This window comes from Sphingobium sp. CR2-8 (genome assembly GCF_035818615.1).
Taxonomy (GTDB): domain Bacteria; phylum Pseudomonadota; class Alphaproteobacteria; order Sphingomonadales; family Sphingomonadaceae; genus Sphingobium.
The window spans coordinates 2,784,223-2,838,534 of sequence record NZ_JAYKZY010000002.1 but is presented as its reverse complement, the minus strand read 5'-3'; the positions used below and the strand labels follow the sequence as shown (position 1 = coordinate 2,838,534).

The 54,312-nt window shown below is 65.2% G+C and carries 54 protein-coding genes and 5 pseudogenes (2 of these 59 cut by a window edge); 36 read left to right on the top strand and 23 right to left on the bottom strand.

Annotated elements, in window-relative coordinates; genetic code table 11:
* The 3 genes in view from U5A82_RS17865 to U5A82_RS17855 are tightly spaced (at most 59 nt apart) and all read left to right on the top strand, a layout consistent with a single transcriptional unit that may run on beyond the window.
* Positions 1-561, top strand: partial view of an LON peptidase substrate-binding domain-containing protein gene (locus tag U5A82_RS17865; RefSeq protein WP_326292986.1) — the 3' portion only. 54 nt of this gene lie to the left of the window's left edge; only the last 561 of its 615 coding nucleotides appear in the window; its start codon lies off the left edge, out of view; the stop codon is at positions 559-561.
* Between the two features lie 8 nt (positions 562-569).
* Positions 570-749 carry a Trm112 family protein gene (locus tag U5A82_RS17860; RefSeq protein WP_326292230.1) on the top strand — a complete coding sequence of 60 codons (180 nt, stop codon included), beginning with the start codon at positions 570-572 and terminating at the stop codon, positions 747-749.
* Positions 750-808: 59 nt separating this feature from the next.
* Positions 809-1,228, top strand: a complete 420-nt coding sequence (locus tag U5A82_RS17855) for a hypothetical protein (RefSeq protein WP_326292228.1) — start codon at positions 809-811, stop codon at positions 1,226-1,228.
* Between the two features lie 87 nt (positions 1,229-1,315).
* Here U5A82_RS17855 and U5A82_RS17850 read toward each other — a convergent pair whose 3' ends face one another.
* The 4 genes from U5A82_RS17850 to U5A82_RS17835 all read right to left on the bottom strand — a co-directional run bounded on the left by U5A82_RS17850 (position 1,316) and on the right by U5A82_RS17835 (position 6,744).
* A complete protein-coding gene (locus U5A82_RS17850; protein WP_326292226.1) occupies positions 1,316-1,753 on the bottom strand; it encodes a RidA family protein in 438 nt (145 codons plus the stop codon).
* A gap of 17 nt (positions 1,754-1,770) precedes the next feature.
* Positions 1,771-3,027 carry an aminotransferase class V-fold PLP-dependent enzyme gene (locus U5A82_RS17845; RefSeq protein ID WP_326292225.1) on the bottom strand — a complete coding sequence of 419 codons (1,257 nt, stop codon included), beginning with the start codon at positions 3,025-3,027 and terminating at the stop codon, positions 1,771-1,773.
* A gap of 158 nt (positions 3,028-3,185) precedes the next feature.
* The gene (locus tag U5A82_RS17840) at positions 3,186-5,837 is read right to left on the bottom strand and encodes a TonB-dependent receptor plug domain-containing protein (RefSeq protein ID WP_326292223.1); all 2,652 of its coding nucleotides are present in this window, start codon (positions 5,835-5,837) and stop codon (positions 3,186-3,188) included.
* 298 nt (positions 5,838-6,135) lie between these two features.
* The gene (locus U5A82_RS17835; RefSeq protein WP_326292985.1) at positions 6,136-6,744 is read right to left on the bottom strand and encodes a TlpA family protein disulfide reductase; all 609 of its coding nucleotides are present in this window, start codon (positions 6,742-6,744) and stop codon (positions 6,136-6,138) included.
* A gap of 43 nt (positions 6,745-6,787) precedes the next feature.
* Between U5A82_RS17835 and argH the strand changes: the two genes are divergently transcribed.
* The 4 genes from argH to U5A82_RS17815 all read left to right on the top strand — a co-directional run bounded on the left by argH (position 6,788) and on the right by U5A82_RS17815 (position 10,615).
* The gene (gene argH, locus U5A82_RS17830; protein ID WP_326292221.1) at positions 6,788-8,158 is read left to right on the top strand and encodes an argininosuccinate lyase; all 1,371 of its coding nucleotides are present in this window, start codon (positions 6,788-6,790) and stop codon (positions 8,156-8,158) included.
* Positions 8,155-8,412 (top strand): hypothetical protein, encoded by a 258-nt coding sequence (locus tag U5A82_RS17825; protein WP_326292220.1) that lies wholly within the window; start codon positions 8,155-8,157, stop codon positions 8,410-8,412. The genes argH and U5A82_RS17825 overlap by 4 nt, the downstream gene beginning before the upstream one ends.
* A gap of 182 nt (positions 8,413-8,594) precedes the next feature.
* On the top strand, positions 8,595-9,860 hold the full coding sequence (gene lysA / locus U5A82_RS17820) for a diaminopimelate decarboxylase (protein WP_326292218.1): 1,266 nt from the start codon (positions 8,595-8,597) through the stop codon (positions 9,858-9,860).
* On the top strand, positions 9,860-10,615 hold the full coding sequence (locus U5A82_RS17815) for a precorrin-2 dehydrogenase/sirohydrochlorin ferrochelatase family protein (protein WP_326292217.1): 756 nt from the start codon (positions 9,860-9,862) through the stop codon (positions 10,613-10,615). Before lysA ends, U5A82_RS17815 begins: the two co-directional genes overlap by 1 nt.
* Here the strand turns inward: U5A82_RS17815 and U5A82_RS17810 are convergent.
* Positions 10,606-11,226 carry a response regulator transcription factor gene (locus tag U5A82_RS17810; protein ID WP_326292984.1) on the bottom strand — a complete coding sequence of 207 codons (621 nt, stop codon included), beginning with the start codon at positions 11,224-11,226 and terminating at the stop codon, positions 10,606-10,608. The two genes, U5A82_RS17815 and U5A82_RS17810, sit on opposite strands and share 10 nt — an antisense overlap.
* Before the next feature lie 160 nt (positions 11,227-11,386).
* On the opposite strand from U5A82_RS17810, the gene U5A82_RS17805 reads away from it, so the two are divergent.
* Genes U5A82_RS17805 through U5A82_RS17790 form a run of 4 tightly spaced genes read left to right on the top strand, consistent with a single transcriptional unit; the run spans position 11,387 to position 13,916 of the window.
* Entirely contained in the window at positions 11,387-11,527 is a 141-nt protein-coding gene (locus tag U5A82_RS17805) for a hypothetical protein (protein ID WP_326292215.1), read from the top strand.
* On the top strand, positions 11,524-12,336 hold the full coding sequence (locus U5A82_RS17800; RefSeq protein ID WP_326292214.1) for a hypothetical protein: 813 nt from the start codon (positions 11,524-11,526) through the stop codon (positions 12,334-12,336). The genes U5A82_RS17805 and U5A82_RS17800 overlap by 4 nt, the downstream gene beginning before the upstream one ends.
* Entirely contained in the window at positions 12,324-13,247 is a 924-nt protein-coding gene (locus tag U5A82_RS17795) for a transposase (protein WP_326292212.1), read from the top strand. The genes U5A82_RS17800 and U5A82_RS17795 overlap by 13 nt, the downstream gene beginning before the upstream one ends.
* Positions 13,248-13,295: 48 nt before the next feature.
* Entirely contained in the window at positions 13,296-13,916 is a 621-nt protein-coding gene (locus U5A82_RS17790) for a winged helix-turn-helix domain-containing protein (protein ID WP_326292210.1), read from the top strand.
* A gap of 41 nt (positions 13,917-13,957) precedes the next feature.
* On the opposite strand, the gene U5A82_RS17785 is transcribed toward U5A82_RS17790, so the two are convergent.
* Positions 13,958-14,617 carry a TetR/AcrR family transcriptional regulator gene (locus U5A82_RS17785; protein ID WP_326292208.1) on the bottom strand — a complete coding sequence of 220 codons (660 nt, stop codon included), beginning with the start codon at positions 14,615-14,617 and terminating at the stop codon, positions 13,958-13,960.
* Positions 14,618-14,706: 89 nt separating this feature from the next.
* On the opposite strand from U5A82_RS17785, the gene U5A82_RS17780 reads away from it, so the two are divergent.
* From U5A82_RS17780 to U5A82_RS17770, 3 genes and pseudogenes are all read left to right on the top strand, one after another.
* Positions 14,707-16,221 carry an efflux transporter outer membrane subunit gene (locus U5A82_RS17780; RefSeq protein ID WP_326292207.1) on the top strand — a complete coding sequence of 505 codons (1,515 nt, stop codon included), beginning with the start codon at positions 14,707-14,709 and terminating at the stop codon, positions 16,219-16,221.
* Entirely contained in the window at positions 16,214-17,368 is a 1,155-nt protein-coding gene (locus tag U5A82_RS17775) for an EmrA/EmrK family multidrug efflux transporter periplasmic adaptor subunit (protein ID WP_326292206.1), read from the top strand. Before U5A82_RS17780 ends, U5A82_RS17775 begins: the two co-directional genes overlap by 8 nt.
* Before the next feature lie 54 nt (positions 17,369-17,422).
* Positions 17,423-18,951 (top strand): annotated as a pseudogene (locus U5A82_RS17770) (DHA2 family efflux MFS transporter permease subunit).
* A gap of 4 nt (positions 18,952-18,955) precedes the next feature.
* Here U5A82_RS17770 and U5A82_RS17765 read toward each other — a convergent pair.
* Both U5A82_RS17765 and mobA read right to left on the bottom strand, forming a co-directional pair.
* Positions 18,956-20,539, bottom strand: coding sequence for an ABC-F family ATP-binding cassette domain-containing protein (locus U5A82_RS17765; RefSeq protein ID WP_326292204.1), 1,584 nt, complete (start codon positions 20,537-20,539; stop codon positions 18,956-18,958).
* 149 nt (positions 20,540-20,688) lie between these two features.
* Entirely contained in the window at positions 20,689-21,216 is a 528-nt protein-coding gene (gene mobA, locus U5A82_RS17760; RefSeq protein ID WP_326292983.1) for a molybdenum cofactor guanylyltransferase, read from the bottom strand.
* 47 nt (positions 21,217-21,263) lie between these two features.
* Between mobA and U5A82_RS17755 the strand changes: the two genes are divergently transcribed.
* The 6 genes and pseudogenes from U5A82_RS17755 to fdhD all read left to right on the top strand — a co-directional run bounded on the left by U5A82_RS17755 (position 21,264) and on the right by fdhD (position 28,321).
* A complete protein-coding gene (locus U5A82_RS17755) occupies positions 21,264-22,166 on the top strand; it encodes a LysR family transcriptional regulator (protein ID WP_326292202.1) in 903 nt (300 codons plus the stop codon).
* Between the two features lie 97 nt (positions 22,167-22,263).
* Positions 22,264-22,716, top strand: coding sequence for an NAD(P)H-dependent oxidoreductase subunit E (locus U5A82_RS17750; protein ID WP_326292200.1), 453 nt, complete (start codon positions 22,264-22,266; stop codon positions 22,714-22,716).
* On the top strand, positions 22,713-24,347 hold the full coding sequence (locus U5A82_RS17745) for a formate dehydrogenase beta subunit (RefSeq protein WP_326292199.1): 1,635 nt from the start codon (positions 22,713-22,715) through the stop codon (positions 24,345-24,347). Before U5A82_RS17750 ends, U5A82_RS17745 begins: the two co-directional genes overlap by 4 nt.
* Positions 24,344-27,190, top strand: coding sequence for a formate dehydrogenase subunit alpha (gene fdhF / locus U5A82_RS17740; protein ID WP_326292198.1), 2,847 nt, complete (start codon positions 24,344-24,346; stop codon positions 27,188-27,190). Before U5A82_RS17745 ends, fdhF begins: the two co-directional genes overlap by 4 nt.
* A 9-nt stretch (positions 27,191-27,199) precedes the next feature.
* Entirely contained in the window at positions 27,200-27,505 is a 306-nt protein-coding gene (locus U5A82_RS17735; protein ID WP_326292197.1) for a formate dehydrogenase subunit delta, read from the top strand.
* A gap of 28 nt (positions 27,506-27,533) precedes the next feature.
* A pseudogene (fdhD, locus tag U5A82_RS17730) lies at positions 27,534-28,321 on the top strand (formate dehydrogenase accessory sulfurtransferase FdhD).
* 15 nt (positions 28,322-28,336) lie between these two features.
* On the opposite strand, the gene U5A82_RS17725 reads toward fdhD, so the two are convergent.
* A complete protein-coding gene (locus U5A82_RS17725; RefSeq protein WP_442802185.1) occupies positions 28,337-29,542 on the bottom strand; it encodes a penicillin-binding protein activator in 1,206 nt (401 codons plus the stop codon).
* Between the two features lie 11 nt (positions 29,543-29,553).
* Between U5A82_RS17725 and rsmI the strand changes: the two genes are divergently transcribed.
* The 4 genes from rsmI to U5A82_RS17705 all read left to right on the top strand — a co-directional run bounded on the left by rsmI (position 29,554) and on the right by U5A82_RS17705 (position 32,618).
* The gene (gene rsmI, locus U5A82_RS17720) at positions 29,554-30,396 is read left to right on the top strand and encodes a 16S rRNA (cytidine(1402)-2'-O)-methyltransferase (RefSeq protein WP_326292195.1); all 843 of its coding nucleotides are present in this window, start codon (positions 29,554-29,556) and stop codon (positions 30,394-30,396) included.
* Positions 30,393-30,746 carry a YraN family protein gene (locus tag U5A82_RS17715; RefSeq protein ID WP_326292193.1) on the top strand — a complete coding sequence of 118 codons (354 nt, stop codon included), beginning with the start codon at positions 30,393-30,395 and terminating at the stop codon, positions 30,744-30,746. The genes rsmI and U5A82_RS17715 overlap by 4 nt, the downstream gene beginning before the upstream one ends.
* A gap of 141 nt (positions 30,747-30,887) precedes the next feature.
* Positions 30,888-31,862, top strand: coding sequence for a glutathione synthase (gshB, locus tag U5A82_RS17710; RefSeq protein ID WP_326292191.1), 975 nt, complete (start codon positions 30,888-30,890; stop codon positions 31,860-31,862).
* A 156-nt stretch (positions 31,863-32,018) separates the two neighbouring features.
* Entirely contained in the window at positions 32,019-32,618 is a 600-nt protein-coding gene (locus U5A82_RS17705) for a DedA family protein (RefSeq protein WP_326292190.1), read from the top strand.
* A gap of 155 nt (positions 32,619-32,773) precedes the next feature.
* Here U5A82_RS17705 and U5A82_RS17700 read toward each other — a convergent pair whose 3' ends face one another.
* Together U5A82_RS17700 and U5A82_RS17695 are read right to left on the bottom strand one after the other, a co-directional pair.
* On the bottom strand, positions 32,774-32,905 hold the full coding sequence (locus tag U5A82_RS17700) for a hypothetical protein (RefSeq protein WP_326292188.1): 132 nt from the start codon (positions 32,903-32,905) through the stop codon (positions 32,774-32,776).
* Between the two features lie 65 nt (positions 32,906-32,970).
* A complete protein-coding gene (locus U5A82_RS17695) occupies positions 32,971-33,861 on the bottom strand; it encodes a tyrosine recombinase XerC (protein ID WP_326292187.1) in 891 nt (296 codons plus the stop codon).
* Between the two features lie 389 nt (positions 33,862-34,250).
* Here U5A82_RS17695 and U5A82_RS17690 point away from each other — a divergent pair, with 389 nt between their 5' ends.
* From U5A82_RS17690 to U5A82_RS17675, 4 genes and pseudogenes are all read left to right on the top strand, one after another.
* Positions 34,251-35,129 (top strand): MBL fold metallo-hydrolase, encoded by an 879-nt coding sequence (locus tag U5A82_RS17690; protein WP_326292185.1) that lies wholly within the window; start codon positions 34,251-34,253, stop codon positions 35,127-35,129.
* Positions 35,114-35,827 carry a DUF4230 domain-containing protein gene (locus U5A82_RS17685; protein ID WP_326292184.1) on the top strand — a complete coding sequence of 238 codons (714 nt, stop codon included), beginning with the start codon at positions 35,114-35,116 and terminating at the stop codon, positions 35,825-35,827. Before U5A82_RS17690 ends, U5A82_RS17685 begins: the two co-directional genes overlap by 16 nt.
* A gap of 125 nt (positions 35,828-35,952) precedes the next feature.
* Positions 35,953-36,860 (top strand): annotated as a pseudogene (gene nadA / locus U5A82_RS17680) (quinolinate synthase NadA).
* The gene (locus U5A82_RS17675) at positions 36,857-37,255 is read left to right on the top strand and encodes a hypothetical protein (RefSeq protein WP_326292182.1); all 399 of its coding nucleotides are present in this window, start codon (positions 36,857-36,859) and stop codon (positions 37,253-37,255) included. The pseudogene nadA and the gene U5A82_RS17675 overlap by 4 nt, the downstream one beginning before the upstream one ends.
* A 118-nt stretch (positions 37,256-37,373) precedes the next feature.
* On the opposite strand, the gene U5A82_RS17670 is transcribed toward U5A82_RS17675, so the two are convergent.
* A complete protein-coding gene (locus tag U5A82_RS17670) occupies positions 37,374-37,532 on the bottom strand; it encodes a type II toxin-antitoxin system Phd/YefM family antitoxin (RefSeq protein ID WP_326292180.1) in 159 nt (52 codons plus the stop codon).
* 83 nt (positions 37,533-37,615) lie between these two features.
* On the opposite strand from U5A82_RS17670, the gene nadC reads away from it, so the two are divergent.
* Entirely contained in the window at positions 37,616-38,464 is an 849-nt protein-coding gene (gene nadC, locus U5A82_RS17665; protein ID WP_326292178.1) for a carboxylating nicotinate-nucleotide diphosphorylase, read from the top strand.
* Positions 38,457-39,167, top strand: a complete 711-nt coding sequence (locus tag U5A82_RS17660) for a ribonuclease T2 family protein (protein ID WP_326292176.1) — start codon at positions 38,457-38,459, stop codon at positions 39,165-39,167. Before nadC ends, U5A82_RS17660 begins: the two co-directional genes overlap by 8 nt.
* Positions 39,168-39,197: 30 nt before the next feature.
* Here the strand turns inward: U5A82_RS17660 and U5A82_RS17655 are convergent, their stop codons facing one another.
* Positions 39,198-39,620 carry a DUF4112 domain-containing protein gene (locus tag U5A82_RS17655; protein ID WP_326292175.1) on the bottom strand — a complete coding sequence of 141 codons (423 nt, stop codon included), beginning with the start codon at positions 39,618-39,620 and terminating at the stop codon, positions 39,198-39,200.
* A 36-nt stretch (positions 39,621-39,656) separates the two neighbouring features.
* A pseudogene (locus tag U5A82_RS17650) lies at positions 39,657-41,146 on the bottom strand (ABC transporter substrate-binding protein).
* Between the two features lie 139 nt (positions 41,147-41,285).
* Here U5A82_RS17650 and U5A82_RS17645 point away from each other — a divergent pair.
* Positions 41,286-42,695, top strand: coding sequence for an OprO/OprP family phosphate-selective porin (locus U5A82_RS17645; RefSeq protein ID WP_326292174.1), 1,410 nt, complete (start codon positions 41,286-41,288; stop codon positions 42,693-42,695).
* A 12-nt stretch (positions 42,696-42,707) separates the two neighbouring features.
* On the opposite strand, the gene U5A82_RS17640 is transcribed toward U5A82_RS17645, so the two are convergent.
* Positions 42,708-42,911, bottom strand: coding sequence for a hypothetical protein (locus U5A82_RS17640; RefSeq protein WP_326292173.1), 204 nt, complete (start codon positions 42,909-42,911; stop codon positions 42,708-42,710).
* A gap of 216 nt (positions 42,912-43,127) precedes the next feature.
* On the opposite strand from U5A82_RS17640, the gene U5A82_RS17635 reads away from it, so the two are divergent.
* Positions 43,128-44,384, top strand: a complete 1,257-nt coding sequence (locus U5A82_RS17635) for a hypothetical protein (protein ID WP_326292172.1) — start codon at positions 43,128-43,130, stop codon at positions 44,382-44,384.
* A 108-nt stretch (positions 44,385-44,492) separates the two neighbouring features.
* Here U5A82_RS17635 and rplL read toward each other — a convergent pair whose 3' ends face one another.
* The 5 genes from rplL to U5A82_RS17610 form a co-directional block, all read right to left on the bottom strand.
* Complete coding sequence (gene rplL, locus U5A82_RS17630; protein WP_093013634.1) at positions 44,493-44,867, bottom strand: 50S ribosomal protein L7/L12; 375 nt, start codon at positions 44,865-44,867, stop codon at positions 44,493-44,495.
* Positions 44,868-44,942: 75 nt separating this feature from the next.
* On the bottom strand, positions 44,943-45,458 hold the full coding sequence (gene rplJ, locus U5A82_RS17625) for a 50S ribosomal protein L10 (protein WP_326292170.1): 516 nt from the start codon (positions 45,456-45,458) through the stop codon (positions 44,943-44,945).
* A gap of 350 nt (positions 45,459-45,808) precedes the next feature.
* Positions 45,809-46,375, bottom strand: a complete 567-nt coding sequence (locus U5A82_RS17620) for an LptA/OstA family protein (protein WP_326292169.1) — start codon at positions 46,373-46,375, stop codon at positions 45,809-45,811.
* Entirely contained in the window at positions 46,375-47,022 is a 648-nt protein-coding gene (locus tag U5A82_RS17615; RefSeq protein WP_326292167.1) for an LPS export ABC transporter periplasmic protein LptC, read from the bottom strand. The genes U5A82_RS17620 and U5A82_RS17615 overlap by 1 nt, the downstream gene beginning before the upstream one ends.
* A gap of 21 nt (positions 47,023-47,043) precedes the next feature.
* Positions 47,044-47,661, bottom strand: a complete 618-nt coding sequence (locus U5A82_RS17610; protein ID WP_326292166.1) for a ribonuclease D — start codon at positions 47,659-47,661, stop codon at positions 47,044-47,046.
* A gap of 280 nt (positions 47,662-47,941) precedes the next feature.
* Between U5A82_RS17610 and U5A82_RS17605 the strand changes: the two genes are divergently transcribed.
* Together U5A82_RS17605 and U5A82_RS17600 are read left to right on the top strand one after the other, a co-directional pair.
* Complete coding sequence (locus U5A82_RS17605; RefSeq protein ID WP_326292165.1) at positions 47,942-48,784, top strand: cold-shock protein; 843 nt, start codon at positions 47,942-47,944, stop codon at positions 48,782-48,784.
* Between the two features lie 292 nt (positions 48,785-49,076).
* Positions 49,077-50,264, top strand: a pseudogene (locus tag U5A82_RS17600) (acyltransferase family protein).
* 108 nt (positions 50,265-50,372) lie between these two features.
* Here the strand turns inward: U5A82_RS17600 and U5A82_RS17595 are convergent.
* Positions 50,373-51,278: a bestrophin family protein gene (locus U5A82_RS17595; RefSeq protein ID WP_326292164.1), complete on the bottom strand. Its 906-nt coding sequence runs from the start codon at positions 51,276-51,278 to the stop codon at positions 50,373-50,375.
* Between the two features lie 12 nt (positions 51,279-51,290).
* A complete protein-coding gene (locus tag U5A82_RS17590; RefSeq protein WP_326292163.1) occupies positions 51,291-51,527 on the bottom strand; it encodes a hypothetical protein in 237 nt (78 codons plus the stop codon).
* 223 nt (positions 51,528-51,750) lie between these two features.
* Here U5A82_RS17590 and U5A82_RS17585 point away from each other — a divergent pair, with 223 nt between their 5' ends.
* Positions 51,751-52,689: a LysR family transcriptional regulator gene (locus tag U5A82_RS17585; protein ID WP_326292162.1), complete on the top strand. Its 939-nt coding sequence runs from the start codon at positions 51,751-51,753 to the stop codon at positions 52,687-52,689.
* A gap of 4 nt (positions 52,690-52,693) precedes the next feature.
* Here U5A82_RS17585 and U5A82_RS17580 read toward each other — a convergent pair whose 3' ends face one another.
* Complete coding sequence (locus U5A82_RS17580) at positions 52,694-54,106, bottom strand: helix-turn-helix domain-containing protein (RefSeq protein WP_326292161.1); 1,413 nt, start codon at positions 54,104-54,106, stop codon at positions 52,694-52,696.
* A gap of 140 nt (positions 54,107-54,246) precedes the next feature.
* On the opposite strand from U5A82_RS17580, the gene U5A82_RS17575 reads away from it, so the two are divergent.
* A protein-coding gene (locus tag U5A82_RS17575) for a hypothetical protein (RefSeq protein WP_326292160.1) crosses the window boundary here: on the top strand, positions 54,247-54,312 show its start. 111 nt of this gene lie beyond the right edge of the window; 66 of the gene's 177 nt are visible here — the first part of the coding sequence; it begins with the start codon at positions 54,247-54,249; its stop codon lies beyond the right edge, outside the window.

Sequence of the window (54,312 nt, the reverse complement as noted above, 5' to 3'; positions counted from 1 at the left end):
GGCATGGATTTGCCGCTGCATATTTTCGAGCCGCGTTATCGCGCGCTGATTCACGATGCGATGGCGCGTGACCGGCGGATCGGAATGATCCAGCCGCGGGACGCAAGGCCGGTGCCGACCCTGTTCGACGTCGGCTGCCTGGGGCGGGTCAGCCAGATCGAGGCGCTGGACGACGGGCGGTTCAATATCGTGCTGACGGGCCTGGCCCGCTTTCGCGTGGTGCGTGAGTTGGATGTCGCCACCCAGTTCCGCCAGATCGAGGCGGATGTCGAGCAGGCGCCGCAGGAGGATGAGGTTCTGCATGCCGTCGAGCGGGCGGCGCTGGAGCAGGAATCGCGGCGCTTTGCCGATATATTGGGCTATGTCGTGGACTGGACTGCTGTATCGCGGCTGGACGACACCGCGTTGGTCAACGGCATCGCGCAGATCGTGCCGTTTGATCCGGCGGCCAAGCAGACCCTACTGGAAGCCGATACGCTGTCCGAGCGGTCGGAGCGGATCATCCAGTTGATGCAGATCGTCGGCCGGATCGAGCGCGATGGCGGCGCGACGATGCAATGAACGGAACGATGCGCGATAGTCCGCCGATGGATCTGTGGCTGCTGGACAAGCTGGTCTGCCCCGTGACGCGTACGCCGCTGCGCTGGGACACGGCGCGGGGGGCGCTGGTGTCGGAGGCGGCGGGACTGGCCTTCCCGGTGCGCGATGGCGTGCCGGTATTGGTGGTGCGGGAAGCTGTCGCGCTTTGACGCTGGCGATGCGTTTGGCCAGTGCTTTCGTCCGCTCTGTCCGTCTGATATTAGGGGGCATGCATCATAGATCGGCCCGCTATTTCCTGACTGCCCTCTGCTGCGTGATTCCCGCGTCGACTATCCTCGCGGCTGTTCCGCCGCCCGTCGCCGTTCCGACATTGTCGGAGAGTCGGGGGCTGTCATGCACGGCGGACGATCGATCGGTTCGGGAAATCGTCATCGATTTTACCGCAGGACGCTGGCGCAACGCTGGCGGCGACTGGAACAAGATCGCGGCGCAGGATGATGCGACGATCACGCTGGTCAATCAGGGCGGCGGGATGCTGGGCGGCCTTTTGAGCGACATGCGTCGGCTCGAAAGACTGGATCGATCGACCCTCGTCCTCTCGACCGAATTGCACACGGGCCTGATCGACAAAGTGCAGACCTATCGCTGCAAGATCGTCCCGCCCTTCAACGTCAAGCGCCAGATATAGAGCATTTTCAAAGCCGATGGCATCATCTGCTGGCTCGGAAAATGCGGAAGGCAAAGAATAATCCAGGTAGCGCGCGCTGCCGTCCGCTCATTTGAACGCGGCGATGCATTCCACTTCCAACGGGGCGCCCAGCGCCAGCCCATTCGCGCCGAAGGCGCTGCGGGCGGGGAGGCGCTTGCCCGCGAAATAGGGGAGGTAGGCGGCGTTGAAGCGGGGCCAGTCGGCGATGTCGGCCAGCATCACCGTGCATTTGACGACATGGCCATAGTCGAGACCATTATCCTTCAATATCGTGCCGATCGCGTCCATCGCGCCCTTTACCGCAGCGTCGAACCCGTCCTTATGCCTGTCCATGCCCTGGGGCGCCTGACCGATCTGCCCGGACATGAAAAGCATGTCGCCCACGCGCACCGAAGGCGAAAAGGGCAGCTTGGCGGGCAGGGGAGGCGGCGCGGGGGTGGCGGCGGGTTGGGCGAATGCGGGCGTGGCTGTCAGCAGCAGGGCGGTGGCGAGCAGGCATTTCATGGCTTTGTGATCTTTCATCAGGCACGCGGCAGGGCGCTAAGCAGGCGGTCGACATCCGTCGCATCGTTGAAGACCGACGGCGAGATGCGGAAATGATGGTCGTGGAGGGAAATGCGCACCTGCGCTTTCGCTAATGGTTCGGCCAGCCGTGCCTTCGCATCGGGCAGCAGGGTGGTGAGCAGCGGCGTCTTCGCGTCGGACGGGGTGATGATGCGATAGCCTTTGGCAGTCAGGCCTTCGCGCAACGCGCCGATCAGGGATTGGGCATGGGCCTGAATCGCAGGGACGCCTCGTGCGGCGATGTAGTCGAGGCCATTGTCGATCGCCGGAATAACCGATTGGGCATAGGTCCCGGTGCCGAAATGGCCGAGGGCGCCGGGGCGATGGCTGTAGCTGACCGGGGCGTTGCCGGGCGGGTCCATCGGATAGACATGGGTTTCCGGTGGCGACAGGCCGATGCCGGGCGACGCTCCCGGAGCGGCGAAGCCATAATAGCCGAAATCCGCGAGCGGCAGCGCATCCAGCACACCGCGCCGGGCGTAGAGGAAGCCCAGGCCGAAATCCCCCATCAGCCATTTATAGGTAGCGCAGGCGGCGAAATCGACGCCGCTACCGTGCAGGTCGACCGGCACGGCGCCCGCAGCATGGATGATGTCGGCATAGACCAGTGCGCCTGCGGCGTGGGCAAGGTCGCAGACTGCCTTCAGGTCGTGCTGGAAGCCATTATAGGTGGAGACGAGCGACAAGCTGACGAGGCGGGTGCCGGGGGTGATGGCCTTGGCCATGTCCTCAAGGAGAATGCGGCCCTCGCGGGCCTGGACCCAGGCGACGTTCACGCCCTGCTTGCCCAGTTCCTGATACATGGGGAAACCGGCGTAGAAATGCAGTGTGTCGGTAACGATGCGGCCCTGCCCATGCGGGAAACCCAGGGCGCGCAGGATCGCCTGTTCGCCCATGGTGGTGGACTGGACCCACGTGATTTCGTCGGGATCGGCGTTTACCAGCCGCGCGAATTTGGCGAGGGTGGCGGCGCGATCGACCGGCTTGCGCGCGGTGGCTGCGGGATCGAGCGTGCGGCCCGCGACATAGGCGTCCATCGCTGCCCGCGCGCCGAGGCTAATGGGGTGGGTGGAGGCATTGTCGAGATAGGCGATCGCGCTGGCGGCGAAGCTGGTCCTGTCCGGCAGGCTGGGCACGGTGGCGGCGCGGGCGGCCTGCGCAGCCAGCGGGATGGCGAGGGCCGCACCAAGTGCGTCGCGACGGGAAAGGGTCATGCCGGGTCTTTGGGCAGAGCAAGGGCGGGCGCTGTGTCAGCGGACCCGGCCAGCGTAGCGTTCAGCAGCATCCGACGGGAAACGCGCATCGGCCTCTCTTTCCTGAAAAGGAAAAAGGGCCGGTCCCTGGTGGACCGGCCCTTCCTTCGTGACCTCGTTTAGAAGCGGAAGTCGATGCGGGCGTAATAATAACCGCCCGACGTGCTGTAGGGGCTGTGGCCGTAGGAGGCGCTGTAGGAACCCGAGCCGTTTTCATAAGGCGATACGCCGGGCGCCACCGTCACGCTTTCGAGAAGCTTGGGAATTTCCGGCTTCTTGTTGAACAGGTTGTTCGCACCCAGCGAGAAGGTCACCGCATCGGTGAAGTCGTAATTGACTTCCAGGTCGGTGATCGCCGCTGCCTTGGCCACGCCGTTGAAGTAGAGCTGGTTGGCGTTGATGCCGTTCGTGATAGCGCCGTCCGCGATCAGGAAGCCGCCCGAAGGAAGGCCACCGCTTGGCGTCCTTGCGTTGAAGGCGGGACGAACCAATACGCTGGTCTTGCCGTAGAAGGTCTCACGCAGGTTCAGGCTGAATGCACCGCTCTTGAACAGCGCGTTGGCAACGATCTTATAATCAGGGTTGGATCGTTCGATGTTGCTTTCCGACGCCGCGTTGAAGATCGGGTAGCCCACCTTGTTATTGGTGATCTTCGTCTTGTTATAGTTGGCCACCAGGGAGAGATTGAGCGAACCGAAGTCCAGCGCCACCGGATAGCTGGCCGAGAAGTCGATACCCCAGGTCCGGGTATCGATGCCGTTCGTGAAGCTTGACACACCGATGGTGCCAGCTGTGAACAGAGCGCTATCCAACACAATGCCCGCAGAGTTGAGGGCGTTGAGAATTTCGGCGCCGCCTGGCTGAGGTACGCCGTTCAAGACGGCATTGCGCGCCGCCGTACCGGTGATGCGATCCTTGATCTTGATCAGATAACCATCGACCGTAATGGCCAGCTTGCTAACCGGGCGGACGACGAAACCGGCCGAGAAATTCTTCGATTTTTCCGGCTTGAGCGAATTGAAGCCCAGCAGCGCGGCGGCAGGGGTGCCGGCGGGCAACTGTGCGACGGCGCTGGTCGGGCCGACGTTGATGGTCGAATATTTCTGTTCCTGAAGCGTCGGTGCGCGGAAGCCGGTGCTGGCTGTGCCGCGTATGGCGAAGGCGTCCGAGAAGTCGTAGCGGCTGGTGATCTTGCCGATCAGGGTGTCGCCGAAATCCGTATAGTCTTCATAGCGGCCTGCAAGGTCGACGCTCCAGCTATCGACCGGCTTGGCGATCAGGTTAAGATAGCCAGCCTTGGAACTCCGCTGGAAGTCGCCCGCGTCCGTCGCCTTGTAGCCCGGGAAGGACTGGACGCCCGTCTTGTATGTCGAGATGGAATCGCCTGCGAGGATTTCATATTCATCCTTGCGATATTCGCCACCGAAGGCCAGCGTGATCGGGTTGGCCATGCCCGCATCGAATTCCTTGCGGATGTCGGTGGTGAGGGTGGTCTGCGCCAGCTTGAACCCGCCGTCATAAGCGCTGTCGGGCGAGTTGGCTACGCCGATGCCCTGTCGCGCCGCTGCCGAGCTTTCCCGCCAGATTTCGCGGTGCGCTGACGCTTCGGTCCAGATGTCATCCTTCTGCGCGCCATAGGTGCCGGACACGTCATAGTTCCAGCCACCGCCAAATTCGCCCTTGGCGCCAATGGTGAAGCTATATTCGTTTTCGATCACATGCTGGAGCGGCACCATGCCGACCACGCCGGTGTTGGCGTAGCAGACATTGGGATTATAGGCTGTGTTGGTGACGTTGCCGCCATCGTTGATGACCGCGCCAGCGGCGTTGGTTTCGTAGCAGATGCGCTTGGGATGGCGGTAGCCCTGCTTCGCCCAGCCTTCGCGGCGGCTATAGTCGCCGAAGCTGTAGAGTTCGACGCCGCCGAAATCATAGCCGAAATTGTAGAAGGCGACGTTGAGGTTGGTCTTGGGCTGGCCGCCATTGATGCCAGCCAGTGTGTCGCCCGCAAGGTTCGACCATTGGGCAGGCGCATTGGGTTGCAGCGCACCATTTTGTTGGGTGACGAGCACCTGGCCCTGGCCGACGGTGGTGTAATCCTGACGACGGTGGAACAGCGTCAGGTTGAAGAAGCCGTCCTCGCCCAGCTTGAAGCCGACATTGCCCGAGGCGGAGAAGAGTTCGCCTTCGCTGTCATAATATTGGCCGCCGGTGACCTTGAACGTGCCGCCTTCATCATTGTCCTTGAGGATGAAGTTGAGGACGCCTGCGATCGCGTCGGTGCCGTAGACGGCGGCCGCGCCTTCCTGCAGCACTTCGACGCGCGAGATCGCGTCGGGCGGAATGACGTCGATGCTGGGGGCGGCGGAACCCTGGAACGCGCCGGAAATCACCTGAAGAATGGCGTTTCCGTGGCGGCGCTTGCCATTGACCAGGACCAGCGTGTGGTTGGGGCTGAGGCCGCGCAGGCGGGCCGACAGCGAGAAGCTGGACAAGTCGGTGCCCTGCGTCTGGGCGGTGAAGCCCGGCACCATCTGGGTCAGAACCTGGTTGAGGTTCGGCTGGCCGACATGGCTGATCGCCTCTTCGCTCAGCACCTGGACCGGGGCAGCGGACTCGGCGGCGGAAATGCCGACGGCGCGTGTGCCGGTCACGATGATGGCGGAGCCATCGTCGGCCTGCGGCTCTTGCGGTGCATCCTGCGCAATGGCGCAGGCGGACCAGGACGAAGCCAGAATAAGTGAAAGTTTGAGCGCGGACAGTCGCGTCATTCATGCCCCCTGTTTATGCATTATGATGACAAGGGGAACGACGGACGATTAAAGGAAACCCTCCATTGCACTGCAAAAAAACGCATTAAAAATGCAATATTGCAAGAATAGTTCCAGGAACAAAGTCGTTCAGGATATTGGTGATCTGCAAATTCCTGCAATTGAGATTTCTGCATCGATACCATGCCATTTTGCAACCAGTTGGCATGGCGGATTTTTGATGGTTGTTCGTCTTGGTGATTTCCAGATGGCGGGCGGTCTTGTGCCGCCCGCCATCATCATATGCTGAAGTTGCCGCTCAGGACGCCATCGCCGCGTCGATCAGCGCCCCGGCTTCCGGCCCTTCCCAATCCATCGCGCCGATCACCCGCACCATTTCCTTGCCTTGGCGGTCATAAATGACCGTGGTGGGCAAAAGACCGCTGGCATAGTGGAAGCCGAACTGGTTTTCGGGGTCGGCCCAGCCCTTGAGGTGCGGCAGGTCATGTTTGGCGAAGAAGGGCTTGGCGGCTTTGAGGCCCTGATTGTCCTGCGAGATGGTGAGGACGGCCAGCCCCTTGGGGCCATAGGTCGCCGCGATCCGATCAAGTGTCGGCATTTCCGCGATGCAGGGCGCGCACCAGGTGGCCCAGAGATTGACGAGCAGCGGCTTGCCCGCGAAATCCTGCAACGTCTTTTCCCCGCCGTCAGGATCGAGGAAGGCGAAGGCGGGCGCGGGCGTTCCCGCCTTGCTGCGGTCGAGCCGATAGTCGAAGGCGCCGTCCTTCTTCGTCGCGCCGTCGCCTTTGCCCGACGGCGCTTCCCCGGATGTTGCGGGAACCTCGCCTGACAGGGCGGCATTGGCTTGCTCCGGCGGCGGGGATTGCCTATCGCAGGCCGCCAGAGCGGCAGGCAGGAGCAGTATCATTAGCGCGCGGAATGACGATATCACGGAAGCAGGCTCCAACAGCATGTGGGGCGGCCGGTTCGCCGCCGGCCCGGCATCGATCATGCGTGAGATAAATGCCTCCATCCCCTTCGACAAGCGATTGTGGAAACAAGATATCGCCGGGTCCAAGGCGCATGTCGCGATGCTGGCCCAACAGGGCATCGTGGAAGGCGAGGATGCGCAAGCGATCACCGAGGGTCTGAACCGGATTGCGGCCGAATATGAGGCCGATGGTGTCCCGGTGAACCTGGACCTGGAAGATATTCATATGGTCACGGAGTCGCGCCTGGCGAAGCTGATCGGCCCCACGGCCGGGCGATTGCACACCGCGCGCAGCCGCAACGATCAGGTCGCGACCGATTTTCGCCTGTGGGTGCGCGATGCGATCGACGAGGTCGAAGCGGGACTGATCGGCCTCCAGCGCGCCCTGCTGACGCGGGCCGAAGAGAATGCCGACGCGGTGATGCCGGGCTTTACCCATCTGCAATCCGCGCAGCCGGTGACGTTGGGCCATCATCTGATGGCCTATTATGAAATGGTGCGCCGGGACCGCAGCCGCTTTGCCGATGCGCGCGCGCGGGCGAACGAGTGTCCGCTGGGCGCGGCGGCGCTGGCAGGGACCGGCTTTCCGATCGATCGCCATGCGACGGCGGCGGCCTTGGGCTTCGCCAAGCCGACCGACAACAGCCTGGACAGCGTGTCCGACCGCGACTTCGCGCTCGACTATCTGATGGCCGCGACCCAAGCGTCGCTGCACCTGTCGCGACTGGCGGAAGAGTTCATCATCTGGGCGAGCCAGCTCTTCGGCTTCGTCAAGCTGCCGGACGCCTATTCGACCGGCAGTTCGATCATGCCGCAGAAGCGCAATCCCGACGCGGCCGAACTGGTGCGTGGCCATGCCGGGCGGATCATGGGCTGCATGACTGCGCTGTGTGTGACGATGAAGGGCCTGCCGCTCGCCTATTCCAAAGATATGCAGGACGACAAGCCGCCGGTGTTCGAAGCGCACGACCTGCTGGGTCTGTCGATCGCGGCGATGACCGGCATGATCGAGACGGTGACGTTCCGCACCGACCGGATGCGCGGCCTGGCCGAAAGCGGCTTCGCGACCGCGACCGATCTGGCCGATTGGCTGGTGCGCGAAGGCGGCATTCCGTTCCGCGAGGCGCATCATATCACGGGCCGGGCGGTGGCGGCGGCGGAGGCGGCGGGCGTATCGCTCGACCAGTTGCCGATCGCGACGTTGCAGGATATCGACGCGCGGATCGACGATCGCATCTATGCGGTGCTGACCGTGGACGCATCGGTCGCCAGCCGCCAGAGCCATGGCGGCACCGCGCCGGTACAGGTGCGGGCGCGGATCGCACAGGCGAAAGAGGAACTGGGCGCATGAAGATACGGACGCTGGCCGGGTTGGGACTGACGGCGCTGGCGCTGGCCGCCTGTGGTGGGCGTCCGGCGCTGAAACCCGTACAGGGGCAGAATCTTCCCGCCGTCCCGGTGGGCGCGGCGACCGCGCCGACCGCCGCGCAACTGATGCAGCCGTCCATCCAGGCGCGACCCGAGCGCAGTGTGGAATTGCTGACCCAGTCCCGCCAGCGCGGTGACGACCCGTTCGACCTGCCGCCCGAAAAGACGCCGCAATAGACCTGTTTACTATCCTTTGTTGAATATGAACCCTTAAACCAGCGCCGTTCGGGCTAAGCTTGTCGAAGCCCTGCCTTCTTGGAGAGAAGAGTAGCCCTTCGACAGGCTCAGGGCGAACGGAGATAGATATCAAACTGGTTTCACGCATGTCACCCTAGAGAGCGAAGACGCAGGAACAGACTTTGGATCATTTTACCTATGTCGATGGCGCCATGCAGGTGGAGCAGGTGCCGCTGGATGTGATCGCCGACGCCGTCGGCACGCCCGTCTATGTCTATTCGACCGCGACGCTGGAGCGCCATGTTGCTGTTTTCCGCGAAGGCCTGAGCGCGCTCGACAACCCGCTGATTGCCTTTGCGGTGAAGGCCAATCCCAATGCCGCGGTGCTGGCGACGCTGGCGAAACTGGGGCTGGGCGCCGATGTGGTGTCGGGCGGCGAATTGCTGCGCGCGATCGCCGCGGGCATTCCTGCGAACCGCATTGTCTTTTCAGGCGTCGGCAAGACGGCGGACGAAATGCGGCTGGCGCTGGAACGCGACATCTACCAGTTCAATCTGGAGAGCGAACCGGAAGCGGAGATGCTGTCCGACGTCGCGCTGTCGATGGGCAAGCGCGCGCCGGTCTCCTATCGCATCAACCCGGACGTGGATGCCGGCACCCATGCCAAGATTTCGACCGGCAAGTCGGAAAACAAGTTCGGCATTCCCTATGATCGCGCACTGGAAAGCTATGCCGCCGCGCGCGCTCTGCCGGGCCTGGATGTGCAGGGCGTGGCCGTACATATCGGCAGCCAGCTGACAGACCTTGCGCCGCTGGAAGCCGCCTTCACCAAGGTGGGCGCACTGATCGCGGCGCTGCGCGCGGCGGGGCATGACATCCGCACTGCCGATCTGGGCGGTGGGCTGGGCGTGCCCTATGATCCGTCGCAGCCCTTGCCGCCCAGTCCCGCCGACTATGGCGCGATGGTGTGCCGCGTGACGCAGGGCTGGCCGGTGCGGCTGATGTTCGAGCCGGGCCGGGTGATCGTGGGCAATGCAGGGGCGCTGCTGTCGCGCGTGGTGCGGGTGAAGCAGGGCGCGCAATCGCCCTTCGTCATCGTGGACGCGGCGATGAACGATCTGTTGCGGCCGAGCCTCTATGACGCCTGGCATGATATCCGCGCGGTGAAGCCCGTGGGCGCGCGCGAAACCGCCAATGTGGTGGGACCGGTGTGCGAGACGGGCGACACCTTCGCCATGCATCGCGACCTGGATGTGGTGCAGGCGGGCGATCTGGTCGCCTTCATGACCGCGGGTGCCTATGGCGCGACCATGGCGGGCACCTATAACAGTCGGCCGCTGACCCCCGAAGTGCTGGTGTCGGGCGATAAATGGGCGGTGGTGCGCGAACGTCCGCCGATCCAGGCGCTGATCGACGGCGACATCATCCCCGACTGGATCGGCGACTGATGCAGAGCCTGCCCGTCTTCCTGAAACTGGCGGGCAGGTCGGTGATCCTGACCGGGCAGGGTGAGGCGGCGGACGCCAAGCGCCGATTGCTGGAACGGGCGGGCGCGATCGTCGTCGGTGAGGAGGATGCCGGTGCCCGGATCGCGATCGTAGCGGATGGGGACGCGGCGACCGTGACCCGGCTGCGCGCGCGGGGCGTGCTGGTAAATGCGACCGACATGCCGGACCTGTGCGATTTTACGCTGCCTGCGATCGTGGATCGCGATCCGGTGCTGATCGCTATCGGCACCGGCGGCGCTTCGGCGGGGCTGGCGGCGGCGTTGCGGCAACGGCTGGAGGCGATGATCCCTGCACGGCTCGGTGATCTGGCGCAGGCCTTATTCGCAGCGCGGGGGGAGTTACGGCGGTTATGGCCCGATGCGTCCCAACGACGCCAGGCGATCGCGAAGGGGCTGGCGCCGGGCGGGGCGATCGATCCGCTGGGTTTCGATCCCGATGTGGACTTCTGGCTGGCGGATGCGGCGGATAGCGATGTCAGCGAACTTTATCTCCTGCGCCTGCGGTCGGGCGACCCGGATGATCTCAGCCTGCGCGACGCGCGTATGCTGGCGCAGGCCGATCGCCTCTATCATGCGCCGGATGTGCCGATGGCGATCCTAGACCGGGCGCGGGCCGATGCGGCGCGTATCGTGGCGGATGGCCCGCCAGAGGAACGGGGCGAGGGGCTGACCCTCTGGGTCGTGCTTCAGCCCTGACCGGCCTGGAGCCGTTCGACCTCGTCATGCAGCGCCTGGATCGAGGAGACGAGCCGCGCGCGATCGACCTGCATTTCGCGTAGCGCTTCGCGGGTTTCGCCCAGTTCCACGGCGCGGCGGGCGATGCGCGCGTCCAGTTCGGCATTGTGGCGGGCGAGCGCGCCGATCTTTTCCGCGCGTTGGCACAGGTGTCGGATGCGCGCGTCCAGCACGTCGAAGTCGAAGGGTTTGACGATATGGTCGTCTGCCCCCGCCTCCAGCGCCTCAACCACGGACTGGCTATCCTGCCGACCGGCGATCATGACGAAACAGGCGTTGCCCGCAAGGTTGGCGGCGCGGATCTTCCGCATGGTGGCGACGGCGGGCAGAAGTGTCACACTCATGTCGATCAGGACGATGTCGACCGGTCGGACGACCAACTGGTTGAGCGCGACGAAGCCGTTTTCGGCGAGGACGACGTCGTAATGGAGATGGGACAGGCGACGCGCGACGACGGCGCGCGCGGTCGGATTTTCATCGACCAGCAGAAGGCGCAGGCGGCGGTCTGGCCGCGCGCCGGGCGCGTCGTCCGGTGCGACATGGTGGAGGCCATTGCGCTTGAAGATCGGCATGTCGTCCACTTATCCCCATTCTGGCCCCGATGCCGACCAAGGATAAGAAAGGGCACCGAAGAAATGGTTAACGGCGCACCGCAGGATTAATTCGATTTAATTGGTTCGCTGATGCGGCGGGCCATAGCCTTTGAGCCGTATCAACCGGAGGAGGCGACCTATGCCAGAACAGATCGTGCAACTGGCCATCGACGATATTGCGGACCTGCCACAAGGCGGCAGCCTGTTCGGGCTGGAGGATCGCGACGCGCTGGAAATCAGCGTGATGGATGTGGTGATCGCGGTGATCGCATACGCATGATCCCGGTGGCGCTGGCGGAGGCTGTCGTGGCGGCCGACGCCGTGCCGCTGCAACAGGCGATCGGACTGATACGGCCGTTCCTGGACGATATCGGCTGGTTCGAGGCGATGATGGCTGGACAGCTGGATGCCATGGCGACCGACCCCAGGCATCTGCCGGGTTTTCGCGCCAGTCGGCAGGGTGGCGCGCGCCATCTGGTTCTCGCGCGCACCGAGAGGATATGGATGACGGCGACGATATGGGATGGAGGCGGGAAACGGGCCGAACGCGTGCATTTTTCCGGCCGAGTCAGCCTGTGTCGTCCGCTGAATCGGGCGCTGTGCGGGGATGCCTGGCGGCTGGAGGGCGACCGAGCCGTGGCCGTCGGCGCGGCGCATTGCGCGCAAGGGCAGGTGGTGATGCTGGACGAGCGGCGCGAGGCGCTGTGCCTGTGCCCGGACGATGCGCCGCTGATGCTGTTGCGTGTCCAGATCGCACCACCGGGACCGGTCCGATCGCGCATGCATAGCTGCGACGACGGGCGGGCCATCGCCAGCGCGCAGGCGGATGAGGGGCATGCCCGCGCCCTGATGTTGCTCTCGCTGTTGCGATTGCAGCGGCGGCGCGATGCGGCGGATCAGTTCGTGCAGGCGCTGGACGCGCCCCTGCCGGCCCAGCGCTGGGCGGTGATGCGCGAATATCTGGCGCTCGACACGCGGGGCGCGCTGCCCGCGTTGCGCGTGATGGCAGAAAAGGAAACGGATGAGAGCGTGCGGGAACTGGCGGCGCGGACCCTTGCGCAGGCGGGAGGCGCTGCATGCCCCGTCTGATGACGCCGCTGGAGGATGGGACGGTCATCGACCTGGAAGCGCTGATCGACTGGTGCGAAAGCGCCGCCTTCGATCCCCGCTGCGAAGAGGGATTGGCGGCGGCCGCGCCGATGCTGCATGCTTTGTCGCGCAACCGGGATTTCCTGTCCGACCTGGCGATAGCTGAACTCAAGGATCGCTGCGCCGGGCAAAGGCGGGTCAATCCCTATTCGGCCCAAGTCGTGCTGCTGCATCCACCGACCGATCGCTATGTGCTGCGCGCCGCCTTCTGGCCGGCCGAGCGCGACCATGTGGTGCGGTCGAGCGGGCCGTCCGCCTTCCTCTACCATGTGCCGCATGATCATAGCTTCGATTTCCTGACCGTCGGCTATCTGGGGCCCGGCTATGCGTCGGATTATTATGCCTATGATCCGGGCGACGTCATCGGCGCGGACGGGGAAGCGGTGTCGCTGCGCTTCGTCGAACGCAGCAGCCTGTCCGAAGGAAAGATGCTGCTCTATCGCGCCAATCGCGACGTGCATGCGCAATTGCCTGCGGAGTCGCTGTCGGTGTCGCTCAACATATTGGCCAGCGCGCCCGATCAGGGGTGGCGGCGGCAATATCGGTTCGACACGGCGCGCGGGGCCATCGCCGAATGCATGACGGTGGCAAGCGCCCAGTTATTGCTGGAACTGGCGGTCGGATGCGGCACCGGCAACGCGATCGACCTAGCCTGGAATTTCGCGGCAGGCCATCCGGTGGACGCCATGCGCTGCACCGCCTGGCAGGCGATCGGGACGACGCTGACCGACCCCAGGGACCGCTTGACGCATGCCGAGCAGGGCACACGCAATTCCAGTCCGCTTGTGCGCCATGCCAGCGAGGCGGCGTTGCGAAGCCTCCATAATGGACATGAAATGGCTTGTTTTTGACGCTGGCGCCCGGTCGAATATGTCGGACGAAGACATGACGGACCAAGTGTGGGCAACAGGGTGGAATGTCATGGCGTAGGCGCGGATTTCGCCCCGGTCGCACGGGCGCTCAGCGCGCGCGGCGTGGAACTGGCGATCCGGCCGGGGCTCCAACGGCCGCCTTTGGTGCGCGTCGGCGACGCCACCATATTGTGGCAGGACATAGACGATCCCGCCGCCCGCGCCCGCGCGCTGGAAGACGGCATGCAGGAAGTGGTCGGCCCCTGGATGCATGAGGCGGAGACGGTGGCGCGGATCATCCGCCTGACCGATGCGGGGCAGCCCCGGCTGACGCTGGGCGACCTGACAATCAGGCTGGTCGACCGGCGGGTCGAACGCGATGGTCGCACCATCGCGCTGTTGGCGCGGGAATATGAGCTGCTGCTGTATCTGGCGCGGCGACCGGGGCAGGCGGTGAGTCGAACGGACCTTTTGCGCGCCATATGGCGGCTGGATTTCGACCCCGGCACCAACAGCGTCGAAGTGCATATGTCGCGGCTGCGCGGCAAGCTGGATCGCGGCTTCGGCATGGCGATGCTCCGCACGGTCAAGGGGCGGGGTTATGCGCTATGTCCGGTGGGCGATGGCGCTGGGGCGGCATGTGAGGAGATGGGATTGCCGACACCATAGAGCGTTACCGAATAGATCGCCCCTTTCCGGTGACCGCCGCATCAGGCCGACGGAGCATCCGTCGCGGGCGCGTAGGCGCGCAGAAAGATATCGACGGCAAAAGCGGCGTCAGCCTCTATCTGGTCGGGTGCAGCGCGATCGATCCGCCCGATCAGCATCTGCTGGTGGCAACCGGACATCGAAAGAGACATCAGAGCGCGGGCGGCGTCGACCGGGTCGGCTGAGCGCAACTGCCCGCGCGCCATCGCCCCACGCAGAAATTCCGCCAGCAACAGACGGGTATTCTGCGGCGCCAGATCGAAGAATATCTGGCTCAATTCCGGGAAGCGGCGGCCCTGGGCGACGATCAGTCGGTGCAGCGCGCTGGCTTCGGGCGCGGTGATCTTTTCGATCAGGCTATGACAGGCGCGATGCAAGGTCTGTTTGAGGGGGCTGGACGGGTCCAGTATCTGGGACAGCCGCGCCTGATAGGCCTTGGCGGCGCGTTCCACGACGGCAGCGAACAGGGCTTCCTTGGACGGAAAGTGATTCCATAAGGTGCCCTTCGACCCGCCCAGTTCCGCCGCGATGCCGGACATGGTCGTGTCCGCAAAGCCATGTTGCAGGAAATAGGTCTGGGCGACGGTCAGGATCGCGTCACGCCGATCCTGGCGGCGGGCTTCCCGTCTAGTGGGGGCTGCAGGGGCTACGGCGGTTGTCATGAAATCGTACCATAGAGTACGCTATTTCGGTTGACAAGGTCGGTCATGGGCGGCAAGTGCAATTTTCATACTAGGTGGTACGGTTTGATATGTCCGTGAGTCGCATTACCCTGGCCGCCCGAACGGGTGGCATGGCGTCTTCCCTTCTGTTGCTGGCGGCTTGCGCGGCTGTCCCCGATCTGGGCGCAAAGCCGGAACTGCGCGCACCCGCCAGCGTCGCGGCGGCGCGCAGCCTGACGGCTTCCCCGGTTGCCTGGCCGGGCGATGGCTGGTGGCGCGCCTATGGCGACCCGCAACTGGACCAACTGATCGCCGAAGGGTTGCGCGCGTCGCCCGACGTCGCCGCTGCCAGCGCCCGTTTCCGCAAGGCGGCGGGCATGGCGCAGCAGGCGGGCGCGGCGTTGCTGCCATCGGCCGACCTGGATGCGAGCGCGGCGGCGACCAAGCAAAGCTATAATATGGGTCAGCCCCGCAATTTCGTGCCGAAGGGGTGGCTGGGCACCGGGCGCGTGGCGCTCGATCTGGGCTTCGACCTCGACCTGTGGGGCCGGAATAGGGCGGCGCTGGCTGCCGCCACGTCGGAAACCCGCGCGGCGCAGATCGATGCACAGCAGGCGCGGCTGGCGCTGACCACGGGTATCGCCGACGCCTATGCCGACCTGGCGCGACTGCATGACGAGGCGGATATCGCGCAGCAGACGCTCGACATCCGGATGGCGAGCCAGAAGCTGGCCGCCGATCGGCAGCGCAACGGCCTCGACACTCGCGGCAGCGTGCGGCAGGCGGACGCCACCGTATCGTCGGCGCGCGCGCAACTGAGCGCCGCGACCATGGCGATCGAACTGCGCCAGCATCAGATCGCCGCGCTGATCGGCGCAGGGCCGGATCGCGGCCTGTCGATCACGCGGCCCAAGATCGGCGCGCTGGCGCCGCTGGGCCTGCCTGCCGATGTCACGACCAATCTGGTCGCGCGCCGTCCCGACATCGCTGCGGCGCTGGCCCGGACGGAAGCGGCGGCCAAGCGGATCAAGGTGGCGCGGGCGGACTTCTTTCCCGCCGTGCGGCTGAGCGCGCTGATCGGCGTGCAGTCGCTGGGCTATGACACGGTCTTTACCGGCACGTCGGCGACCGGCGCGCCCAAGCCGTTCATCAACAGCCTGTTCGACAAGGGATCGCTGTTCGGCAATGTCGGCCCCGCGATCAGCCTGCCGATCTTCCATGGCGGGGCGTTGCAGGGCCAGTATCGTGGCGCGCGCGCCACGTATGACGAGGCGGTCGCCAGTTACGACAAGACCGTGCTGACCGCCTATCAGGAGGTGGCCGACGCCGTCACCATGCGCCGGACGCTGGACCAGCGGCTGGTCGATGCGCGCGCGGCGGTCACGGCGTCGCAGGACGCCTATGCCATCGCGCAGAAACGCTACAAGGGCGGCCTGTCCACCTATCTTGACGTGCTGAACGTCGAGGACCAGCTATTGGGCGCGCGACAGTCCCTCGCCGGGCTGGAGGCCAGCGCCTTTTCCACCGATATTGCCCTCATCCGTGCGCTGGGCGGCGGTTTTGCCGCCAGCGACTTCCAGTCCAAGGATCAACCCCATGGCTGACGCCACATCCGATAACGCCGCCCAGGACAGCCACGACGCGCCGCAGGAAGCGGGCAACCCGTCCGCGCGCAAGACCTGGCTGATCCGGCTGGGCCTGGCGGTCATCGTCTTGGGCGTGTTGTGGGGCATCTGGTATCTGTTGGTGGGGCGCAATCATGTCGCCACCGACAATGCCTATGTGAACGCCGAAATGGCGCAGGTGACGCCGCTCATGTCGGCGCAGGCGACGCAAGTGCTGGTCAGCGATACGCAGGCGGTGAAGCGCGGCGACATATTGGTGAAGCTGGACCCCACCGACGCGAAGATCGCGGTGGCACAGGCGCAGGCCGAACTGGCCGAAGCCAAGCGCCGTTTCCGCCAGACGTCGGCGACCAGCACGGCGCTGGCCGCGCAGGTCGACGCACGCGGCGCGGACATCGTGCAGGCGCGCGCGCAGTTGGCGACGGCGCAGGCGGACTTGGAAAAGGCGCGGGTCGATTTGCAACGGCGCGAGGCGCTGGTCGGCGATGGCGCGGTGTCGGGTGACGAGGTGACGAGCGCGCGCAAGGGCTATGCAGCGGCGCGGGCGGCGCTGGATCTGGCGCGGGCCGGCGTGCAGACAGCGCAGGCGACGCGTAGCGCGGCCAGCGGCCAGCTGGAAGCCAACGACGCACTGGTGCGCGGATCGACGATCGACACCGATCCGGCGGTCATGGCGGCGCAGGCGAAGCTGGATTCGGCTCGCCTCAACCTGGACCGCAGCGTCATCCGCGCGCCGATCGACGGCATCGTGACCAAGCGGCAGGTGCAGGTCGGCCAGCGCGTGGCGCAGGGCAGCCCGATCATGAGCATCGTGCCCCTGTCCCAGGTCTATGTGGACGCCAATTTCAAGGAGCGCCAGCTGCGCGGCGTGAAAGTCGGCATGCCCGCCACGGTCACGTCGGACCTTTATGGCGGCGACGTCGTCTATCATGGCAAGGTCGTCGGCTTTTCCGGCGGCACCGGATCGTCCCTGTCGTTGATCCCGGCCCAGAATGCGACCGGCAACTGGATCAAGGTGGTGCAGCGCCTGCCGCTGCGCATCGCGCTCGACCCCAAGGAACTGGCGGCACATCCGTTGCGCGTGGGCCTGTCCATGGATGTCGAGATCGATCTTTCCGACCAATAAGGCCGATCAATATGGCCAAGAGATAAGGCCAAGAGAATAAGGAACGCCCGGGCGATGAGCGGCGACGACAATATTTTTTCGCGACTCTCCCCGCGCCGCCGGACCCTGGCGGGGCTGGTGCTGGCCATGAGCAATTTCATGGTGGTGCTGGACCTGACCATCGCCAATGTCTCCGTGCCGCATATCGCCGGCAATCTCGGCATTTCGCCCGATCAGGGGACGTGGATCATCACATCCTATGCGGTGGCCGAAGCCATTTGCGTGCCGCTGACCGGGTGGCTGGCGCAGCGGTTCGGCGTGGTGCGGGTGTTCACGCTGGCGATGGTCGGTTTCGGGCTGTTTTCGGTGCTGTGCGGCCTGTCCGGCACGCTGGGCATGCTGGTCGCCTGCCGCATCGGGCAGGGCGTATGCGGCGGGCCGATCATGCCCATGTCGCAGACGCTGCTGATGCGCATCTTCCCCCCGAAACGCGCGGGCGCGCCATGGGCCTATGGGCGATGACGACGCTGATGGGACCGGCGATGGGGCCGATCATCGGCGGCTATATCAGCGACAATTGGAGCTGGCACTGGATCTTCTTCATCAACCTGCCGATCGCGGTCCTATGCGTGTTCGCGGCCCAGGCGTTGCTGCGGCCGGTGGAAACGGATACGGCCAAAGTGCCGATCGACAAGATCGGCCTGATGCTGCTGATATTCTGGATCGGTTGCCTGCAGATCATGCTGGATATCGGGCGCGATCATGACTGGTTCGCCGATCCGTTGATCGTCGTCCTGGCGGTGCTTGCGGTCGTGGGTTTCTTGGCGTTCGTCATATGGGAATTGACCGAAGAACATCCGGTGGTCGACCTGCGGGTGTTTCGCCATGTCGGTTTCAGTTCCGGCGTGTTCACCCTGTCGCTCTGCTTCGGCGCCTATTTTGCGGGCATCGTCGTCATCCCGCAATGGTTGCAGACGTCGATGGGCTATACCGCGACGCTGGCGGGCATCGTGACGGCCATGACGGCGCTGGCTGCGCTGTTCACGGCGCCGGTGGCGGCGAAGCTGATGACGAAGGTCGATCCCCGCTTCCTGATTTCCTTTGCGGTCGCCTGGCTGGGCGTCATGTCGCTGGTGCGTAGTCACTGGACCAGCGGTATCGATTTCGGCAGCATGCTGATCCCGCAGTTCGTCCAGGGTTTCGCATTGCCCTTCTTCTTCATTCCGCTCACGACCCTGACGCTGGGATCGGTACGGCCCGACGAAACGGCGTCGGCGGCGGGGTTGCAGAATTTCGTGCGGACGATGGCCGTCGCGATCGCGACATCGCTGGTGCTGACCATCTGGGGCGATTCGCAGCGCGTGTCGCGCAACGAACTGGCGGCAAACCTCCAACCCGATGCCACCCAGTCGCTCTTGTCGGGCATCGGCCTGGGTCCCGAGCAGGTGCGCCAGACGATTTCCAACTTGGTCGAGAAGGAAGCGATCGCCATGGCGGTCGACCATGTGTTCGTCGTATCCAGCATGGTCCTGTTCGCGGCGGCGGTCGTCGTCTGGATAGCGCCGCGTCCGACCAGGCCTGTCGACACCTCCGCCGCCCACTGACGGCTTAGGGACCGCCCAGCGCGATCCGCCGCGTGATGCGGATCGCGTCGAGGAATGCGGGGTCGTGGCTGACGACCAGCAGCGCGCCGTCATAAGCCACTAGGCCCTGTTCGATCGCCATGATCGAATCGAGGTCGAGATGATTGGTTGGCTCGTCCAGCAACAGCAGCGGCGGTAGGCTGTCGCCACCCAGCACGCAGGCGAGCGCCGCGCGCAGCCTTTGCCCCCCGCTCAGGCTGTCCACCCGTTGCAGCGCCAGATCGGCGCGAAAGCGGAAGCGCGCCAGGGCGGCATGGACCGCATTGCGGGTGGCGCCTGGATGCAGGCGAGCGAAATTGTCGGCGATTGTGGCGTGCGGCAGGAGCAGGCTGGCGTCCTGATCGAGCAGGGCGCAATCCACCGGCCGGTGGATATGACCGGCGATCGGCGCCAGATCACCCGCGATCAGATGCAGCAGCGTCGATTTGCCTGACCCGTTGGGACCGGTGATGGCGATCCGCTCCGGCCCGGCGATGGTGAGGTTGATCCCACGAAGCGGTGGATCGTCGGCATCATGGCCCGCGGTGACATCGTCGAGCGTGACGAGGATGCGCCCCGGCGGCACGTTGGCGGAGGGCAAGGCGATCCGCAGGGGATCGAGGATCTCGATCCTGGCGCGTGCCTCTGCCATTGTCGCCTGCGCCTCCGCCGCTTGCTGTTGCGCGCGGCGGGCGGCATCGCCGCTGGATTGTTCCGCCTGCTGCTTACGCCGCCCCAGCAGGATGCGCGGCATGCCGCCCTTTGCCGCCCGTCGTGCGCCCGCGCCGTCGCGTTTCTGCTGGCGTTCGGTCGCGATCTGGGTCTTGCGGGCAAGGTCCGACGCCTGGCGATCGGCCTGGTCGAGCGCATGCCTAGCGGCGGCCAGTTCGACATCCTTGCGCGCCCGCCAGGCCGACCAGTTGCCGCCAAAGCGGGCGATGCCCAGCGTCGTCAGTTCCGCGATGGCGTCCATCCGTTCCAGCAGCGCGCGGTCGTGGCTGACGACGATCGCGCCGCCGCGCCAGCGCTGGAGCAGGGCGGCAAGGGCATCGCGACCCTCCGCGTCCAGATGATTGGTCGGTTCGTCCAGCAGCAGCCAGTCGGGCCGGGCGAAAACCGCCGCCACCAGCGCCGCGCGGGTGCGCTGGCCGCCCGAAAGCCGGGCAAGCGGCGTCGTCGGATCGGCCGTCAGTCCCACGTCCGCCAACGCGTCGGCCAATCGCGCGGGCAGGGTCCAGTCGCATGCCTCCAGTTCCGCGATCGACGCGTGGCCGCCTTCCGCCTTGTCCAGCAGGGCGATCGACGCGCGCAGGTCGAACAGGTCGGCGATGGACTGGTGGGGATCGGGCGCGAGCGTCTGGCGCAAGGTAGCGAGCGTGCCGGTGACGCTGACCTGTCCCTGCGTGGGCTTTCGCTCGCCGGCGATCAGGGCGAGCAGGGTCGATTTGCCGACGCCGTTGCGGCCGATCAGGCCGATGCGTTCGGGGACGAAGCGGAAGTCCAGACCGGAGAGGACGGGCGTCCCGTCAGGCGCGGACCAACCGAGTTTCGAAAGTGTGATGGCAGGCATGGACGATATCTTTCCTGAAAGCGAAGCGGGGGCGCTGAGCGTTCAGGCTGATATCCATGACGGCGATCCTTTCGGTATAGCGGGCCTGCAATCTAGGCGGTGCAGCGCGCAGGGGCAAGGGTTGGCGCTGGCTCGCCGATGCTTTGGGGCTATGGCGCGAGGCGCGCCAGATCCTCAGGGCGGTTGATGTTGGGAAGGATGAGGTCCGGCATGTCCACCACCCGCGCGCCGATATGATCCAGCCAGCCATGGATGGAGCGGTTGTTGTCCGCAGCCAGATGCGTGTCGAGTGCGGGCGCGAGTGTCGCGGGCCACCAGCCGAGCAACTGTTGCCCTTTCAGGATGGCCGCGCCCATGCCGATCAGCGCGGCGGGCAAGGCGGCGGGATAGACGGGCATGTCGCAGCCGCTGGTCAGGACGCCGGTAAAGCCGTGGGCCAGCGCATGATGGAGCGCGGCATTGAGACCGCCCAATGGCCCCATGTCGGGCGCAGGCCGATCGGGCAGGCCGCCTTCCCGCCCGCATATGACGATCGCCGCGACATGGGGGGACAATCCCGCCATCGCATGGTCGATCAGGGTGCGGCCATCGGCCATGCGCGCCATCGCCTTGTCGCTGCCGAAGCGGCTGGAACGGCCGCCGGCCAGTATCGCGCCCAATATCCTTCGCTCGTCCATCGCCGCTCCCTTGATAGCCATGCTCTATAAGGCATAAGGTGGGCGATATGCAGACCCGCCTTGTCGAATATTTTCTGGCGCTGGAGCGCGAAGGCCATTTTGCGCGCGCCGCCGCGCATTGCAACGTGTCGCAGCCGACTTTGTCGGCGGGCATCGCCACGCTGGAGGCGCAACTGGGCAAGCGGCTGATCCGGCGCGACCGCAAATATGGCGGGCTGACGGCGGAGGGCGATGCGATCCTGCCCTGGGCGCGGCAACTGGTCGCGGCGGCCGAAGCGCTGGGGCAGGCGGCGGAAACGGCGCGCGGGCCGCTGAAAGGCGAATTGCGGCTGGGCGCGATCCCGGCGGCGATGCCGGCCATCGGTTGCCTGGTCGCGGCGATGCAGGCGCGGCATCCGGGCCTGAACGTCTCCGTCCGCGCGTTGACGTCGCGGCAGATCGAGCGGGAGCTGGCGGCGTTCGAACTGGACGCAGGACTGACCTATCTGGATTTCGAGCCGCCCGCCCATGCGCTGGCCGTGCCGCTCTATGTCGAACGGACGATGCTGGTCAGCGCGATCGACGGCGTGGCGGTGCCCGATCCGCTGGATTGGGCGGCGCTGGCGACCTTGCCGCTCTGCCTGTTGCATCAGGGGATGCAGAACCGGCGCATATTGGACGCCCGCTTGTCCGAGCGCGGCCTGGCGCTGCGGCCGTTGGTGACGGCGGACTCCTATGTCGCGCTGCTGGGGCTGGTGCAGCAGGGGCGACTCTGCTCGATCATTCCCGACAGTCATGCGACCTTGCTGGCGGGGCTCGCCTGGGCGCGGACGGTGCCTATGCCCGACATGGACGAAGGAAGCCGGATCGGCGTCATCGTGTCCGACAGTGCGCCTATGGGACCGCTGGCACAGGCGGTGCTGCGTGTCGCGCGGGAGTTGCGCCTGCCGCCGGGCTTCCGGATCGCTTGATAGGATTTTCCTATCGAAGATGGACGACTTCGATTTGACCCCCTGATGGCCCCTCGCGCAGGATGATGCGCAAAACAGAGCCAAAAGGCAGGGTGTGATGGAAGAGTTTATCGGCACATGGACCGTGCGCCATGGCGCGACGCGCGACCGGCTGTTGCCGCTGCTCCACGCGATGCAGGAAGAAGCGGGCTATATTGACGACGCCTGGGTGCCGGTGATCGCGAAGGCGCTCAATCTCAGCCGCGCGGATGTCCATGGCGTCGTCACCTTCTACCATGATTTTCGGCGGGTCGCGCCGGGGCGGCATGTCGTGAAGCTGTGCCGGGCGGAAAGTTGCCAGGCGCGCGGCGGCGCGGCGATCGAGGCGGCGGCGGCGCGGCGGCTGGGCGTGGCGATGGGTGAGACGCGCAGCGACGGTCAGGTGGCGCTGGAACCGGTCTATTGCCTGGGCCTGTGCGCGATCGGCCCCAATGCGCTGGTCGATGGGCGGCCGGTCGCACGGATCGACGCGGCGGCGCTGGAGCGGATCGCGCTGGAGGTGGCGGCATGAAAGTCTATGTGAGCCGGGACATGGCGTCGATCGCACTGGGCGCGGACGACGTGGCGCGCGCCTTCGCCGAGGCTGGATGCGAGGTAGTGCGGACCGGATCGCGCGGGCTGTTCAGCATCGAGCCTCTGGTTGAGGTGGAGACGGCGGACGGGCGGATCGGATTTGGGCCGGTCGGGCCGGGCGATGTGGCGGCGGTGCTGGATGGCAGCCATGCGGCGCGGCTGGGCAAGGTCGATGCGCTGCCCTTCTTTGCCGGACAGCAGCGTTTCACCTTTGCGCGCTGCGGGGTCATCGATCCGCTGAGCCTAGACAATTATGCGGCGCATGGCGGCTGGGCCGGGCTGGACGCGGCGCGGGCCTCGGAGCCGCAAGCCGTGGTCGATGCGGTCAAGGCGTCGGGGCTGCGCGGGCGTGGTGGCGCGGGTTTTCCGACCGGGATCAAATGGCAGACGGTGCTGGATGCGCCGGCCGGGGACAAATATATCGTCTGCAATGCGGACGAGGGCGACAGCGGCACCTTTGCCGACCGGATGCTGATGGAGGGCGACCCCTTTTGCCTGATCGAGGGCATGGCGATCGCGGCCCATGCGGTGGGCGCGGGCCATGGCTATATCTATATCCGGTCGGAATATCCCTTTTGCATCGCGACCATGCGGGCTGCGATCGACGCGTCGGAGGCTATCGTCGCGCCCTTCACGCTGGAGGTGCGGGAGGGGGCGGGGGCCTATGTCTGCGGCGAGGAAACGGCGCTGCTCAATTCGATCGAGGGTAAGCGCGGACAGGTGCGCGCCAAGCCGCCCTTGCCTGCGCTCAAGGGGCTGTTCGGTCAGCCGACCGTCATCAACAATGTGCTGAGCCTGGCGGCGGTGCCCTTCATTTTGGCGGAGGGGTCGGAGGCCTATGCGGCGGTCGGGTTCGGGCGCTCGCGGGGCACGATGCCGGTGCAGCTGGCGGGCAATGTGCGGCATGGCGGGCTGTACGAGATCGGCTTTGGCATCACGCTGGGCGAATTGGTGAACGACATCGGCGGCGGCACGGCGAGCGGGCGGCCGGTGCGCGCGGTGCAGGTGGGTGGGCCGCTGGGCGCCTATTTCCCGCCCAGCATGTTCCATCTCCCGTTCGATTATGAGGCGTTCGCGGCGGCGGGCGGGCTGATCGGCCATGCGGGGATCACGCTGTTCGACGACAGCGTCGACATGGCGCATATGGCGCGCTTCGCGATGGAGTTCTGCGCTGCGGAAAGTTGCGGCAAATGCACCCCCTGCCGGATCGGATCGACGCGCGGGGTGGAGATTATGGACCGGATCATCGGCGCGCGCGATGCTTCTGTCTCCGTTCGCCCTGAGCCTGTCGAAGGGCTTTCCTGCCTTGAAGATATGGGGAAGGCTTCGACAGGCTCGGCCCGAACGGGGGAGGGGTATTTGAACAGAGCCCTTTATTCCCGCGCGCCGGATCGGATCGACGTGTCGATCGAGGCGCAGACCAGCCTGTTGCGCGATCTGGCCGATACGATGAAATATGGGTCGCTCTGTGCGCTGGGGGGCTTCACGCCCTATCCGGTGCTGAGCGCGCTCGACCATTTTCCCGAAGATTTCGGCGCTGCTGCGCCCATCAAGGAGGCGGAGGAATGAGCTTCACCCGCGAAACCGATCATGGCACCCCGGCGGCCATCGCCACAGGCAGGTCCGTTACGTTGACCATCGACGGGCAGAGCGTCACCCTGCCCGAAGGCACCAGCATCATGCGCGCGGCGTCGCTGACCGGCGGGTCGATCCCCAAGCTCTGCGCGACGGACAGCGTCGAAAGTTTCGGGTCGTGCCGCCTGTGCCTGGTCGAGGTCGAGGGGCGCAATGGCTATCCCGCCTCCTGCACCACGCCGGTGGCAGACGGCATGGTCGTGCGCACGCAGACCGACCGGCTGAAGCAATTGCGGCGCGGGGTGATGGAACTCTATATTTCCGACCATCCGCTCGATTGCCTGACCTGCGGCGCGAACGGCGACTGCGAATTGCAGGATCAGGCGGGGGCGGTGGGCCTGCGCGACGTGCGCTACGGCTATGACGGCGCAACCAACATGGGGCAGGCGAAGGACCAGTCGAACCCCTATTTCGATTTCGATCCCAGCAAGTGCATCGTCTGTTCGCGCTGCGTGCGCGCCTGCGACGAGGTGCAGGGCACGTTCGCGCTGACCATAGAGGGGATGGGGTTCGATTCGAAGGTTTCGGCGTCGCAGGGCGAGGATTTTCTGGGGTCCGAATGCGTGTCCTGCGGGGCGTGCGTGCAGGCGTGCCCGACCGCCAGCCTGATCGAGAAGGCAGTGGTGGAGATCGGTACGCCCGACCGCGCCGTCGTCACCACCTGCGCCTATTGCGGCGTGGGTTGCACGTTCCGCGCGGAAATGCGGGGGGAGGAACTGGTGCGGATGGTGCCGTGGAAGGACGGCAAGGCCAATCGCGGCCATAGTTGCGTCAAGGGGCGCTTCGCGTGGGGCTATGCCCAGCATCAGGACCGTATCCTCAATCCCATGATCCGCGCGTCGGTCAGCGAGCCGTGGCGCGAAGTATCGTGGGACGAGGCGATCGCTTATACTGCGAGCGAGTTTCGGCGTATCCAGGCGAAATATGGCACCCGCTCCATCGGCGGGATCACGTCCAGCCGTTGCACCAATGAAGAGACGTTCCTGGTCCAGAAGCTGATCCGGCAGGGGTTCGGCAACAACAATGTCGATACCTGCGCGCGGGTGTGCCACTCGCCGACCGGCTATGGCCTTAGCCAGACATTCGGCACATCGGCAGGGACGCAGGATTTCGACAGCGTGATGCAGGCCGATGTGATTCTGGTGATCGGGGCCAATCCGACCGACGGGCATCCGGTGTTCGCGTCGCGCATGAAGCGGCGACTGCGGCAGGGGGCGAAGCTGATCGTCATGGACCCACGCCGGACCGATCTGGTGAAATCGCCCCATGTCGAGGCGGAGCATCATCTGCCCTTACGGCCCGGCACCAATGTCGCGATGCTGACTGCAATGGCGCATGTGATCGTGACCGAGAAGCTTTACGACGAGGCTTTCATCCGCGAACGGTGCGACTGGGATGAGTTTGCCGACTGGGCGGAGTTCGTGTCAGAACCTGCGCGTTCCCCCGAAGCGATCGAGCCGCTGACCGAGGTCAAGGCGGACGAAGTGCGTGCGGCGGCGCGGCTCTATGCCACCGGCGGCAATGGCGCGATCTATTATGGGCTGGGCGTGACCGAGCATAGTCAGGGCAGCTCGACCGTGATGGCGATCGCCAACCTCGCCATGGCGACCGGCAATGTCGGGCGCGAGGGCGTGGGCGTGAACCCGCTGCGGGGGCAGAATAATGTGCAGGGGGCGTGCGATATGGGCAGCTTCCCGCATGAGTTCAGCGGGTATCGCCATGTGTCGGATACCGCGACGCGCACTTTATTCGAGCAGGCCTGGGGCGTGGCGCTGGACGCCGAGCCGGGGCTGCGCATCCCCAATATGCTGGACGCGGCGACCGACGGCACGTTCAAGGGGCTGTTCGTGCAGGGGGAGGATATCCTTCAGTCCGATCCCAACACCCACCATGTCGCGGCGGGCCTCGCGGCGATGGAATGCGTGGTGGTGCAGGATCTGTTCCTGAACGAAACCGCCAATTATGCGCATATCTTCCTGCCCGGATCGACCTTCCTGGAGAAGGACGGCACTTTCACCAATGCAGAGCGCCGCATCCAGCGCGTGCGCAAGGTGATGGCTCCGCTGAACGGTCATGCCGATTGGGAGATCGTGCAACTGGTGGCGAACGCCATGGGCCTTAACTGGACCTACGAGCATCCGTCGCAAATCATGGACGAGATCGCGGCGCTGACGCCGACCTTTGCGGGCGTGAACTATGATCGGCTGGAGGCGGAAGGGTCGCTGCAATGGCCCGCGAACGATAGTGCGCCTACGGGCACGCCGACCATGCACCGGGACGGCTTCGTGCGGGGGAAGGGCAAGTTCGTCGTCACCGACTATGTGCCGACCGACGAGAAGACCGGGCCGCGCTTCCCGCTGCTGCTGACGACGGGGCGCATATTGTCGCACTATAATGTCGGCGCGCAGACGCGGCGGACCGCCAATACCGCCTGGCACCCGGAGGATCGGTTGGAGATGCATCCGAGCGATGCGGACAATCGCGGCCTGAAGGATGGCGACTGGGTGACGCTGCGCAGCCGGGCGGGGGAAACGACGCTGCGCGCGCTCATCACCGAGCGGGTCGCGCCGGGGGTGGTCTATACGACCTTCCACCATCCCGAGACGCAGGCGAATGTCATCACGACCGACTATAGCGACTGGGCCACCAACTGCCCCGAATATAAGGTCACGGCGGTGCAGGTGATGGCGTCCAACGGGCCGAGCGACTGGCAGCAGGACTATGCGGAGCAGGCCCGGACCAGCCGCCGCATCGCCCCGCTGGAAGCGGCGGAATAGGTGGGGGCGATGAGCGACGACACGCATGTCATGTCCACCACGGACCGGCTGGTCTATATGGCGCACCAGATCGCCCGCAATCTGGCGAGCATGGGCGAGGACAAGGCCGTGGAAGCGCTGGCCGAACATCTGACCCGATATTGGGACCCGCGCATGAAGGTGCAGATCGTCGCCATCGCGCAGGAGCAGCCGGATCGCCTGTCGCCCACCGTCGCCGCCGCCGTCGCGCGGATGGCGCAGGGGCGGGCGGCGCCGCATGTCGATGCCGCGCAGTTCAATGCTGTGGACGAAGCAGGGCATTGCGACGCCGGTTGAGCGGGGAGCGATCCCTCGCTACGCCGGGATGATGGATGCCGACCGCCAGAACATGACCTTCGACCGGTTGACGCCCGATGGGGCCACGGCGTCGATCGATCGCGCGCTGGCGGAAGAGGTGCCGGTCGCGATCGAGTTCAACGGCATCGGCTATGCGGTGCTGATGGCGACGCCCATCGATATCGGCGATCTGGTGTTAGGCTTCGCGCTGGCCGAGCGGCTGATCGGGCCGGGCGATGCGCCGTTCGATGTCGACACCCACCGTACGGAGCAGGGCATCGTGGCGCGCGCCACCCTGCCGCCCGATCGCACCGACGCGCTGCTGGAGCGGGTGCGGCATCGCGCGTCCGAATCCTCCTGCGGCATTTGCGGGATCGAAAATCTGGAGCAGGCGATCCGGCCGTTGCCGCCGGTCACGGCAAAGTCGCGGGCGGATCGTACGGCGATCTTCTGGGCGCTGGAGGCTTTGCGCGATCATCAACCGCTCAACGCCGCCACCGGCGCTGCCCATGCTGCCGCGTGGGTCGGGGCGGACGGTGCGATCCGGCTGGTGCGGGAGGATGTCGGGCGGCACAACGCCTTCGACAAGCTGATCGGCGCGATGGCTTATCTGGCGGCGGGTTGGAACGGCGGCTTCGCGCTGTTGTCTTCGCGCTGTTCCTACGAACTGGTGGAGAAGGCGGTGTTGAGCGGTTGCCCGCTGCTCGTCACCATTTCCGCGCCGACGCGGCTGGCCGCGACCCGCGCGGGGAAGCGGGCCTGCCGATCGTCGTGCTGGCGCGGCGGGACGCGCTGCTATCAAGCGCGCCCCTCTGACGCCCTGCCTGGGGATTATTCCCCGAAGCTGCGCGGGGCGGGTTCGACCACGGTGACCGCGCCAGCGCCGACTTCGCTGACCTCCAGCGCGCGTTCGGCCACGCCTGCGCGGTTGAAGCGGAACGCACCGTCGATGCCGGAAAAACCGCCCGAATCGCGCAGACGCGCGGCAGGGAAGGGTGCGCCGGGCTTCCAGTCCTGCGCGATCCGCACCGTCAGCAGGACCGAATCATAGCCGAGCGAGGACAGGCGGAAGGGGGCGCTGCCGTAGCGGGCGCGATATTTGGTCGCGAGCTGGCGGTAGAGCGCGTCGGACACGCTGGCGAACCAGGCGCCGCGCAGCACCGGGCTGGCGGCCAGCGTCCCTTCCGTATTCCACAATTCGGTGCCGAGCAGCCGCGCGGTCGCACCACCATTTTTGCGCACGATCGGTGCGACCTGCAACGCGACCCGGCCGCTGTCGGCGATCAGCAGCGCGTCATAGCTGGACGATGCCTGCAACGCCTTGACCGCGGCGGCGATCGACGCCGGGCTGCGGTCGAACGTCTGCATCGACACCACCGTGCCGCCGGACTGTTCGACGGCGCGCAGCAGCGCGTTGCCCGCGCGTTCACCATAGACGCCGCGCGGCACCAGCGCGCCGAAGCGGGACAGGCCCTTGTCCTTGGCATAGCCGATGACGCGATCGATCGACTGGGCGGTGTTGTAGCCCAGCACATAGACGCCGCTGCCCGCGATGCTGGCGTCGTTGGAGAAGCTGATGACCGGCACATTGGCGCGCGCCGCGATCGGGCCGATGATGCGGGCGTCTTCGGCCAGCAACGGCCCCAGGATCAGGCGATTGCCGTCAGCCAGCGCCCGGTTCACGGCCGCCGCCGCGCCCAGCGCGGTGTCGTAAGTGGTGATGCGCACCCGGTCGGTCTTCGTATCCATCAGCGCCAGCGTGGTGGCGTTGGCGATCGATTGGCCCACGCCTGCATTGGCGCCGCTCATCGGCACCAGCAGCGCGACGCGATGGCGCGTCGCGTCGGTGGGCAGGCCCTGCACCACTTCGGGGCCGGTCGGCCGGGTCGGGCCGGTCGGGGCGACCGGTCCCGGCCCCTTGGGCACGATCGACTGACAGGCGGCCAGGAACAGCGCGGCCCCCATGAAGGCGCAACGCGCGCCGCGCTTCACCGCCGCGAACACATTTGCTTGCCGGGGGGCATCCGTCTCTGTCATCTGGCGTCCTTATGGAAACTCGAACTTCTGGGCTAGAGCCTGGGCTTTATATCGTCGCGGGGCCGATCGGCAACCTTGGTGACCTTACGCCGCGCGGGGCGGAGGTCCTGCGACTGGCCGATGTGGTCGCCGTGGAGGATACACGGGTGAGCGCGCGGCTGCTGCGCCATGCCGGATCGGACCGGCCGATGGTCCCCTATCACGACCATAGCGCGGAAAATGTACGCCAGCGACTGGTCGAGCGGATGGCGGGCGAATCGGTGGCCTTGCTGTCGGACGCGGGGACGCCGCTGATTTCCGATCCGGGCTACAAGCTGGTGCGCGACGCGCGGGCGGCGGGGCGCAATATCACGACGCTGCCCGGACCCAGCGCGGCGATCGCGGCGCTGACCTTGTCGGGGCTGCCGACCGATCGTTTCCTGTTCATGGGATTTTTGCCCAGTAAGGCGAAGGCGCGGGGCGACGTGCTGGACGAGGTGGCGGCGTTGCGGGCTACATTGGTCTTCTACGAAAGCGGGCCGCGCCTGTCGGACAGCCTGTCGGCCATGGCCGCGCATCTGGGCGATCGGGAGGCGGCGGTCAGCCGGGAGATCAGCAAGACGTTCGAGGAAACGGCCTGCGGCACTTTGTCCGAACTCTCCGCCCGCTATGCCGACGCCCCGCCCAAGGGGGAGATCGTGGTGACGGTCGGGCCGCCGGGTGAAGCACCGCCCGCCAGCGCGGAGGATGCCGACGTGGCGCTGCTGGAGGCGCTGACGCGCCTGCCGGTGTCGAAGGCGGCAGGCGAGGTCGCCAAGAAATTGGGGCTGGACCGGCGGACGCTTTATGATCGGGCGACGGAATTGAAGGGGTGACAAGAGCGGCGGCGGAGAAGCGCGGGCGGCAGGCCGAACGCATCGCCGCCTGGTGGCTGCGGCTGAAGGGCTGGCAGATCGTCGGCCGACGGATGCGGACGGCAGCGGGGGAGGTGGACCTGGTCGCGCGGCGGGGCGCGATGCTGGCATTCGTCGAGGTGAAAGCGCGGGGTAGCGCCGCGGAATTGGACCGGTCGATCGACGAGCGGCGGCTGGCGCGGGTCGCCAGGGCGGCCGAAATCCTATGGCACGAGCTAGCGAAACCGGGCGACGACATGCGAATCGACGTCATCCTCCTTGCGCCCGGCCGCGCGCCGCGCCATCTGGCCAATGTCTGGCATGGGGGGTGAAAACCGCCCATCCATCAATCCCGTTCGCTTCGAGCGGAGGTTCGAGCGAAGCCGAGAACCGCAGTCGAGAAAGTTTCTCGACGGGCGCTTCTCGACAAGCTCGAAGCTGCTCGAACCTAACGGTTTAAGGGAATGACGCGCATGACCGAACTCAACCCCCTGACCGTCGCGATGCAGATGGACCCGATGGAGGGCATCAAGATCGGCGGCGATTCGACCTTTCACATCATGTTGGCGGCGCAGGCGCGGGGGCACCGGCTCTATCATTATCTGGCGCCCGACCTGACGTTTCAGGGTGGCCGGGTGTGGGCGATGGCGCGGCCGGTCAAGGTCCAGAAGCAGGAAGGCGATCATTTCGCCTATGGCGACTGGGAAGTGCTGGACCTGGGCCGCGACGTCGATGTCGTGTGGATGCGGCAGGACCCGCCCTTCGACCTCAGCTACATCACCGCCACCCATCTGCTGGAGCGGGTGCAGGCCGAAACATTGGTGGTCAACGATCCCGCATCGGTCCGCAATGCGCCGGAAAAGCTGTTCGTGCTGGACTATGCACGCTTCATGCCGCCGACCATGATCACGCGCAGCCTGAGCGCGACCCGGAAATTTCTGGAGGAGCATGGCGAGATCGTGGTGAAGCCGCTGTACGGCAATGGCGGCGTGGCGGTGTTCCATGTCGACAGCAAGGGATCGAACCTGTCGTCGCTCGTGGAACTGTTCAAGGCGTCCTGGGTCGAACCCTTCATGGTCCAGGCCTTCATCCCCGGCGTGGCGCAGGGGGACAAGCGCATCGTGCTGATCGATGGCGAGGTGGCGGGCGCGGTCAATCGTATTCCTGGCAAGGGCGAAATCCGGTCGAACCTGGCGGTCGGCGGATCGGCGGCCAAGACCGAACTGACCGACAAGGAACGCGAAATCTGCGCGGCGATGGGGCCGGAACTCAAGGCGCGCGGGTTGTTGTTCGTGGGGATCGACGTGATCGGCGGCGAGTGGCTGACCGAAATCAACGTGACGTCGCCGACCGGCCTCGTGTCGATCGACGCTTTCGACGGGATCGACACCGGCGGCATGATCTGGGACGCGATCGACGCCCGGCTGGCGGCGCGCGTGGCGGGCTGAACGTGACATCACAGATTCGTTCGGGCTGAGCCTGTCGAAGCCTTTCACTGCTGTTGAAGAAAAGTAAGACCCTTCGACAGGCTCAGGGCGAACGGAAGAGAGGGTGGCGCGTTATCCGGTGCCTATGCCCTTCAAGAACCAAGTGAGTGACATTGCATGACCGACTGGGTTCTGCGCCTGATCGATGCGGGCGGCTATTGGGGCATCGGCTTGCTGATGATCCTGGAAAATGTCTTTCCGCCGATCCCGTCCGAACTCATCATGGGCATTGGCGGCATCCGCGTCGGACAGGGGCGGATGGACATGGGCTGGCTGCTGCTCGCCGGGACGATCGGCACCACGATCGGCAATTATGTCTGGTATCTGGTCGGCCATCTGCTGGGCTTTCACCGGTTGAAGCCGATCGTCGATCGCTATGGCCGATGGGCGACGCTGGAGTGGCGCGATGTCGAGGCGCTGGACCGGCTGTTCGGGAAATATGGCCAGATCGTCGTCTTCGTCTTCCGCTTCATGCCCGCCTTCCGCACGATGATCTCGCTGCCCGCCGGACTGTTCCGCATGGGGCATGTCCGCTTCCTGCTGTGGACCTGCGCCGGGGCGCTGATCTGGAACGTCATCCTGGCCTATGCCGGCTATCTGCTGGGGCAGCATTTCCGCGACATCGACCATTATGTCGGCCCTGTCGCGACCGCCTGCGTCGTGATCGCGGTGGTAGCCTATCTCTGGCGGCTCGCGACCTGGCGGCCGAAGGGTTAGAAGCGGATCTTCATCTCCACCATTACCCGTTGGGAAGTGGTGCCATTGCCGAAGCTCTGGCTTTCGACATGGAGGTTTCCTTTTGCGTTGCCGAACAATCCCGTTTCCGCCCGGCCCAGCGGCGGTTCCGTACTGATCGGCTCACGATCGATGCGCTAGCTCTGGCGACGCCCGGTGACGACGATGGCGTCGGCATCGGGGGAGGGTTTGACCTTTTTCAGGTCGAAGTCGGGCGGGATGCCAGTTGTGCCGACGCTCTGCAATGCCAGGACCAGACGGAGCATCATCGCATGTTTCTCCCGTGGGGATGCGACGCAGGCTGGTGGAGAAATAGGGCGCCATAATGGCGGTTTCATGCCCGGGGGTGGGCGTTGCGATAGATGTCGAGCAGATGGGCGGCGTCGACCTGGGTATAGACCTGGGTCGAGGAAAGGCTGGCATGGCCGAGCAATTCCTGCAGCGAGCGCAGGTCCGCGCCGCGCCCCAGCAGATGGGTGGCGAAACTGTGGCGCAGCGCATGGGGCGTGGTGCGGTCCGACAGACCGAGTCGTCCACGCGCGCCCTGCACCGCCCGGCGGATGAGCGCGGGCGACAGCGGCCCGCCGCGTGCGCCCCGGAACAGCGGTTCGTCTCGCGCCGGTGGATAGGGACAGGCTTCGACATAGGCCTCGATCGCGGCGCGCACCTGCGGCAGCAGGGGGACGATGCGGGTCTTGTTGCGCTTGCCGGTGACGCGCAGGGTGGTGTCGAGCGGCAATATGTCGCCGTTGAGGCCCATCGCTTCGCCGATGCGCAGCCCCGCGCCGTAGAGCAACAGCAGCACCGCCCAGTCGCGCGCGCCGATCCAGCCTTCGCGCGCGGTTTCGGCGATGTCCTGCGCCAGCGCGACGGCTTCGTCGGGGGAGATGGGGCGGGGGAGGCCGCGCTTGACCCGCGGTCCCTTGAGCTGCGGCACGCGGGCGTTGTCGCCACCGACGAACTTCAGGAAACCGCGGACGGCGGAGAGTTCGCGCGCGGCCGACAGATTGCCGATGCCGTCGGTCCGCCGACTCGCGAGGAAGGCGCGCAGGTCCGCCTGTTCGGTCCGGGCCAGGGTGGCGGGGGTCACCGCTTCGCCATGATGGCGTTCGAGGAAGGCGATCAGCCGCTCGGCCGTTGCGACATAGGCGCGCACCGTATGGATCGAGCGCCGTCGGTCGAGCGCGAGATGCTGGCGCCAGCGCTCGGGGAGGGGGGCGGTCATGTTGGAAATGTCCCGCTTAACTTCGCACATTTCCCGCTGATTTTGATATTTCGGAACAGAAGTTGGAAATTATGTTGCGAGGGGTAGGAGCAGGAAGGGCGCGCGGTGGACATGGGCTGAGCCTAACATGGGCTGGCCGGGTAGGACAGATGGATGCGGATTTGGTCAGGCCTGCCGCCCAGCAACGTCATGCCAGCGAAGGCTGGCATCGCAAGCAGAGGCGCAAGGCAGTCGAGTCAGATACTAGCGGCGACCATATCCCGCCGTCGCTTGAGACCCCAGCCTTCGCTGGGGTGACGATGCAATCATGTCCGCTTTCTGCCCGCAACCAAAGCATAGTCTCAATCCCCCACCCTTGAAATCCGCGCATAAATGGGCACATGGGATGCATGGCACCTCCTTTCGATCCGGCCGACCTGCCGACCGGCGTTTTGATGGCGCTATCGCCTTTGGTGGCGCGGGTGCTGGCGCCCAATCCCTCGCCCTTCACCTATACCGGCACGCAGAGCTATGTCGTCGGCGCGGAGGCCGTCGCGATCATCGATCCCGGCCCGGACGATGCGGATCATCTGGCCGCGCTGACCGCTGCGATCGCTGGCCGCCGCGTCGTCGCTATCCTCTGCACCCACACCCATCGCGACCATAGCCCCGCCGCGCGGCCATTGAGCCAGGCGACCGGCGCGCCGATCATCGGCTGCCCCCCGTTGACGCTGGAGGATGACGGACCACGCGCCGACGCCGCGTTCGACGCCGCGTATCGACCGGATCGCGTGCTGGTCGATGGCGAGCAGGTGAGCGGGCCTGGCTGGACGCTGGAGGCTGTTGCGACGCCGGGGCATACGTCCAACCATCTCTGCTTCGCTCTGCTGGAAGAAAAGGCGCTGTTCACTGGCGACCATGTGATGGGCTGGTCGACCAGCGTCATTTCGCCCCCCGATGGCGACATGGCGGCCTATATGCGCTCGATGCAGCGGTTGCTGGAGCGGGATGATGTCATCTATTATCCCGCCCATGGCGAACCGATCGAGACGCCGCAGCGGCTGGTGCGGGGCATGATGGGCCATCGCAAGCAGCGCGAGGGGCAGATATTGCGCTTTATGGCGCGTAACGGCGACAGCGCCATCCCGGACATAGTGGCGGACATGTATAAGGGCGTCGATCCGCGCCTCTATGGCGCGGCCGGGCGGTCGGTGCTGGCGCATCTGATCGACCTGGACGGCCGGGGGCTGGCCGCGCCTGTCGGGGACGGCCGATGGCAGATGCGCTGAGGCGCTATGCCGGTCCGGTTGTTGCTGCGCTGCTGATTTTGGGCGTGGGCGCCGCGATGCTGGTCGGCTGGCAGCGTTATAATCGCGACTATGTCGTCACGGTCGAAGAGGACGGATCGGCGGTGACGAAGATCATCGCGGAAAAGATTGCGGGCGCCAGCGACCTGCGCGTGTCGCGGCTGAACGGCACGATCCAGAGTACGGCGCAGGATGTGCGCGGCTTTGGCTGGCTCAAGTCCGACCAAGTGGTCAAGATGCCCTATTCGGTCGATTATTTCATCGACCTGTCGAAGCTGGACGCGGGCGACCTGGAATGGGACGAAAAGCGCCGCACGCTGATCGTCAACGCGCCCGATGTGACGGCGGACAAGCCCAATGTCGATGAGGCGCGCCGGACTTTGGTGCGCACCAGCGGCCTGTTCGTCACGCGGGCGGCAGGCGAGGCACTCAGCCGCAAGATATCCGCCCATGCGCAGGCGCGGGCGGCGGCATCGGCCCGGTCGCCCGAACGCATGGCGCAGGCGCGCGAATATGGCCGCGCGGCGGTGGGCAAGGTCATGGGCGCGCCGCTCGCCGCGATGGGCTTTGGCGACGCGCGGGTGATCGTCACCTTCCCGTCGGAGAGACGCAGCCAGGATCAGTGGGACGTGACCACGCCGATCAATGAGGTACTGGCCAACAAGCGACAGCAGCGCTAGGGCGCGGGCAAAGGGCCAGCCATGGGACCGAGGAGTATCAGGGTATGAACGCGATCACGGCTATTCCGCAGGGCGCCGATCTGCGCGCCGAAATCGACCGGCTGCGCAAGGAGCGCAATGCCGTCATCCTCGGCCATTATTATCAGTCGCCCGAAATCCAGGATCTGTCCGATTTCGTCGGCGACAGCCTGGAACTGTCTCGCAAGGCGGCGGAGACGGACGCGGACGTCATCGCCTTTTGCGGCGTGCGCTTCATGGCGGAAACGGCCAAGATCCTGTCACCGCAGAAGATCGTCGTGCTGCCGGACATGGATGCGGGCTGTTCGCTGGAAGACAGTTGCCCCCCGCCCAGTTCAAGGCATTTCGCGAGGCGCATCCCGATCATATCGCGCTCAGCTACATCAACTGTTCGGCCGAGGTGAAGGCGCTGTCCGACATCATCGTGACGTCGTCATCGGCTGAAAAGATCCTGGCGCAGATCCCCAAGGACCAGAAGATCATCTTCGGCCCCGACAAGCATCTGGGCGGCTATCTGAAGCGCAAGCTGGGCCGCGACATGCTGCTGTGGCCGGGCGTGTGCATCGTGCATGAAGCGTTCAGCGAAACCGAATTGCTGAAACTCAAGGCGCAGCACCCGCATGCGCCCATCGCCGCGCATCCCGAATGCCCGCCCTATATCGTCGATCATGCCGATTATGTCGGATCGACCAGCGGCATATTGGACTTTGCCAAGACGATGCCGGGCGACACGCTGATCGTCGCGACCGAACCGCATATCATCCACCAGATGGAAAAGGCGGTGCCCGACAAGCATTTCATCGGCGCGCCCGGCGCGGACGGCAACTGCAACTGCAACATCTGCCCCTATATGGCGCTCAACACGATGGAGAAGCTGTACCTGTCGCTCCGCGACTTGCAGCCGCGCATCGAGATGGACGAAACGCTGCGATTGCAGGCGAAGAAGAGCCTGGACCGGATGCTGGAAATGGCCAGCGGCACGGTGGGGCAGGGGGATGTCGGGGCGCGGCCATGAAATATGGCGAGGCGTTTTCGAAGCTGGGATATAAGCTTCAAGCGCCTCGCACCGACTGGAGCGCACAGGGCGATCACGGCGTTTGCTTGACGCTTTGGCGTTCCGAAATTGACTGGGCCGCCAAACCATTGACGATGGATACCAGATTGCGCGGTGGGCGGCTTGAAGAATGGGAGCGAAAGCCTGGCAACATCAAGCGGCGTATGCATATCCTATATGCGCTCGAACATCATGCCGGATGGGTTGATGCCATCATTGTGGATGGCACGTCCAAGACTGGTGTCGAGAAAGCTACGCCTTGGAATGCCGAAGAGCGGTTCGGCTTACGTTGGCGGATAACCTATTTTGAAGCCGATACAGGCCACTTCTGTGTCGAGGCGCTGTCGCCAAACTGATCAACTCCGCTCTCAATCCGTTCGCCCTGAGCTTGTCGAAGGGCCGTACTTCTTGAAGAAAAGAGCAGGGTCCTTCAACTGCCTGCAAGGCAGGCGCTCAGGAGAGCCTTCGGCAGGCTCAGCCCGAACGGGATTGTTGGGGCTGCTCGGTAGTGAGAGGCACCATCTTTGCGTAGGGCTTGCCATCGCGTGTGATGATAATCTCCTCGCCATCTCGCGCACGAACGAGGAGTTTGGACCATTGGGCTTTTGCCTGTTGTTCCGTGACTGTCAGCATGGTGAAAAGCTGCGCCTCATGCAGGCTCAGGTCAATCCGAAAGCGGTTGCGGTGGGCCGCGCGGGGCGGCTAGAGGAAGGGCCATGACCTTCATCCTCCCCGGTTTCGATATCGATGCGTTCGTCGCATCCACCCTGGCCGAAGATCTTGGCCCCGACGGGCGCGACGTCACCAGCGAGGCGGTGATTCCGGCGGATGCGATCTTCGACGGGGTGATGGACAGCCGGGACGATGTGACGCTGGCGGGGCTGCCGATCGCCGCCGCTTTCTTCCGCGCGCTCGACCCCGATGCCATGATCGAGTCACTCGCCAGCGATGGCGACCGGGTGGCGGCGGGGACCGACATATTGCGCATCCGGGGCAAGGCGCGGGCGATGCTGACGGCGGAGCGGTCCGCGCTCAACACGGTGCAGCATCTGACCGGCATCGCGACGATGACGCGGGCCTATGTCGATGCGATCGACGGCACGGGCGCCACCCTGCTCGACACGCGCAAGACCATCCCGGGCCTGCGCGTGCTGGAGAAATATGCGACGCGCATGGGCGGGGCGACCAATCATCGCATGGGGCTGTGGGACGCGGCGATGATCAAGGACAATCATGTCGCGGTCGCCGGATCGGTCGAGGAAGCGGTGCGCCGCGCCGTCGCCGCCGGGGTCGCCAGCATCATCGTGGAGGTCGACCGGATCGACCAGATCGAACCGGCGCTGGCGGCGGGGGCGACGCACCTGTTGCTCGACAATATGGACGCCGCCACGCTGCGTGGTGCGGTGACGTTGGTCGGCGGGCGCGTGCCGACCGAAGCGTCGGGCGGCGTCACGCTGGAGACGATCCGCGCCAAGGCGGAAACGGGCGTCACCTATATCAGCGTCGGCCGCCTCACACAGTCGGCCCCCGCGGCCGACATCGGATTGGATTTCGCTTATGCTTAAGGCCCTGCTGCCCCTGGTCGCACTGGCGACGCCCGGCGTCGCGCTGGCGCAGGCCAATCAATGCCGCCTGCCCGACATCATCGCGCGGCCGCAGGTCGAGGGGCCGACCGCCGACGATCCCAAGCGGGTCCTGCCGGTCGGCTATTACACGCTGGCGGTCAGCTGGAGCCCGCAATATTGCAAGACGTCGCGCGGGGGGCCACGTGATGTGTTTCAGTGTCGGTCGGACAATCGCTTCGCCTTCACGCTGCATGGCCTGTGGCCCGACGGTTACGGGCAGGAATGGCCGCAATATTGCAAGCCCGCCGCGCCCCTGCCGCGCAAGGTGATCCGCGACCATCTGTGCGCCACGCCATCGGTGCAGCTGATCCAGCATGAATGGGTCAAGCATGGGACCTGCCTGCCCACGACGCCGACGAAATTCTTCGCCCTGTCGCGCAAGCTGTATCAGGCGCTGCGCTATCCCGACATGACGGCGCTGGCCGCGCGACCGACCCTGTCGGCGCGCGATTTCGCCACGGCCTTTGCGGCCGAGAATAAGGGCATGGTCGCCGATGGCATTCGTCTGAACGTGACGCGCGACGGGTCGCTCAGCGAAGTGTGGATCTGCATGGACCGCCAATATCGCTACATCAGCTGCCCGCCGCAGCAGGGCGGGGTCAGGGACCGGGCGCAGCTGCGGATCGAGCCGCCACAGGGCTAACGGTTCCCCGGCCTGCGCCGGGGAATAGTGTTACAAATCGATCACCGCCGTTGCGGGATGGTGGCGGTCGAGATGCTTGCGGATGATCCGCAGATTCTTCGTGTTCGACTTGTAGAGGAAATCGAACAGGTCGCCCGCGAAGGGGATCGCGCCCACCAGCGTATCGACGCCGATATTGGCGGCCATGCGGGTCAGTTGCCATTTCGACATGCCAAGGTTGCGGGCTTCCCACACGATCCACGCGCCCATGGCGGCGGTGGCGAGGTCGCCGACGATGGGGATCAGGCCGACCAGACTGTCCAGCCCCACTCGGCGTTGGGTGCCGGGGATGACGAACAGCCCCTCCAACATCGCCTCCATCGCCTCGATCCGGCGGCGGACGGAGGCGGGATCGCGGCCGAAACCGGGCATATCGCGCACAACCTGTTCGAACTGATCCTGCGAAATCGCCATGGTGCCTGTCTCCTCACCCCCAAATTGCCCGAATCCCTAATTGGTAGCGCGGAACAGATGGTTCAATGGGTGCCGCGCGCGGGGGACAGTTCAAAGCCTGTGAGCCGTTTGGCGACCAGCGACCAACGGACCGGTGCGCCCAGCGGAATATAGCCGTTATGCGCGACCATCTGCGCTTCGGCCTCCGCGATGCGGGCGGCGCGTTCCTCGGGCGAACTGGCGAGGCTGGCGGCCTGCAACTGCGCATCGGCCACGTCGCTGCAATGCACCTTGCGCGCGCAGCCGACCCGGCCGAGATACCATAGCGCGCTGTCATAGGCGGCGACATCGTCCACCAGCCGCAGGTCGGCCTCCGCGTCGATCGCCACGCGCCGGACGTCCAGCCCAATGGTCGCCAGGTCGCGCCGCAGCATCGCGAACAACAATGTCGCGCCCGGCCCCTTGGGCAGGGCGATGCGCAGCGGCGGCGGCGCGCCGTGGGTGGCGCGCCATACGGTGACGTTCGCGCTGGCCTGCGCGCGCCGCTGATCGAGCGGCAGGCCGGTCCAGGCCGGATCGGTCGGCTGGCGGCCCAGGTCCATCGCGTCGGGCAGCAGCCGCTCGCTGGTCGCCCAGCCACCCAGGGGGAAGATGGTCGGCAACTGGCTCCGGTCGATGCTCATGTTGATTGCCGCGCGGATGCCGGGATCGTCCAGCAGCGTGCCGCGCCCGGTGACGGCCAGGCCCAGCAAGCCGCGCACCGGATCGACGCGCACGGCGTTGCGGTCGATCCCGGCGGGCACCAGCAGCGGCAGGTCGGTGAAGCGCCCGCCCAGCACCAGCGTGGCGTCGTCCTCCCGGAAGCGGATGATCGCCAGCGCGGCGCGTTCGGCGCGCAGGACGCGCGTCTGCCATGGCGGCACCGGTTCGTCCGCCGCATCGTCGCCACTGGCGCGATCGACCGGGGTCAGGACGACCGCGTTGCCGCGCGCCGCCCGGCGATAGGGACCGGTGCCGCCGTCGCGCGACACGAGCGCCATCTGCGGCTGGGCCAGCATCTGGAGCACATAGGGACGCGGCGCGGCCATGCGGATTTCGATCACTTCGCCCGTCATGGGCACGACCGCCTGCACCGCGTCGAGCGGCCCGTCGGGGTCGAAGCGGCGCAGCGATTCGATCCGCGCCATCAGCATCCGCGCGACATCGGGCGCGGTGACGCGCGCGCCATTGGCCCAGAAGGCGCGGCGCAGGCGGAAGATATAGCTGCGCCCGTCATCCTCCACGATCCAGCGCTGGGCCAGCGCGGGCAAGATGTCGCCGCTCGCGTCGAAGGCGACCAGGCCCTGCGCCGTCGCCTCCAATATCAGTTTCGCGCCGGGATCGGGCAGGTTGGGCAGCGGTTTCGCAAAATCGTCGCGATCGCCCACTACGCTGACGACGACGGGATCGCGGCCCTGATCGGAACAGGCGGCAAGCAGCGCGCACAGCATTGGTGCGGCGACGACGAAGGCAAGGCGTCGGACGAAGGGATAGGCGGACGCGAACATGCGCCAGGAGTAGCCCGCGATCGCGCGCGCGCCAACCGCCCATCGTCGCACATGGGCCTGTCATAAAATTGAAATGCAAAAGACGCGCAATCGTCATGGAAAATTCATATCGGCGTCACCGGACAAGGAAGGGAAATCTATGCGTCCCCTATCGCGATGGACCAGCAGCGTGGCGCTGGCGATGCTGATGGCCCCGACGCCGCTGGCCGCACAGGCGATCAGCGCGGCCGAAGCCGATGCGATGCGGGCGCAAATCGCGGCGCTGAAGGCGCAGGTCGACCGGCTGGAGGCGCGGCTGGACGGCGCGTCGGCATCGGTGCCCACCGCCACGGCGCCGCCACCGCCAGGCGTGCCTTCCGCCACCGCCCCGGTGCGCACGGCGCAGGCCAAAGCCCCGGACGAGGCCGCGATCGACTGGAAGGGCGGGCCGGTCTTCAGCGAGGGCGGGGCCAGCTTCCATGTGAAGGGGCGCATCCAATATGATGCGGGCCTGCTGATGGCCCCCGGTGGCGTCAACGATCGGGCGAAGGGCTATTCCAACGAACTGCGCCGCCTGCGTCTGGGTGGGGAAGGGCAGCTGGGCGGCGGTTTCGGCTATAAGCTGGAACTGGAACTGTCCGACAACAGCGTCGACCTGGTCGATACCTTCATCACTTATGAGAAGGGCAAGTGGCTGGTCACGCTGGGCAATCATAACGCCTTCCAGTCGCTGGACGAGTTGATAAGCGACACCGGCGGGGCGGTTATGGAGCGGGCGGCCTTCACCGACGCCTTCGGGTTCGAACGGCGACTGGGCCTTTCGGCGCAATATCGGTCCGGCATCGTGCTGGCGCAGGCGGGCATCTTTTCAGACAGCGCCGATTCGCTGACCAATGATTCGGACGGCGCCGATGGGGGCGATGAAAATAACAGCTATGGCGTGGACGGTCGCATCGTCCTCGCGCCCAAATTCGGCAAGACGCAGCTGCATGTCGCGGCATCGGGCCATTGGCGCGATTTCCAGCGGTTGAGCGAAAATCCGCAACGCTATCGCCAGCGCGCCTATCTCCACACCGCCAACAGCCGCTTCCTGGCCACCCCCGAAATCGCGGCGGATGGCGAGAGCCATTATGGGCTGGAACTGGCGGGCGAGCGTGGGCCGCTATGGGTGGCGGGCGAAGCGCATTGGCTGCGGGTGTCGCGGCCGGGCTTGGCCGACCCGACCTTCTTCGGCGGCTATGGCGAGGTCGGCTATGTGCTGACCGGCGAAAGCCGGGGCTATAAGAACGGGATTTTCGGCGTCGTGAAGCCCGACAGTCCGCTGGGCGGCGGCGGCTGGGGCGCGTTGCAGGCGACGCTGCGCTACGACTATCTCAGCCTCAACGACAGGGATATCGTGGGCGGCACGCAAAATGCCGTGATCGCGGCGCTGGTGTGGACGCCGATCGACTATCTGCGCTTCAACCTCAACTATGCGCATCTGCGCTATACCGATGCGGCGATCCCGTCGAACGGCCGACGCGACTATGGCGTGGATGTGATCGGGTGGCGCGCCGAACTGGACTTCTGACGGGAGCGATAGTCAGAGTCTGATGCGCAGGATATAGCCGAAACTGACCAGCGGAAACAGCTGCTCCACGCTGCGCGTTTGTAACGCCGTTTCATCAAGGCAGCCTATGTCCAGCACGCGGCGATCCCGGCGCAGATTGGCGATGAAGCCCAGCCGGTCCGCCGGGCGCGGCACCTGTATCCGTTCCAGCGTAGCGTAGGTTAGTGGCTCGGCCATGGGATTACGTCTTTCCCCCGCTTGCGATCGATACCGGTTCATTACCTAAAATGGTTAGCGAAACATTGACACTGCGTTTTCGACGGTCGGGCTACTTGCCTGTAACGGGCATGATGTGCAGAGCTTTTGCATCAGGAACGGTGTCGGGCCGCAACGATATTGCAAGGGTCGTGCGCGATAAGCGCTTATCATGACGCGTCTATTTTTGAGGAGCCGATGGCCGCTTTCCGCCCCTTGCCCGTAACCCCGCCGCTGACGGAGCGATCCGTTCGCATGCCGTTCGCCCTGCCGATCGGCGTGTGGATCGTCATCGGTGCCTATGGCGCGTTGCTGGTCTGGCTGACGCTGCGGATTCCATTTCCTACGCGCATAGACGAGTTGCAGCATTACTCCGTGATCCGGGCACAATATGAGCAGGCGACCCTGTTTCCGGACTGGAGCCGCTACCTGCTGCTTCGGCAGGACGATCTGTCGCGCTGGTCGCCCTATCATAATTATATCAACCATCCTTCGCTCTATTATCTGCTGCTTGCGCCGTTGATGGGCATCAGCGGCGATCCGCTGCTGTTCCGCCTGGCCAATGTCCTGCTATCGACGCTGGCATTGCTGGTCACGGTGATCGCGGTGCGTCGTTGCATGCCCGCCGACACGGTGTCGCCGACCCTGTTCGCGCTGATCGCCGCCAGCTTCCCCAAGGGCGCGGTCGTGGGCGGCCTGATCAATAACGACAATCTGGCCGCACTGGCCGCAGCGGTGGTGTTCGCAGGCGTGGTCGGTATGCCGGCGGCAGGATGGTGGGTCATGATCGGTCTGGCTGTCGCGGGCTGGACGAAGCTGACGGCGCTGCTGGGACTCGCCGCAACGCTGTTCGCCTGGCTGGGATTGCGCCTGATCCGGCGCGACATCGCCCTTACCGATCCGCTGTTCGCCTTTGCCGGGCTGGGCGTGGCGATCGGCCTCATCCCCTATGCCGTGAACCTGGCGGAGACCGGCCAGGTCCTGTGGGTCAACAAAGCGGTGTGGTGGGTGCCGGTGGCGGAACGGGCGCATTATGACATGGTCCAGTTCGCCAGCTATTTCGGCCGCACGCTCCTGTGGAAATGGCCCGCGGACGAGGGCTTCTATACGCTGCGGGTCATCGCGGCGGGATTGCTGGCGATGCTGGGCGTGGCCGGATTCGGCCTGCGGAGGGTGGCGGTGCGTCCGATCGCCCTCGCCTATATGGCGGGGCTCATCATACTGATGGCGATCCATTTCACCTTCGGCTGGCGCAGTTTCCAGACTATGGGCGACCTGACGATCGCACAGACCCGCTATTATAATGTCCTGTGGCCTGGCATTGCGCTGGCGGCGAGCACGGGCATCGGGGTGATCGCGCGCCATTGGCGTCCCGCGCCCTATGCGCTGGCGATGCTGTTCCTGGCGCCGACGCTGGTGGAATTGATCATCCACGCCATGGTGGTCGCCATGTGACGGGCAAAGAAAAGGGCGGCCCCCCGAAAAGGCGCCGCCCGATATTCTCCAGCCAGAGGGCGTACCCCAAGGCTGAACGATGTGCCCCGGAAACCCGGGGCGCACCGATTACTTCAGCTCGACGGTCGCGCCAGCTTCTTCAAGCTGCTTCTTGACCTTTTCGGCTTCGTCCTTGTTCACGCCTTCCTTGACGGCCTTCGGCGCGGCTTCGACCAGCGCCTTGGCTTCGGTCAGACCCAGGCCGGTGATGGCGCGGACTTCCTTGATGACGTTGATCTTCTTGCCACCGTCGCCGGTCAGGATGACGTCGAATTCGGTCTGCTCTTCAGCAGCCGGAGCAGCAGCGGCAGCGGCCGGGCCGGCGACGGCGACGGCAGCAGCGGCGCTAACGCCCCACTTTTCTTCCAGAGCCTTCGACAGCTCGGCGGCTTCGAGGACGGTGAGGGCCGAAAGCTGATCGACCAGAGCGTTGATGTCTGCCATGATATATGTCCTTCTAAGCGGGACGAAACCCGCACTATGATATTGAAACGATTACAGGAAGTCGGTCGCGACCAATCAGGCCGCTTCCTTCTCCGCATAGGCGTTGAAGACACGCGCAAGCTGCGCTGCCGGTGCCTGGGTGACGGTTGCGAGCTTGGTAGCCGGGGCGACCAGAAGGCCGACCAGCTTGGCACGCAGTTCATCCAGCGACGGCATCGATGCCAGGGCCTTGACGCCCTCCGCATCGAGCAGCACTTCGCCCATCGCGCCGCCAACGATCTCAAGCTTGTCGTTGGTCTTGGCGAAATCGATCGCAACCTTGGCGGCGGCGACCGGGTCGACCGAGGTGGCGAGGCCAACCGGGCCGTTCAGCAGGTCGCTGAGGCCGGTGTAGCTGGTGCCATCCAGGGCGATACGGGCGAGGCGGTTCTTCGTAACCTTGTAGGTAGCGCCGGCTTCGCGCATCTTCTGGCGCAGGACGGTCGACTGAGCGACGGTCATGCCGAGGTTGCGGGTCACGACGACCACGCCAACTTCTGCCAGTTCTGCGTTCAGCGCGGAAACGACCTCAGATTTCTGATTACGATCCATGCCATTACTCCACTTCATGTTCACGCCGCTTGCACGGGCGAACGACTAAACCCACGCCATGGGGCATGGGGCACTAAGTCCGAAGGGGAGAGATCGACCGGCCCGCACCATGTAAAGGAGACAGGCAGACCCGAATCAGGCGCGTCGCCCGATCGGTAAAGAACTTTTCCCCGTCTAGGCTGGAGATTAAGAAGGGCATATTCCCTTCGCCAACTGTCTCGGACGGAAGGTTCCCCACATCGCTGCCGGGAACCTGCTGGGCGCGCCTTTAGGGTAAAGGGGTGGGCATGTCACGCGGAATCTGACGCATGGACGACGCGCACGCCGCCCGACCTGCGACGATGGGCCGGTCAGTTCTTGCGCTGGGGGACCGTGAAGGTGCCCGACACGCGCCCGCTGGGGCTGGTCGACGTGCCCGCCGCGCCGCCGCCGGACGAACGGCCGTCCACGGTGGTGCGGCCGCTGGTCAGGTCCATCACCAGCCGTCCGCCGGTCAGCCGATTCGCGCCTTGCGTCAGCGTGACGTTGCCCAACATGGTGATGAGCTTGCTGTTAAGGTCGTAGATGGCGACATTGCCGCGCGCGGTCTGGTCCGCCTTGTTGATGACGACATTGCCCGACGCGTCGATCCGGTCGATGTCCACGCCATTGGTGCCGCCGCCCGGCTGGTTGCGATAGGCGACGGTCATGCGCGCCGCGTTCAGCGTCATGCCCGCCTGCGTCACCTGGACATTGCCCGACACGACGACGCGATCGGCGCGGTCCTGCACCTCGATCCGGTCGGCGTTGAAATTGACCGGGGCGTTGCTGTCGTGATTCTTCATGACCTGTGCCCCAAGCGGCGTACCCGCGCCCGCGAACATCAGCGCGGTGGCGCCCACAAGGCCGGTCGACAGCAGGATCAGGGTGCGTTTCATCAGTTTCGCCCTTTGAGGCCATTTTGTTCGATGCGCAAGCTTGCCCGGCCATTCAATGTCACCGTGCGTGCGGCCATGTCCGCTTCCAGATGGTCGCCGCTGAACGTGCCGATCGGGATGCGTCCATCGACCCGGCCCGCGCTCTTCATCCGCCGGGTCTTGAGGTCGATGCCGACGTCGCGGGTGGTGAGACGATAGCCGCCCGCCGCCTCGAACTGCACCGGGCCGACGATGGCGACGCGTTCGGTGTCCATGTCGTATCGCCCCTTCTGCGCGTTCAGCACGGCGGGGCCATCCGACAGCAGGATGCGCGCGGACATGCTGTTGAGGTCCACTACCGGCTCGCGCGAGCTTTTCTGCACCGCGGACCCGGCGCGCAGGGAGAAGGGCTGGCCCTTGCTGTCCTCGCCACGATACAGCGCTTCGGTCAGGCGCATGCGGTCCTTGGCGACCTCGACCTTGTTCTTGTCGAGCACGAAGCTGACCTTGTCGCCGCCGGTGAAGGGCGCGGTCGCCAGTAGCGCCGCCAGCACGCCCACCGCGACCGGCAGCCAGTTCTTGAGCAGCGACACCAGCCGGTCATGACTGCCGCCGGGCTGCGCCCATTGACGGCGCACATCGCGTTGCTGATCGGCCTGGACGGACATGGCTGGACCCTTCGGCCTCCCTTACATATGCGCGAAGATGTCGATCTCCGGCCATCCGGCCAGGTCGAGTTGCGCGCGATGGGGCAGGAAATCGAAACAGGCCTGGGCCAGTTCCATCCGGCCTTCGCGGATCAGGCGCTTGTCCAGTTCGGCCTTGAGCGCATGCAGATAGCGCACGTCCGACGCGGCATAATCCTTTTGCGCATCCGACAGGACGGGGCTGCCCCAGTCGCTCGACTGCTGCTGCTTGCTGATGTCCTGGCCCAGCAGTTCGCGGACCAGTTCCTTCAACCCGTGGCGGTCGGTATAGGTGCGGATCAGGCGCGAGGCGATCTTGGTGCAATAGACGGGTGCGGCGACCACACCCAGATAATGTTGGATCGCGGCGATGTCGAACCGGCCGAAATGATAGAGTTTCAGCCGTTCCGGATCGGCCAGCACGGCCTTCAGATTGGGTGCGGCATAATCGCTGCCGGGGTTGAAGCGGACGAGATGTTCGTCGCCCTTGCCATCGCTGATCTGGACCACGCACAGGCGGTCGCGCGGGGTGATGAGGCCCATGGTTTCGGTATCGATGGCGATCGGGCCGGGGGCGAGCACGCCGGCGGGCAGATCTTCTTCATGAAAATGCACGGTCATGCCATTCCCTCTATGGCTAAAGTGGGCGAACCGCAATCAAGGCTTTGCATGTGCGCGCCGTCGCGATGAAATGGAGCATGAATGCGGTGAATGGCAGCGAATTACGGGATTTTGGGTCTATTGGAACGGAACGGGACCACAGGCGTGAAAATCATTCGCGCCCTGCGGAAAAGTTGATATAGTGAGTCCCAAATCCGCGTCTGCGGTGGATTCTGCATGTCATTCGCCCGACATGTTTGTCCGATTGGTCTTGGGGCGAAGCGAAAGTGACTAACAGGGCATGAGTTTTGATAGAGGTCGCCGCGGCGGGCGCGGCAAGGATAAGCGCGACGGTTTCGGCGACGACAATTTCTACGATTCGGGCAACCGTGGCGGCTTTGGCGGCGGCGGTTTTGGCGGTGATCGCGGCGGCTTCGGCGGCGGCGGTGGCGGCTTCGGCGGCGATCGTGGAGGTTTCGGCGGCGGTGACCGCGGCGGTGGCGGCGGCTTCGGCGGTGGTCGCAGCGGCGGCGGCTTCGGCGGCGGCGGCGGTGGTTTTGGCGGCGGTGGCGGCGGTGGTCGCGGCATGCCTGCCCAGGTCGTCGGCGAAGGCAAGGGCGTCGTAAAATTCTTCAACGGCCAAAAGGGCTTCGGCTTCATCGTGCGTGACGATGGCGGCGAAGACGTGTTCGTACATATCAGCGCTGTCGAACAGGCCGGCCTCACCGGTCTGGCCGAAGGACAGCCGCTCGGCTTCACCCTGGTCGATCGTGGCGGCAAGGTGTCGGCGACCGATCTGGTGATCGACGGCGAACCGCTGCCCGTCACCGATCGCGGCCCGCCGCGTGAAGCGCGCGAACCCCGCGCCGGTGGCTTCGGCGCCCCTGCGGGCGGCGACCGTGGTGGCCCGCAGCGTCAGCTGACCGGTGAGCGATCCAGCGGCACCGTGAAGTTCTTCAACGCGATGAAGGGCTTCGGCTTCATTCAGCGCGACGATGGCCAGCCCGACGCCTTCGTCCACATCAGCGCCGTCGAACGCGCCGGCATGGCCGCCCTCAACGAAGGCGACCGCCTCGACTTCGAACTGGAAGTCGATCGCCGCGGCAAGTACGCCGCAGTGAACCTCCAGTCGAAGGCCGAATAAGGCCGGACGGATCATCCCTGTTACAAGGGAGAGGATAGAGAAGGGGCTGCCTGCAAGGGCGGCCCCTTTTTCTTTGGGTCGGGGATATGACGGACGACTTCTGAGCAAAACCCCGGGCAGGGAAGGGCGATATCGGCCGGTATCGTTTTGCCTCCTTGATGCCACGGGTGTGCGCGTGAATTTTATAGGTGAAGCATTGCTTCATGAATAAAAATATGGTATGGATGGCTTCGTTTGATTGTGTGATGGACACAGGATATGCTGGTTGGGCATCTGGTTGCGATGGCCCTCTATGTATGAGCCTCCGGCAGACGCGCGCACCCAGAAAAGCCCCGGCGACGTCGATCATCATGTTCCGCGCTACTATCGACCGGAACTCGATTGTCTCCGTTTTTTCGCGTTCCTGTTCGTGTTCATCACGCATCGCAACGACCTGGCGCCGATCGATCCGGTGGCGCATCCTTGGTATCACGCCTTTACTATGACCGGCGTCTACGGGGTGCCCGTCTTTTTCCTGTTGAGCGCGTTCCTGATAACCGAATTGCTGCAACGGGAGCGGGCCGCAACCGGACGGATCGACGTGCGCGCTTTCTACGTCCGGCGTATTCTCAGAATTTGGCCGCTCTATTTTCTGATATTCTTCGGTTTAGTATGTCTGAACCAGTTCCTGCCCGGCGCGGGCGCGGACAGCCCAGGGAAGATCGCGTCGTTCATGGCTTTTGCCGGTAACTGGTACATTAGCTTCAATGGCTGGATCGAATATCCCGTCAATCCGATGTGGAGCCTGTCGGTCGAGGAACAATTTTATATCGCTATCCCGCTCCTGGCGATGCTGGCTCGAAGGACGCTGGTCCTGGTGAATATCGGCGTGTTGATCGTCGCTTATGCCGTCATCATCTATTATGCGGCCGGATTTACGCCCACATCACAGTTCAGCGGTCAATGGACCAACAGTTTCGTGCAGTTCCAGTTTTTCGCCGGTGGCATGCTTTTGTCCCTGGGTCTGCGAGGGCGCGAACCCAACTGGCCCGTCGTCCTGCGCGTTGGGCTGTTCGGGATGGCAGTGGGGATGTGGCTGGTCGCGTTCACCCAGTTCGGCATCGCGGCCGACAATCCCCGCTCGACCATAGAGCAAAGTCTGGCGGGATGACCGTTGGTACTGGGCGGGGCGGCGTTGATGCTGGTCAGCGTGTTGGGGATGCCGCGGCGCTATCTGCCACGCGCGCTCGCCTATCTGGGACGTATTTCCTACGGCATGTACCTGATCCACATATTCTTCTTCTGGATCATCTATGACAAGATGCGACCGTGGTTTACTCGAGTCTTGGACAATGCCGGTCTGGCGGAGTGGCAGAATAATATCGGTATGGCGCTTGCCTTTGCCGCGACGGTATCGGTGGCTTCCCTTCTGTACCGTTATGTCGAAACGCCGTTCTTAAGATTGAAGCGGCGTTTCACAACCATTGAATCACGGGATTGATGGCGGCGTACCTGTCCGACCATGTCTGCGTGTCCGCGTTCCAACGCTACCTTGTCGTTTTAGCATCGGCGCAGTGATCAGTCGCTACTGGTAGGCCGCCCTCGCCCCTCACCACAACACCCCATCGACCGGCTCCAGCGGTGGCGGGGCAGGCAGGCCGATGGCCTGGTTCATGTCCGCCTCGATCGTCGTGGTGATGCTGGTCAGCGGCAGGTCGTGCACGTCGTTGCCGAACGGATCGACCAGGTCGTCGCCGATCTGGAGCACGGCCAGAAACATGAAGCCCGCCACCGCCGACCCGATCGGCGTCGCGATGCCCAGCGTTTCGACCAGCCCGATCGGCAGCAGGATGCAGAACAGCCGGGTGAAATATTTGGGGAAGGCGCGATATTGGGCGGGCAGCGGCGTGTTCTTGATCCGCTCCATGCCCCCTTGCGCGTTCGACATGTCGATCAACATGCCTTCGATCCGGCTATGCTGGATGGTGTCGATCCAACCGCGCCGCACCGCGTCCATCAACTGGCGGTCTGACCCGTCCAGCACGCCATTGGCCGGGTTGCGCCGCGCCAGTTCGGGCAGGTCGCCGCCCGCGACGTCCTGTCCTTCGCCCTCCAGCACCCGGCGCATGTCGGGCGCTGGGTCTTCGCGCCGCAACTGGCAGCGCAGCGCATGGACATAGGCGACATGGCGCTTCACCAGCGTGACGCCCACGGCGCGCGCTTGCGCCGTGTCGGGCAGATAGGCCAGCACGGCGCGCGCATAGCTGCGCGACACATTGACCATCGCGCCCCACAAGATGCGGCCTTCCCACCAGCGCGCATAGGCGCTGTTGACGCGGAAGCCCAGGACCAGCGCCAGCGCGGTGCCGAATATGGTCAGCGGCAGGGCGGGCGCCTGAAAGGGGGAGACGAAGTAGAAGATGGTGACCGCCAGATCCCAGAAGAACAGCGCGGTCAGCGCGCTCCACGCCTGCTGGAAACTCTGGCGGATGCGGGGGTGGCGTCCGACGATCATGCCCTGTGTCTCTTAAAAGGCCGCGCCGTCCTCATCATCCAGGCTGAGCCAGGCATGGCGCAGCGCCAGGCTGCCGACGATGCCCACGGCCTTGAGCATCGTGGCATGGAGGGTGGGGGTCGTATCGGTCAGCGCGAAGGCCAGGCAGATGAGGCCCAGCAGCATCGCGGCATAGATGGGCAGCGCTTCGATATCGTTCCAGGCGATCGGCGGATCGACCTTGGCGCGGCGTGCGCTCAGCATCGGCATGAATGGTTACTCCGTCGGGATTGCGGGAAAACGGCGTTAAAATGATGCGCTGCAAAAGCCCTGGTCAACGGCCTGCGGCCCACGCAAGCCATGCTTGCGTGCGGCAAAAGTCGGCAAAGAAAGCTTACAAAGGCGCTGGTTATCAGAGACGGAGCAATGAAAGGATACGCTCTTGCAACATGCGATCTATTGCGTTGCAGCATCGCGTCCCTAGCTTGGAGCGATGGCCGATCGTTTTGCTGAAATCGAATCCTTCGTGAAGATTGCCGAATCGGGCACGCTGTCCGAAGCGGCGCGCCGCCTGGGCCTGTCGCTCGCCGCGACCAGCCGTCGGCTCTCGCAACTGGAGGCGCGGCTGGGCGTGATGCTGATCCGCCGCAACAGTCGCCACCTGTCGCTGACGGAGGAAGGCAGCCTGCTCTATGATCGGGCGGGTCAGGCGCTCAGCGCGATCGACGATGTCGAAACCGACGTCATGCGCCGCGCGACGGAGGCGACCGGCCTGCTGCGCGTGGTGACGACGATCAATGCGGCGCGGATGCGCCTGGCGCCGCTGTTCCGTCACTATGCGACGCTGCACCCCGACGTCGCCATCCATCTGGAAACCGCCGAACAGGTGACGAATATCGTGGAAACCGGCCACGACATCGCCATCTGTTTCGACCCGCCACCCGATTCCACGCTGACCATGAAGCGGCTGACCGACAATCCCCGGCTGTTCTGCGCCGCGCCCGACTATCTCAACCGCCGCGGTCGGCCGGACAGCATCACCGACCTGGCGCTGCACGACAATATCGTCGTGGGCGACGGGCAGCAGGACTTGTGGCGATCGGTCGTCGGCACCGGCAATGCACCGCGCGTGACGCTCAGCACCAATGACGGCGAAATGGCGCGGGCCTGGGCGCTGGATGGTGCGGGCATCGTCATCAAATCGCTGTGGGAAGTGGCCGACGATCTGGATGCGGGTCGGTTGCAGCGGATATTGCCAGACGTCGCGCTGCCTGCTTCCTCCATCGTCGCGCTTTATGTGCCGGGTCAGGGAGAAATGGCGAAGGTCCGGTCCTGCCTCGATTTCCTGTCGCGGCATCTGAAGAAGGGTTGGCCGGTCACGCCTGCGCCCGCCCCGAAGCCAACGCCTGCCCTGAAAATCGTGTCTGTCTGACCGCTCACACCCGCCGGAACGGGAAGGGCGCGATCGTCCGTTCATAGCTGTGCAGGTCCAGCGCGCGCGTCACCGGTGGCAGCGCCCGGTCGGGGCAGGCGCGACGATCGCACAGATGGCATGTCGGCCCTACGCCGGTCGCTTCGCCCTTGTCCCCGTCGATCCCGTCGGCATGGAAGATCCGCGCGGCATGCTTCGCCTCGCACCCCAGCGCGATCACCGACCGGCCGCGCGCGCCGCTGGCGCCGGGCGGCAGGCCGATCGCCAGCGTCACGAACCGCTTGCCGTCCAGCGTCTCGATCAATTGCGGCGTCACCCGGTCCGCTTCATGGGAACCATGCGCGTCCCAGCGCGGACAGGTGCCGCCATAGCGGGCGAAGGGCCAGGCTTCGCCGTCGAAGCGTTTGGACAGGATGCCCGCGCGATCAACCTTCGCCATGAAGAAAGGGATGCCGCGCGCGCCCGTGCGGTTGAGGCTGGTGAGCCGATGGGCGAGTTGCTCGCTCGACACGCCGAAGCGGTCGCGCAGCAGGGGCAGGTCGTGGCGGCTCTGCTCGGCCGCCTGGCGGAAACGGTCATAGGGCATGATGAGCGCGGCGGCGGCATAGTTGGTCAGCGCAATGCTGGCCAGGCGGCGGCTGTCCTCGTCCGGCGGCGCGGCGCGCGTGATCTGCGCCGCGATGACATCGGCCAGTTCCTGCGCGCATAGATGATAGGCGACGGCGAACAGGCGGCCGGACGGGGGCAGGCGCTCGTTCAGTAACAGCCTGCGCCGGTGCATGTCATAATGGCGCAGCCTGTCGGCCAGAATATCGCTGCGCACGACCTGGCACGCCATGCCATGCCGGTCCTTCAACCGCGTGCGCAACGCCGCCTGCAACAGGGCGGGATCGTCGGGCAGGTCGGCGGCGATCGCTTCCGCGCCAATGTCTATCTCCGCGAAATAATTGCCCGCGCGCGCGATCGTTTCGCGCAGCCAGTCGATCGGTGCGACCAGCGGGGGCGGGCCACCGCCGCCTGCGGCCACCTCGCCCGGCATCCGCCGCAGGTCGCCGAGCGCGCGGTAGAAGCGCACGATCGCCTCGCTGACGCCAGGATAATTTTCCGCGACCTCCAGCACTTCGTCGCGGGCGATGCCGATGTCGCGCACCAGCGTATCGGACAGGATTTCGCTCAGGTCGCCGGGGCCCCCCTCCTGCGCCTGCGCCGTGAAATCGCGAATATCGATGTCATAGGTATTGGCCAGCCGCAGCAGCATCTGCGCGGTCAGGGGGCGCTGGTTGCGCTCCAGATGGTTGAGATAGCTGGGCGAAACGCCCAGTTCCTCCGCCATTTGGGTCTGGTTCAGCCCAAGTTCGCGCCGCAGGACGCGCAGTTTGGGACCAAGATAGAGTTTGCGATCAGTCAGTTCAGCCATTTGGTCATTATGTCATAGAGTGACAATATGACCAAAGAAGATTATGACTTCCGGTCACTCATCGCCCTTACCATGCGCGATTGACCTGTCTAATTCGCTGTTCATCAGCCCCGACGGGCTTAGCCGCGAAGGACGACACTATGACCACCGATACGATCGAACAGACCTGCGAGCCGACCCGTTCGCGCGCCGTTTTCTCGCAGCAG

What these genes read in the sequence shown, in the direction of transcription:
- U5A82_RS17860 (WP_326292230.1), top strand. Translation starts at nt 570, where the DNA reads ATGCGCGATAGTCCGCCGATGGATCTGTGGCTGCTGGACAAGCTGGTC.
- U5A82_RS17855 (WP_326292228.1), top strand. Translation starts at nt 809, where the DNA reads ATGCATCATAGATCGGCCCGCTATTTCCTGACTGCCCTCTGCTGCGTG.
- U5A82_RS17850 (WP_326292226.1), bottom strand. Translation starts at nt 1,753, where the DNA reads ATGAAATGCCTGCTCGCCACCGCCCTGCTGCTGACAGCCACGCCCGCA.
- U5A82_RS17845 (WP_326292225.1), bottom strand. Translation starts at nt 3,027, where the DNA reads ATGACCCTTTCCCGTCGCGACGCACTTGGTGCGGCCCTCGCCATCCCG.
- U5A82_RS17840 (WP_326292223.1), bottom strand. Translation starts at nt 5,837, where the DNA reads ATGACGCGACTGTCCGCGCTCAAACTTTCACTTATTCTGGCTTCGTCC.
- U5A82_RS17835 (WP_326292985.1), bottom strand. Translation starts at nt 6,744, where the DNA reads ATGATACTGCTCCTGCCTGCCGCTCTGGCGGCCTGCGATAGGCAATCC.
- argH (WP_326292221.1), top strand. Translation starts at nt 6,788, where the DNA reads ATGTGGGGCGGCCGGTTCGCCGCCGGCCCGGCATCGATCATGCGTGAG.
- U5A82_RS17825 (WP_326292220.1), top strand. Translation starts at nt 8,155, where the DNA reads ATGAAGATACGGACGCTGGCCGGGTTGGGACTGACGGCGCTGGCGCTG.
- U5A82_RS17815 (WP_326292217.1), top strand. Translation starts at nt 9,860, where the DNA reads ATGCAGAGCCTGCCCGTCTTCCTGAAACTGGCGGGCAGGTCGGTGATC.
- U5A82_RS17810 (WP_326292984.1), bottom strand. Translation starts at nt 11,226, where the DNA reads ATGCCGATCTTCAAGCGCAATGGCCTCCACCATGTCGCACCGGACGAC.
- U5A82_RS17805 (WP_326292215.1), top strand. Translation starts at nt 11,387, where the DNA reads ATGCCAGAACAGATCGTGCAACTGGCCATCGACGATATTGCGGACCTG.
- U5A82_RS17800 (WP_326292214.1), top strand. Translation starts at nt 11,524, where the DNA reads ATGATCCCGGTGGCGCTGGCGGAGGCTGTCGTGGCGGCCGACGCCGTG.
- U5A82_RS17795 (WP_326292212.1), top strand. Translation starts at nt 12,324, where the DNA reads ATGCCCCGTCTGATGACGCCGCTGGAGGATGGGACGGTCATCGACCTG.
- U5A82_RS17785 (WP_326292208.1), bottom strand. Translation starts at nt 14,617, where the DNA reads ATGACAACCGCCGTAGCCCCTGCAGCCCCCACTAGACGGGAAGCCCGC.
- U5A82_RS17780 (WP_326292207.1), top strand. Translation starts at nt 14,707, where the DNA reads ATGTCCGTGAGTCGCATTACCCTGGCCGCCCGAACGGGTGGCATGGCG.
- U5A82_RS17775 (WP_326292206.1), top strand. Translation starts at nt 16,214, where the DNA reads ATGGCTGACGCCACATCCGATAACGCCGCCCAGGACAGCCACGACGCG.
- U5A82_RS17765 (WP_326292204.1), bottom strand. Translation starts at nt 20,539, where the DNA reads ATGCCTGCCATCACACTTTCGAAACTCGGTTGGTCCGCGCCTGACGGG.
- mobA (WP_326292983.1), bottom strand. Translation starts at nt 21,216, where the DNA reads ATGGACGAGCGAAGGATATTGGGCGCGATACTGGCCGGCGGCCGTTCC.
- U5A82_RS17755 (WP_326292202.1), top strand. Translation starts at nt 21,264, where the DNA reads ATGCAGACCCGCCTTGTCGAATATTTTCTGGCGCTGGAGCGCGAAGGC.
- U5A82_RS17750 (WP_326292200.1), top strand. Translation starts at nt 22,264, where the DNA reads ATGGAAGAGTTTATCGGCACATGGACCGTGCGCCATGGCGCGACGCGC.
- U5A82_RS17745 (WP_326292199.1), top strand. Translation starts at nt 22,713, where the DNA reads ATGAAAGTCTATGTGAGCCGGGACATGGCGTCGATCGCACTGGGCGCG.
- fdhF (WP_326292198.1), top strand. Translation starts at nt 24,344, where the DNA reads ATGAGCTTCACCCGCGAAACCGATCATGGCACCCCGGCGGCCATCGCC.
- U5A82_RS17735 (WP_326292197.1), top strand. Translation starts at nt 27,200, where the DNA reads ATGAGCGACGACACGCATGTCATGTCCACCACGGACCGGCTGGTCTAT.
- U5A82_RS17725 (WP_442802185.1), bottom strand. Translation starts at nt 29,542, where the DNA reads ATGACAGAGACGGATGCCCCCCGGCAAGCAAATGTGTTCGCGGCGGTG.
- rsmI (WP_326292195.1), top strand. Translation starts at nt 29,554, where the DNA reads ATGGAAACTCGAACTTCTGGGCTAGAGCCTGGGCTTTATATCGTCGCG.
- gshB (WP_326292191.1), top strand. Translation starts at nt 30,888, where the DNA reads ATGACCGAACTCAACCCCCTGACCGTCGCGATGCAGATGGACCCGATG.
- U5A82_RS17705 (WP_326292190.1), top strand. Translation starts at nt 32,019, where the DNA reads ATGACCGACTGGGTTCTGCGCCTGATCGATGCGGGCGGCTATTGGGGC.
- U5A82_RS17700 (WP_326292188.1), bottom strand. Translation starts at nt 32,905, where the DNA reads ATGATGCTCCGTCTGGTCCTGGCATTGCAGAGCGTCGGCACAACTGGC.
- U5A82_RS17695 (WP_326292187.1), bottom strand. Translation starts at nt 33,861, where the DNA reads ATGACCGCCCCCCTCCCCGAGCGCTGGCGCCAGCATCTCGCGCTCGAC.
- U5A82_RS17690 (WP_326292185.1), top strand. Translation starts at nt 34,251, where the DNA reads ATGGCACCTCCTTTCGATCCGGCCGACCTGCCGACCGGCGTTTTGATG.
- U5A82_RS17685 (WP_326292184.1), top strand. Translation starts at nt 35,114, where the DNA reads ATGGCAGATGCGCTGAGGCGCTATGCCGGTCCGGTTGTTGCTGCGCTG.
- U5A82_RS17675 (WP_326292182.1), top strand. Translation starts at nt 36,857, where the DNA reads ATGAAATATGGCGAGGCGTTTTCGAAGCTGGGATATAAGCTTCAAGCG.
- U5A82_RS17670 (WP_326292180.1), bottom strand. Translation starts at nt 37,532, where the DNA reads ATGCTGACAGTCACGGAACAACAGGCAAAAGCCCAATGGTCCAAACTC.
- nadC (WP_326292178.1), top strand. Translation starts at nt 37,616, where the DNA reads ATGACCTTCATCCTCCCCGGTTTCGATATCGATGCGTTCGTCGCATCC.
- U5A82_RS17660 (WP_326292176.1), top strand. Translation starts at nt 38,457, where the DNA reads ATGCTTAAGGCCCTGCTGCCCCTGGTCGCACTGGCGACGCCCGGCGTC.
- U5A82_RS17655 (WP_326292175.1), bottom strand. Translation starts at nt 39,620, where the DNA reads ATGGCGATTTCGCAGGATCAGTTCGAACAGGTTGTGCGCGATATGCCC.
- U5A82_RS17645 (WP_326292174.1), top strand. Translation starts at nt 41,286, where the DNA reads ATGCGTCCCCTATCGCGATGGACCAGCAGCGTGGCGCTGGCGATGCTG.
- U5A82_RS17640 (WP_326292173.1), bottom strand. Translation starts at nt 42,911, where the DNA reads ATGGCCGAGCCACTAACCTACGCTACGCTGGAACGGATACAGGTGCCG.
- U5A82_RS17635 (WP_326292172.1), top strand. Translation starts at nt 43,128, where the DNA reads ATGGCCGCTTTCCGCCCCTTGCCCGTAACCCCGCCGCTGACGGAGCGA.
- rplL (WP_093013634.1), bottom strand. Translation starts at nt 44,867, where the DNA reads ATGGCAGACATCAACGCTCTGGTCGATCAGCTTTCGGCCCTCACCGTC.
- rplJ (WP_326292170.1), bottom strand. Translation starts at nt 45,458, where the DNA reads ATGGATCGTAATCAGAAATCTGAGGTCGTTTCCGCGCTGAACGCAGAA.
- U5A82_RS17620 (WP_326292169.1), bottom strand. Translation starts at nt 46,375, where the DNA reads ATGAAACGCACCCTGATCCTGCTGTCGACCGGCCTTGTGGGCGCCACC.
- U5A82_RS17615 (WP_326292167.1), bottom strand. Translation starts at nt 47,022, where the DNA reads ATGTCCGTCCAGGCCGATCAGCAACGCGATGTGCGCCGTCAATGGGCG.
- U5A82_RS17610 (WP_326292166.1), bottom strand. Translation starts at nt 47,661, where the DNA reads ATGACCGTGCATTTTCATGAAGAAGATCTGCCCGCCGGCGTGCTCGCC.
- U5A82_RS17605 (WP_326292165.1), top strand. Translation starts at nt 47,942, where the DNA reads ATGAGTTTTGATAGAGGTCGCCGCGGCGGGCGCGGCAAGGATAAGCGC.
- U5A82_RS17595 (WP_326292164.1), bottom strand. Translation starts at nt 51,278, where the DNA reads ATGATCGTCGGACGCCACCCCCGCATCCGCCAGAGTTTCCAGCAGGCG.
- U5A82_RS17590 (WP_326292163.1), bottom strand. Translation starts at nt 51,527, where the DNA reads ATGCCGATGCTGAGCGCACGCCGCGCCAAGGTCGATCCGCCGATCGCC.
- U5A82_RS17585 (WP_326292162.1), top strand. Translation starts at nt 51,751, where the DNA reads ATGGCCGATCGTTTTGCTGAAATCGAATCCTTCGTGAAGATTGCCGAA.
- U5A82_RS17580 (WP_326292161.1), bottom strand. Translation starts at nt 54,106, where the DNA reads ATGGCTGAACTGACTGATCGCAAACTCTATCTTGGTCCCAAACTGCGC.